The following is a 55580-nucleotide window of genomic DNA, read 5'->3' as shown; positions in this document are numbered from 1 at the left end:
CCAGCAGCCCGTCGGGCTTCGCCACCCCGCTGGCCACCTTCGCCAGGAACTTCGTCCGGGCCACACCCACGGTGATGGGCAGGTGGATGCGGTCGCGGACCTCCCGGCGCAGCCGCTCGGCGATGTCGGCGGGCGGCCCGGCCAGCCGCCGCAGGCCGCCCACGTCCAGGAACGCCTCGTCGATGGAGAGCCCCTCGACCAGCGGGGTGGTCTGCCGGAAGATCTCGAACACCGCCCGGCTGGCCGCCGTGTACGCCGACATGCGGGGCGGCACCACGATCGCGTCGGGGCAGAGCCGGCGCGCCTGCTGGCCGCCCATCGCGCTGCGCACGCCCCGCGCCTTCGCCTCGTAGCTGGCGGCGAGCACCACGCCCCCGCCGACGATCACCGGCCGCCCCCGCAGGCGCGGGTCGTCGCGCTGCTCGACCGACGCGTAGAACGCGTCCAGGTCGGCGTGCAGGATGCTGGGCCCGGGTGACACGTACATATGTTCGCATGGCGCGGACGATCAGCACAGTGAGCTGGGCGAACGTGGCTGGTGCCCGGCTGGCGACGCGTAGTGGCGCAGCGACACGGGGCTGCCGTCGGGGGCCGTCCACGGTGCCGTGCTGGTGCCCGTGCGCCGCCACCCGGTGCGCTCGTAGAGGGCGACGGCCGCGGCGTCGCCGTCGGCCACGTCGAGCACCAGGTCCGTTCCCCGCGTGCTCGCCCACCGCCGGGCGCGGGCCAGCAGCGCGCCGCCCAGCGCGAGCCCACGGGCGCCCGGCGCGACGAAGAGACGAGCCACCTCGGCCGTCGGCCGGGCCAGTGGCCCGTCCGCCCGGTCGGGCAGCCGGTGCACCGCCACGTGCCCCACGACCGCCCCGTCGGCGTCGACGGCGACCCACGCGCGCGCCGGGCGCGGCTCGCGCAGCCAGCCGTGCGGGTCGGCGGGCCAGTTCAACGGGTACCGGTCGGCCTCGTGCACGAGGGCGAGCGCCGCGACGCATCCGTCGAGGTCGGCTGCGCGCCGCCGCCGGATGCCCGGTTGGTTCACAGCTCGTCGAACGGGGCGGCGTAGCGGAACTCGCCGCGGATCGACTCGCGCCAGGCGCTCAGCGGGCGGGCCTGGAAGTACTGCGGACCCCACGGCTGCGGCGGGGTGACGCCCAGCTCGACGGCGGGCCGGAACCCGAACCGAGGGTAGTAGTCGGGGTGCCCGAGCAGCACCACCAGCGGCTCGTCCCTCGCGTCGGCCGCGCCGAGCACCGCGTGCATCAGCGCCGTGCCGACCCCGCGCCGCTGCCAGCCGGGGAGGACACCGAGCGGCCCCAGGCCGAGCGCCACCGGCAGGCCGGCCACCCGACCGCGGGTCGCCACCACGTGCCCCACCACCTGCCCGTCGGGGTCGGTCGCCACCAGGGAGTACGCGGGCAGCCAGCCCTCGTCGGCGCGGAGCGCGTCGACCAGCGTGGCCTCGACCGGTACGACACCGTCGGCGTCCGGCGCGGCGAAGGCGGCGGCGTGCACCGCGTGGATGGCCGGGACATCGGCGGGCGTCTCACGTCTGATCAGCACCGCGCCACGATACGGTGCCTCCGGCTCCGGCTCCACGCGTTATCGGTGGGCGCCGGTCAGCCGACCGCGGTGGGGGAGGGTGGGGCGCTGCCGCCCTGCGGCGCCTCCGGGGTCATCAGGCGGACGATCTCCGCCCGGTCCGCCGGTGCGGGCAGCCCCCACTCGGGCCGGTAGCCGTAGACCTCGTGCAGCGGGGTGGAGCCGGTGCGGCCATCCAGGATCTCCACCGCGTCGGTGTCGATCAGGCTGGGGTGCTCCACGCCGCACGCCTCGGCCACCTTGGTGAGGTCCCGGCGCAGCGTCCGCAGGTAGTTGGACACCCGCACCGACTTCAGCGCCGGGTCCAGGCCCCGTGTCAGCCACGCGTTCTGCGTCGCCACGCCGGTGGGGCAGGTGTCGGTGTGGCACTTCTGCGCCTGGATGCAGCCGATCGACAGCATCGCCTCGCGGCCCACGTTGACCATGTCGCAGCCGAGCGCGAACGCGACGATCGCGTTGTCCGGAAGGCCGAGCTTGCCGCCGCCGACGAAGACCACCTGCTCGTGCAGGTTGTGCTCGGCGAAGACCTTGTAGACCCGGGAGAAGCCCTGCTGGAACGGCAGCGACACCGAGTCGGTGAAGATCAGCGGCGCGGCGCCGGTGCCGCCCTCGCCGCCGTCGATCGTCACGAAGTCGACGCCCCGGCCGGTGTCCCGCATGAGCGTCGCCAGGTCCTGCCAGAAGCCCAGGTCGCCGACCGCCGACTTGATGCCGACCGGTAGGCCGGTCTCGGCGGCCAGCAGTTCCACCCAGTCGAGAAGGCTGTCGCAGTCGGAGAACTCGGCGTGCCGGGACGGGCTGACGCAGTCCTGGCCGGCCGGGACGCCCCGGGTGGCGGCGATCTCGGCGGAGACCTTCGCCCCGGGCAGCAGCCCGCCGAGGCTCGGCTTGGCGCCCTGGCTCAGCTTGATCTCCAGCGCCTTCACCGGCGCGCCGGCCACCAGGTCCTTCAACCGCTCCAGGCTGAACCGGCCGTGCTCGTCCCGGCAGCCGAAGTACGCCGTGCCGAGCTGGAAGACCAGCTCACCGCCGTTGCGGTGGTACGGCGACAGGCCACCCTCGCCGGTGTTCTGCAGGCAGCCGGCGAGCGCCGCACCGCGGTTCAGGGCCGCGATGGCGTTGCCGGAGAGCGAGCCGAAGCTCATCCCGGAGATGTTGACCACCGACTCGGGTCGGAACGCGCGGGCCCGGCCCCGGGCCGCGCCGAGCACCTTGGCGCAGGGCAGCCGCACGTCGTGCCCGGCGGCCGGTGTCGACGGCGGCACGGCCCGGCCGAAGGTGCGATGTTTGATGATCGGGTAGCCGGGGGTGTACTCGATGTCGTTGTCCGTGCCGAAGCCGAAGTAGTTGTTCTGCTGCTTCGACGACGCGTACACCCAGCGGCGCTGGTCGCGGGTGAACGGCCGCTCCTCGTTGTTGCCGGCGACGATGTACTGCCGAAGCTCCGGCCCGATCGCCTCCAGCAGGTACCGGGCGCGACCGAGCACCGGGAAGTTGCGCAGCAGCGCGTGGTCGCGCTGGATCAGGTCCCGCACGGCGAGCGCGGCGACGGCGGCGGTGACGGCGGGTACAGCTCGGCGGGCCCATCTCATGCCCGGCAGTCTTTCCGCCCGCGTCGCCGGCCAAACCGGTCCACCGCCGGCGCTCCGCTGGTCAGCCCTGGGGCTGGGTGATGTTGACCATCCAGTCGATGCCGTACGGGTCGACGCACTGGCCGTACTCGTCGCCCCACATCTGCTTCTCCAGCGGCATGGTCACCGACCCGTCCGCGGAGAGCCGCTCCCAGTAGCCGCGCAACTCGTCGGCGTTGTCGCCGCTGAGGCTGATCGCGATGTTCGTGCCGGGGATGTGGTTCATCCCGGGGGCCGTGTCCGAGGCCATCAGGGTGAAGCCGGCGGGGGACTCCAACCGGGCGTGCATGATCTGGTCGGACAGGCCCGGCTCGGTGTTGCCGAACTCGCCGAAGGTGTTCATCGTCAGCTCGCCGCCGAAGACGCGGTGGTAGAACTCCATCGCGCCGCGGGCCGTGCCGGGGAAGTTGAGGTACGGGTTGAGTCGAGTTTGCACAGCACCCTCCTTGGTCCTGGTCGGCGTCATCGTCGCAGACCGGTGGAGGGTGGACAACGAGGCGCGCCCACGTTTGCGCAGGTGCCGGGCCTGGCGGCGGAACGGGTGCGCCCGTGCCGCCGCCAGGTACAGAGGATCAGCGGGCCCGGAACGACTGCCGGACGCTCCCGCCGACGACGGCGCACCAGGTGCTCGTGCTGAGCTTGCCGTTGGAGGGCAGCCCGTGCAGCGTCTGCAGGTCCTTCACCGCGGCCCGGGTGGCGTGGTCGTACGCCCCGGTGACGGTGACGGCGTACCCCTTGGTCGCGAGGATCTCCTGCACCGCGGTGACCGGCAGGCCGGTGGCGTGCTGGTTCAGCTCGGGCACCAGGGTCTCCCAGGTGGGCGGGGTGAGCGTGGCGTCCACGTCCACCGCGATGCCGTTGCGGGCCTGCCAGTCCTGCACGGCCGTCACGGTCGCGGCGTCGAACGTGCCGCTGACGGTCACCGGGTAGCCGCGGAACGCGAGCAGGTACTGCACCACGCGGACCGACGGGGAGTTGACGAAGCGCCACAGGTCCGGCCAGCGGCGCGCCGGAACGTCGCCGAGGTCGGTGCCGAGGGCGGCGAACACCCGCCGCCGCAGCGCGGGGAACTGGCGGTAGAAGGCGGCGCCCGGGCACTGCGTGGTGCGGAAGTCCCAGTGGCCGAAGATGTCGTGCGCGTGTAGCCCGTACTGCCGGCAGACGGCGACGCAGAGCTTGACCAGCGAGTCGGTCAGCGCCTCCGGCGGGGTCTCCGTGACGTAGGTGCCCTCGTTCTCGATCCCGATGGCCCGCCCGTTCTCGCCCGGGCAGTGCGCGGAGATCATCTGCCGGTCGCCGGCCTCCAGCCGTTCCAGGCTGCCCCGGCGGCCCTCCAGCACGTAGCCGCCCCGGCTCACCGTGAAGTGCTGCCCGGTGTCCGACCAGCCGTTGCCGTCCATGTGCAGGTCCTGGCAGTCGTGGGCCAGCTTGACCGCCTGCTCGCGGGAGTAGTCGGTGACGTTCGGGAACGCCATGTGATGCACGATGATCTTGTTGGTGGGGATGGCGCTGACCGCCAGCGGGTCCTTCGGCGGGCGGGCGGCCCACTCGTCGCAGCTGATGATCCAGTCCAGATCGGTGCCGGGGGCCGCCTGAGCCGCGCCCGGGAAGGCGAGCTCGCTTCCGACCACGGCGACCGTCGCGGCGCCGAGACCGGCCCGCAACAGCGTCCGGCGATCCATTTCGGAATGGTCGACGTGCATGACATCTCCTCCTGCGGCCGACGGCGGGGGATGAAAAGTAACTACAGTGGCCACACGCGTCTCGGAGGATATTGCCAACACTCGCCCGGGCGCTAGAGGTTCACGACCGCTGCTTCCGGCGCCGGTCGTCACTCCTCGATCGCGCCGCCGACCCGTCGCAGGTGCTGGCGGAAGGTGTACGCGGGATCCGCCGCGCGCCGCACCAGGTAGTCGGCGAACCCCGTCTGCCGTCGCAGCGTCTCGCCGGCGGAGATCCGCGCCGCCTGCACCCGTTCCACCCGGCGGATGTCCGTCGCCGTGGCCAGCACCTCCCCGCCCCGGTCGGCGGGCACGAACAACACCCCGTCGTCGTCACCGAACACCAGGTCTTCCCGGGTCACCTCGTACCCGCCGCACCGGGCGCTGGTCAACGCCGCCGGCTCCTGGGCGTCCAGCCGGGACGGTCCGAGCGGGCAACTGCCGTAGCTGAACACCGGCAGGCCGATCTCGATTAGCTCCGCCGTGTCCCGGTGCAGCCCCCAGATCACCACACCGGACACCCCGGCCGCGCCGGCCTCCAGGACCGCGAGGTCACCCACGCAGGCCTCGTCCGACCGCCCACCGTTGTCGATCACCAGCACGTCGCCCGACTCGGCCCGCTCGAACGCCTCCAGGAACACGTCGACGCTGCCGTAGTGCCGCACCGGCAGCACCCGGCCGGCCACCCGCTGACCGGAGACCACCGCCCGGATCCCGGGAGGGGCCACCCGCGCCGGCACCCCGAGTCGTACGCACGCGTCGGCCACCAGCGCCGTCGAGACCTCAGCAAACCCGTCCATCCGTGCCCCTTCACACTCCGGCGAGCCGCCATCGTAGGGATCCCACCCCCCGCCCGACCGACAGCCAATCCCCACGTGCTGGCCCACGGTCGGCCTGATCACGCGGCGGCCCGTCATGCGGCGGCATGGCCGGGAGCGGAACGGGTACCCGGCGCTCCGGGAGGCGGGCGCCTCCGGGGGAGCGGGATGTCATGGGAGCCGCCGTCGTCGTTGGCCTGGTCATCGCGGTCGTGATCGTGGTGCTGGTGTTGTCACTGAGCGTCCGGCTGGTGCAGCAGTACCAACGCGGCATCGTGTTCCGGTTCGGCCGCGTCCTGGAGCAGGTCCGCCAGCCGGGACTGCATTTCATCGTCCCGATCGCCGACCGGATGGTGCGGGTCAGCATGCAGACCACCGTGATCGGCGTACCGGCGCAGGGCGCGATCACCCGGGACAACGTCACGCTCACCGTCGACGCGGTGGTCTACTACCGGGTGGTGGACCCGGTGAAGGCGCTGGTGAACGTGCACGACTATCCGTCGGCGGTGCTCCAGGTCGCGCAGACCGCGCTGCGGTCGGTGATCGGCCGTGCGGACCTGGACACCGTGCTGGGCGACCGGGAGCGGGTCAACGCCGAGCTGAAGTCCGTCATCGACGCGCCCACCGAGAAGCCGTGGGGGCTGTTGATCGAGCGGGTGGAGGTCAAGGACGTCTCGCTGCCGGAAGGGATGAAACGCTCGATGTCCCGGCAGGCCGAGGCGGAACGGGAGCGCCGGGCCCGGGTGATCGCCGCGGACGGTGAGTTCCAGGCGTCGCGCCGCCTGGCCGACGCGTCCCGGGCGATGGAGGCCACGCCGGGCGCGTACCAGCTCCGCCTGCTGCAGACGGTGGTGGACGTGGCGGCGGAGAAGAACAGCACGCTGGTCATGCCGTTCCCCGTCGAGTTGCTGCGTTTCTTCGACCAGATGGCTCCGCACGTGGCCGGGCCGGCCCAGCCGGCGACACCCTCCGCAGCGGATCTGGGGCCGGTGACCGACGAGGTGGCCGCCGCCGCCGAGCAGGGCGACGACCGTCCGGAGTCGCCGCCGCGCTGAGCGGCCGGCGTTTCCGCGCGCGACAGCGAGGGTAGGTCGGGGGCCGACCGTCCCGGCTGCCCCGCATGGAGGAAAACCTGATGAGTGACAACGTCAGCGACGCGGTGGGCGACGCCCTCCGCTCGGTGATGCTCTTCCTGCCCAAGGCCGTCGCCTTCCTGGCGATCCTGGTGGCGGGATGGCTGATCGCCAAGGCCGTGCTGAAGATCGTGCAGAAGGTTCTGGAACGGGTGGGCTTCGACCGCGCCGTCGAGCGCGGCGGCGTGCGGCGGGCACTGAGCCGCTCCCGGTACGACGCCAGCGACATCGTCGCGAAGCTCGTCTACTACGCGGTGCTGCTGTTCACCCTGCAGCTCGCGTTCGGCATCTGGGGGCCGAACCCGATCTCGGACCTGATCGCCTCGGTGGTCGGGTGGTTGCCCCGCGCCTTCGTCGCCATCGTCATCGTCGTGGTCGCCGCCGCCATCGCCAACGCCGTCAAGGACATCGTCAGCGGCGCGCTCGGCGGCCTGTCCTACGGCCGGGTGCTGGCCACCATCGCCTCGGTGTTCATCCTTGGCCTCGGCGTCATCGCCGCGCTGAACCAGATCGGCGTGGCCACCGCCGTCACCACCCCCGTGCTGATCGCCGTGCTGGCCACCATCGGTGGCATCCTCGTCGTCGGTGTCGGCGGCGGACTGATCCGTCCGATGCAGAGCCGTTGGGAGTCGTGGCTGACCCGCGCCGAGCAGGAGTCCCAGGTGATCGCCACGCACGCCCGCGCCTACCGTGCCGGCCGACGGGACGCCGAGGCGGAGCTGGCTCGCTCGTCGACCGCCGGAACCGACCCGGAGGCCACCCAGGTGGTGACCCGGCCGGTCGACCCGGACGCCACGCAGGTGGTCGGTGCGTCCGGTGACCCCGAAGCCACCCAGGTGGTGACCCGGCCGGATGTCGACGTCGAGTCGTCGCCGGTGCTCACCCCACCCCGCGCCGACGACACGACGCAGGTGGTCACCGGGCGTCGCAGCGACGACACGACGCAGGTGGTGGGTGGCGACGCCGACGCGACCCAGGTCGTGAGCGGCGGCACCGGCCGCGCTGTGCCCGACCAGCGCACCGGTGACGACATCGAGGCCACCACGGTCATCCCGCCGGTCGACCCGCCCCGTCGCTGACACGCTGGCGGAACAGCGGGGCGGGATCCGTTCGGATCCCGCCCCGCCTCGCGTCGACCGGCACGTCGAAAGCGCTGGCCGGGGCCGCGTGGCCGGTCTAGCATCGCCGACATGACCTGGCGACATTGATCCAACGCCGTAGGCCGATCCCGTGGGCCACCGCGGGCACCGCACGTCCGGTGTCCGTCTCCACTCCCACGGGAAGGCCAAATGACCCTCATCGCCTCGCGCGTGCCCGACCCGGCGGTCCGCCGCCTGACGGTCACCCTCTACGGGTACGCGTTCCTCAGCGACCTCGTCCTGCTCTACCCGGTGTACGCGCTGCTGTTCGCCGACACCGGGTTGTCGGTGGGGCAGATCTCCTCGCTCTTCGTCATCTGGTCGGCTGCCGGCATCCTCTTCGAGGTACCGTCCGGCGCCTGGGCCGACGCGGTGTCCCGCAGGCTGCTGCTGTGCCTCGCTCCGCTGGTGACGGCCGCCGGATACGCGGTCTGGGTGCTGTTCCCGTCGTACCCGGCGTTCGCGGTCGGGTTCCTGCTCTGGGGCGCCGGCGGGTCGCTGGTCTCCGGTGCCCTGGAGGCGCTGGTGTGGACCGAGCTGGACCGTCTCGGCGCGGCCGGCCGGTACGCGCGGGTGCTCGGTCGGGCGCGGACGGCGGGTGTGCTCGGCGTCCTGGCCGCCGGGGTCCTCGCCGGCCCGGTCCTCGCTGTGGGCGGGTACCCGGCCCTGGGCGCGGCGAGTGTGCTCGCCTGTCTGCTCGCCGCCGCCGTCGCGGCCCGGTTTCCGGAGCACCGCCGGTCGCCCGCCCTCGCCGGGCAGCGCGACCCAGCCGCTGTCGCGGTGGCGGCCGCCGGGGCCGGGGAGCCTGGGCCGACCGGGGTCGCGCTGCCCGGTGGGGACGAGGAGGACGTCGACCTCGGTTGGTGGGACTCGCTTCGGGCGGGGGTGGCGCAGGTCCGTACGCGTCCGCCGGTGCGTTCCGCCGTGCTGCTGGTCGCGGTGGTGGCCGCCGACTGGGGCGCCCTGGACGAGTACACGCCGCTGCTGGCCCGGGACACCGGCGTCGCGGCGCAGGCCGTGCCGCTGCTGCTCCTGCTGCTCTGGGCCGGGGTCACCGTCGGAGGGCTGCTCGCGCCGGCGGGGGAGCGGCTGCGGGGCCGTGGCTACGCCGCCCTGCTGGGCCTGGTGGCCGTCGCGTTGGCCGGGGGTGCCCTCACCGGGCATCCAGCCGGGTTCGTGCTCCTCGCGGTGGGGTTCGGAGCCGCGCAACTGGCCACCGTGCTGGCCGACGCGCGACTCCAGGCCCGGATCACCGGGAGCAGTCGCGCCACGGTCACCTCGCTGGCCGGGATGGCCACCGACGTGCTGATCATCGCGACCTACGCCGGCTACGGCCTGGTCGCCACGGCGGCGGGCAACGCGGTGGGGTTCGCCGTGGCGGCAGGCCCGTACCTCGTCGTGGCGCTCGTGCTGCTGGCCCGCCGCCCGTCGCGGGCCCGACCCACCACCGGCGCAGCCCGAGTGGTGGCCGACCTGCCGGATCAGCTCGCCTAGTCTGCCCGGCCACGTCCGAGGGTGCCGGCCCGGCCACCACCGGGCCGGCGCTCAACCGGCCAGGTGCAGGAACGACCACTGGTGGCCGTCGATGTCCCGGAAGCCGCGCATGTACATCGGCCCGTTCGTCGTCCCCGGCCCGAGTGGCTCTCCGCCGGCCACCACCGCCCGGTCGACCAGTTCGTCGACCCGCTCCCGGCTCGGCGCCGACAGCCCGACAATGACCTCCCGGCTGGCCTCCGTGTCGGTGGTGCCGACCCCGGTGTACTCCTCGAAGGCCGAGCGGATGTGCAGCATCAGTCGGGTGCTGTCGGAGATGGCGATCTGCACGCTGGCCCCGTCCGGGGTGGTCTCGTCGCTGGTGAAGCCGAGCGCCCGGTAGAACTCGGCGGCGGTGGTGAGGTCCCGCACCGGCAGGTTGATGAACGTCATGGTCATCGGTGGTCTCCGTCCGACTCCAGCAGTACCTTCAACGCGGCGAGCCGCTCCCGCCAGTACGCCTTCAGCTCCGCGGCCTGCTCCGCCCCCGTCAGCTTCTCGTGCGAGACGCTGACGCGGGCCTTCGACTCGCCGACCGCCTCGAAGCCGACCACGAGCCGGGTGGGGCCACCGGCCCAGTCGGCCCGGAAGCTGCGGGGCGCGGTGGCGGTGCGGAGGCGTACCTCGACGTCGGGCAGCCAACGGGCGCGTTCCGTCTCGTCAGCGAACGCCCCGAAGAGCCGCAGGACCGGCGCCGCAACCGTCCGGCTGGCGCTGGCCGAGAAGCCGCCCCCGCGCCTCTGGCCGGGCGCGCGCAGACCGCGTGCCTGCTCGTACCCGACGGTGATGCTCTGCGCCCACCAACCGGCCACCTCGTGCTCGACGACCAGGTGGCGGGCGATCTGGGTGTGCGTCCGCTCGGTGGCGCCCGCCGCGTCGAGCAGGTCGAACCACTCCGCCCAGCCGCGGCCGGTCCGCGCGCGGATCAGGTCGTCGGCGATCCGCTCGGTCTGTGCCGCGGCGGGCGCCGGAGGCGGCGACACGTCCTGTGCCGGCGCCGCGGTGGGTGTGGCGGTTCGATTGATCACGTGCCGGCGGGCGGTGGTGTAGCTCTCGCCGGTCTTCTCCATCCGGGCTCGGACCCGGGTCTTGAACGATCTCTGATTGGTCATCACATGCTCCCGGTCAACGGCACGGTCACCGGGACTCACGCTCCCGTCGACCCCGCCGGAGTGGGGCATGTGACACAACGTCCCGAGGGCTCGAGGCCCCCTTTGCCTCCGCGTGGCCGGCGGCGTGAGCGCCGGGAGGGAGGTGCGGCGCAGGACTACGCCGACGTCATCCTACGCCCGGACCGGCCGTCGGCGCAGCCGTCACGGCTGGTCGCCGTCGAGGTAGACCCATCGGCCGTCCTCACGGACGAACCGGCTGCGTTCGGTCAGCGTGCCCGGGCGACCCGCGTCCCGGTAGTGCGCGTGGAACGTCACGGTGCCGGCGGTGTCGAGCAGGCCGCCGCGCTCGGTGTCGACGATCTCCAGCCGGGTCCACCGCTGTCCGGGGTCCAACTCCAGCGCCTGCGGCCGGGTCGAGGTGTGCCAACTGCGCAGCAGGTAGCCGGTGTCGCCGAGGGCGAAGGCGCTGAACCGGGAGCGCATCAGCGCCTCGGCGGTCGGCGCCTGCGCCACACCGCCGTGTGCCGGAGCGCAGCAGTCGGCGTACGCCTGACCGGAGCCGCACGGGCAGGCCCGTCCCGTCGTCGCGTCCGCCCGCCGGCGCCCACCCTTGCCCACGCCGCCATCCTGCCGCACCGCCGGCCGGCCCCGGACGCCGACCGCCGCTACTCCAGCGACACGGGCAGCGGCACCGGCCGCTTCGCGACCCGGTCGTCACCCGACGACTGACCGCGCAGGTGCCGGGCCAGCCAGGGCAGCAGGTGCCGTCGGGTCCAGGCCAGTTCGGCGCCGAACACCTCGGCCCGGCGACGCCGTGGCGCCAGCGGCAACGGCCGGGTCCAGGAGTCGTCGAACCCGGGCAGACCCGCTGTGTACGCCAGCCCGGCGGCGATCCGCTCGTGCCCGGCGCTGTTGGCGTGCAGCCGGTCGTCGCTCCACAGGCGGGGATCGGAGGAGACCGGGTGGGCGCCCAGGTCGAGCAGGGTGGCCCCGGTCCGCGCGGTGGCGGCGCGCAGCGCCTCGTTGAGGGCCAGCATCCGACCCCGCAGCGGCCGGGCCAGCGGCATCACCGGCGCCGGGTCCGGCATGGTGAAGGTCAGCACGGTGGCACCCTGCCCGACCAGTGCCCGCTGCATGGCCGCCACATCCTCGGCGACCTGGTCGGCGTCGAAGGAGGGGCGCAGCACGTCGTTCATGCCGGCGACCACGGTGGCCAGGTCGGGAGCCAGGTCGAGGGCGGGTTGGAGCTGCTCGGCGCGGATCCGGGCGGTGGTCCGGCCACGGATGGCCAGATTCGCGTACTCCAGGCCGCCCTGGGCGCGCGCCACCGCCAGGGCGAACCGGTCGGCCCAGCCCCGGTAGCCGCCGGCGCCGTCCGGGTCGTCGAGCCCCTCGGTGGTGCTGTCGCCGATCGCCACGTAACGCTGCCACATCACCGCGCGAGGTTAGCCGCCCGCCACCACGGGCCGCCCGGCGGCGGTCCGGACAGTGACAATTGACGATCGTTCCTAGACTCGCGGCATGACGCGAGCCCCGGCGGTGCCTCTGGCCCCGAACGTCTGGCGTATTCCGACGGTGGGCCGCGCGGCCGTCAACTCGTACGCGTTCGTGGATGACGACGGCAGCGTCACGCTGGTCGACTGCGGGCTGGCCAAGGCTCCCGCCCGGATCGTGCGCGGGCTGGCGGCCATCGGCAGGGTGCCGGCGGACGTCACCCGGATCGTGCTCACCCACGCGCACCCCGACCACGCCGGTGGCGCCGCGGAGTTGGCCGGCCGCTGCGGCGCGCCGGTCGCCGCGCACGCGGCCGACGTGCCGTACGCCGAGGCCGGCCGCGTACCACCCAACGACCCGGAGGTGACCGGCGGCCGGTTCTTCGCCCGGGTCGCCGGCGGCCGGTTCCCCGCCGTCGAGGTGGCGCAGCCGCTGGCCGACGGCGACCTGATCGACGTCGGCGGTGGCCTGCGGGTGGTGCACACCCCCGGGCACTCGCCCGGCCACGTGTCGCTGCTGCACGAGCCGACCCGGCTCCTGATCACCGGGGACGCGCTGTTCAACGTGCTCGGCGTCCGCTGGCCGATGAAGTGGCTGTGCAGTGACTTCCGGATGACCCAGCAGACCGCGCACGTCCTCGGTGAGCTGGAGTACGACATCGCCGCCTTCACCCACGGCCCCGAGTTGACCGACCGCCCCCGCGACCGGATCCGCAGCTTCCTCTCCCGGCCCCGCTGACGGGGCTCAGAGCCAACCGGAGCGGCGGAACAGGCGGTACAGGGTGAGGGCGGCCACCGCCATCAGGGTCAGCGCGCCCGCGTATCCGTAGCGCCAGGACAGCTCCGGCATGTGCGAGAAGTTCATGCCGTAGACGCCGGCGATGGCGGTCTGGGCGGCGGCGATGGCCGCCCACGACGCGATCTTGCGCATGTCGTCGTTCTGCTCCACGGCGAGCTGCGCCAGCCGGGACTGGACGATCGAGGTGAGCAGGTCGTCGTAGGCGGCCACCCGATCCACCGCCCTGCTCAGCCGGCCGTCCACGTCGACGAACCAGCGGTGCAGGGTGCGCGGCGGCCGGTCGGCGCCCGGGTCGAGCAGCGTCCGCATGGGCGCCTGCAACGGCAGCACCGCCCGCTTGAACTCCACCACCTCCCGCTTGAGCTGGTAGATGTGCTGGATGTCGGCGGAGCGGTCCCGGGCGAACACCGACTCCTCGACCCGTTCCAGGTCCCGCTCCACGTGCCCGGCCACCTCCAGGTAGGAGTCGACCATCCGGGCGCACACCGCGTAGGCCACCGCCCACGGCCCGGCGGCCAGCAGCGTGGGGCGCCGTTCGATGTCGGCGCGGACGCTGCGCAGCGCCCCGGCGGCGCCGTGCCGCACGGTGATCGCGAACCGGTCACCGAGCAGCACCATCACGTCCCCGGTGTCGATCACCTCGGAGGTGTCGGTCAGCTCGGCGTGCTCCACGTACCCGGCGGTGCGGAGCACCAGCAGGGTGACCGTCCCGTGCCGCTGCACGGTGGGCCGGTGCCCGTCGGCGAGGGCCTGCTCCACGGTCAGCTCGTCGAGGCCGAAGGTGCGACCCACCGCGGCGAGCACCGCCGGACCCGGATCGTGCAGCCCCAACCAGACGAAGGCGTCCCGGCCGTGCCGGGCCCGGGCGTACGCGTCGGCGTAGTGCGGGCGGCCGGGCTCGCGCCGGCCGTTGACGTAGACCGCGCAGTCGACCACGGCGTCCGGGTTGGACCGGCGGGGCGTGGGGGAGCCGTCGTCCTCGACCCGGCCGAGCAGTCGACGGGCCAGAGCGCGTACGCCACGACCGGCCCGGTCCTTCACCGCTCGCTGATTCACCGTGTGTGCCTCCCCGCCGCTGGCGCACCGCCCCGATCACGGTGTTCGGTGGGGATGGTGCCACCGCATTCTGCCGAGCGGGGTCCGGCTCCCGACACCCGGGCCGGGGGTCTCAGGTTGTGCGGGTGGCGAAGACGATGATGTTGTCCACGTAGTTGCCGGTCCCGGCGTCGAACCGGCCGCCGCAGGTGATGAGGCGCAGCCCGGCGGCGTCCGCCGGGCCGTAGACGAGGCCGCTGGGGAAGCGGTCCTTGGGGTACGCGCGGACGTCGTCCACAGTGAACGTGGTGACCGCGGCGTCGGCGCGGGTGATCTGGATCTCCTGGCCGGCGCGCAGCCGACCGAGGTCGAAGAAGACGGCCGGTCCGGCGGGGGAGTCGACGTGTCCGACGAGGACGGCGTTGCCGGTCTCGCCGGGGCTGACCCCGTGCCGGTACCAGCCGGCGAGGGTGGGCCGGTCCAGAGGCGGGACCTCCAGCACCCCGGCGGCGTCGGCGCCGACCGGGACGACCTCGGCGCGTACGCCGATGGCCGGGATCTGCACCCGGACAGGTGCGGCGCGGGGCAGTGGCGCCAGGTCCGGTGCGGGGTGGGTGCGCGCCGGCGCGTCGGCCGGCGGTCGTGGAGGCCGTGCCGGGTCGGCGGTGAGGCCGACGGTGATGAGCCCCAGCCCGGTCACCCCGAGCAGGGCGACCACGGCCGGGAGGGTTCGCCGTGAGCTCACGTGCGCGCCTCCGTACGGGATGGTCAGGGTGCCCGCGCCGGTGTCACCGGCACGGGCACCCGTCCTCAGGGATGGAGCGGGTCGCCGGTCAGGCGACGGCGGACACCGGACGGCGTCGGCGGAACAGGATGACCGCGCCGGCGACGGCGGTGCCGAGCAGCGTGCCACCGGCGGCGAGAGTGCCGTTGTCGCGGCTGTCTCCGCCGGAGCCGGCCGGGGCGGCGCCGATCGGGGTGACGGTGAACGTGGCGCTGCCGGCTGAGCTGCCGTCGCCGCAGGTCGCCGTCACCGTGTACGTGCCGAGGGTGAACCCGGCCGTGAAGAGTTCGGCGCTCAGGCCGCCGCCGGCGGCGGCCGTGGTGGACCGGACGTTCTGGTCGCGGTTGGGGCCGGTGACGCGGAAGATGGCGTCACCCGCCTTCGGGTTGCAGGTCGTCGCGGTGAGCACGACGGTCCCACCCACCGGGGTGGTGGCCGGTGACACCGTGGTGTCGGCCAGTGCGGCGCCCGGCAGCAGGAGCGTGCCGAGGCCCACGCCGAGCGCCGCCGAACAGAGTGCTGTTGAGACCTTCATACGCGTCTTCCCTCACTTTTCGTCCGCTGACTGCGTGGGACGTCGTTCGGGTGGCCAACTCCGTGACTAGCACCGGTGTGACCAACACTAGGTGCGTTGGGTCCTCGATCAGGTGAAAATGAGAAACCTTCGTTGCCGTCACGTGTCCACCCGAAGGCGGGGAGAGCTGCGGAAAGGCCCGGACGAGCCGACCGGCACCGGTGGCCCGGTCGATGTCTCCTGCGGTCGGGCTGTCGCGGCTGGGCCGATGGCGAGGTATCGACGACGCCGACGGGAATGCCCCACCGCGCCGGCGGTTGTCAGGCGCTCAGCCGGCCGCCTGGGCCGGGGACGGCTCGGCCGTCGGCCATTTCGCCGCCTCGGGTGGGCGACGTGTGGCGGGCGGAATGGTGTGGCAGCGTGGGGCGATGACCGAAGCCGCGCCGCTCGACGTCGACCTCGCGCTGCTCGGCGGCGGCGGCGCCGCGTCGCTGCTGCTCGCCGCGCTGGACCGGCACGGCGTCCGCGGCCTGCGGATCGCGGTCGTCGACCCGGTGCGCCGGCGTGGCCAGGACCGCACCTGGGCGTTCTGGGGTCACCCCGACAGCGACCTGGACCCGCTGCTGAGCGCGAGCTGGCGGCAGGTCGAGGTGGCGACGCCGGCGCGGCGTCGGCTGCTGGACCTGGCCCCCCTGCGGTACGCCATGCTCCGCTCCGGCCCGGTCTACGACCGGGCTGCCGAGGCCGAACGCCGGCTCGACGCCCTCCGGATCGTCGCGCCCGCCGTGTCGGTGGCCGACGACGGCACGTGGGTGGTGGTACGTACCGGCGACGGGGGCAACGTGCGGGCCGGCTGGGTGCTCGACTCCCGGCCCCGCCCGCCGGCCCGTCCCGGGCGGACCACCTGGTTGCAGCACTTCCGGGGCTGGTGGTTGGAGTCGGACCGACCGGTCTTCGACCCGGCGCGGGCGGTGCTGATGGACTTCCGTACCCCGCAGCCCGCGCGGGGCGTCTCCTTCGGCTACGTGCTGCCGGTGAGCGACCGGTACGCCCTGGTCGAGTACACCGAGTTCTCGCCGGCCCTGCTCACCGACGCCGGATACGACGCGGCGCTGCTTGGCTACCGGAACGTGCTCGGTCTGGACCCGGCCGGGCTCCGGGTGCGCGAGGTGGAGAACGGGGTGATCCCGATGACCGACGCGCCGTTCCCCGCCCGGCCCTCGCCCCGGGTGGTCCGCCTCGGTACGGCCGGCGGAGCGACCCGGCCCTCCACCGGCTTCACGTTCTCCGCGATGTACCGGCAGGCCGACCAGGTGGCCCGCGCCCTCGCCGCCGGCCGGCCGCCGGTGCCCGACCCGGCGTACCCGCGCCGGCACCGGTGGATGGACGCGGTGGCGCTGCGCGCGCTGGACCGGGGCGGCGTCGGTGGTCCCGAGTTCTTCGACCGGCTCTTCGACCGCAACCCCGCCGAGCGGGTGCTGCGCTTCCTCGACGGAGTCACCACTCCCGCCGAGGAGATCGCGATCATGAACTCGACCCGCCTGCTGCCGATGATCGCCGCCACCGCAGGCGACGCCGCGCACAGGTTCCGCGACCGGCTGCGCCCGCCCCGACCTGCCGCGGCCATTCCGACGGCGGTGGTGGGTGGCCCGCCCGCCGTCGGGCGGGGTGCCGGGTCGGAGCCCGGCTGACCCGGGATCAGCACCAGTCGGTGTCGTGGTCCCGGGCCGGCGTGGCGACCCCCGAGCGGGGGGCGCGGCGTCGCCGCCCGGTAGGTTGCCGGGCATGGTGGACGCGGCGGCCGGCAGGGGTGTGCAGATCTGGACCGACGGGGCGTGTAGCGGCAACCCCGGGCCGGGCGGCTGGGGTGCCCTGCTGCGCTACGGCGACCACGAGCGGGAGCTGTGCGGCGGCGAGGCCACTCCGACCACCAACAACCGGATGGAGCTGATGGCGGCCATCCAGGCGCTGGAGAGCCTGAACCGACCGGTCGTCGTGGAGCTGCACACCGACAGCACGTACGTGCGCAACGGCATCACGAGCTGGCTGGCGTCCTGGAAGCGCAACGGTTGGCTGACCGCCGGGAAGCAGCCGGTGAAGAACGCCGACCTGTGGCAGCGCCTGGAGGCGGCGTGCGAGCGCCACGAGGTCACCTGGCTGTGGGTCAAGGGCCACAACGGGCATCCGGAGAACGAGCGGGCCGACGGGCTGGCCAACAAGGGCATGACCGAGGCGCGGGCGGCCGCGCTGGCCAGCCGCTGACCCCGCACTGACCCCGCGTCAGCGGGTCGCGTCCGGATGTCCGGGCATGTTCGACCCGCCGCTGCTGCTGCCGGAGGATCCGCCGGCGACACCCGAGCTGTCGTCCTCGGTCACGATGTCCGGTGGCACATCGGTGTCGTCCGGCGGCGGGACCTCGGTGTCCGCCTCGACCTGCACCAGCCGGGCCTGACCGGCCTCGTCCTCGCTGTGCTGCGGGTCGCCCGGCAGCTCACCGTCGCGCTTTCGGAAGCCCACGCCGTGCCCCCCGTCGGTGCCGTTTCGCGTCGGCGGTGGCTACCCGGCGTCGTCGTGGACGAAACCTCGCCCGCCCGCGGCGACCGCCGGTCCGGCGGCCTCGGCCCGCGGCGGGCCCGACAGCAACCGCAGCGACCGGCGACGGCTGAGCGCGACGGTCAGCGCCAGCGCCAACGCGCCGCAGACCACCAGGAACGCCGGAGTGTTGCCGAGGTGATCGTTGACCGCGCCACTGGTGGCTGAGCCGGCGGCGATGCCGAGCTGTCCTGCCGTCTGCAACCAGCCGTACGTCTCGGGGAGTTGGGCCGCCGGGGTGGACCGGGCGAGGATCTCGTCGGTGACGGCGAGGAACGGTGCCAGCGCGAGACCGAAGACCGCCAGCGCGACGGCCATCTGCGGCACGCTCCGGGGAAGCAGCAGCGCCAGCGAGGTGGCGGCCAACGTGCCGAGCATCGTCAGGTACGCCCCGGCCGGGCTGCCGGGCCGACCCAGGCGGGCCAGCAGCACCCCACCGGCCAGGCTGCCCACCGACCAGATGGTCACCAGCAGCCCGGCCTGGTCCGGGTGCCCGACGGTGGTGGCGAACGCGGGCACCAGCACCCACATGGCGCCAATGCCGATCATGTAGCCGATGTGGGTGCCGACGACGGTGCGGCGGGTGGCCCGGCCGGGCAGCGCGGACCGTCGTCCGGCGGGCTGCCGGTCGGCCTCTCGGGGCGGCAGCACGGCGGCCATGCCGAGCAGCCCGACGGTGCCGATCGCCGCGAAGGCGAGCAGCGCCGCCGTGGGACCGCTGAGCAGCAGGCTCAGCGTCACCGCCAGGGGGCCACCGACGTAGAGCACCTCCTGCCCGACGGCGTTGACCGCGTACGCGCGGGCCAGCGCCGCAGCGGGGACCATCCGGGCCAGTTGGGCGCGTCCACTGCCGACGGCCGGTGGGGTGCTGAGCCCGGCCACGGTGGCCAGCGCCACGAACGCGGCCGGCTCGGTGACGACGGCCAACCCGAGCAGGGCGAGCAGGTGGGCGAGGCCGGTGGCGAGCAGCACGGGCCGGCCACCGAGCCGGCCCAGGAGCCGGCCGACCAGCGGCGCGGTGAGCGCCAACCCGATCCCGCAGCCGGCGCTGGCCACCCCGGCGGTGGCGAAGCTGCCGGTGTTCTGGTGACCGAGCAGCACGACGAGCAGTTGCCGCAGCGCGACCGGTAGCTGTGCCACGGTCATCAGGACGATGAGGAGCATCGCTCGCCGGGGTACATTCATGACTTATGAATCTACCCGAGGACGGCTCGCCCAACCTGTTCGGCGCTCTCGCCCTGCTCGTCGGCTCGCGGATGCGCGCGTCGGTCAGCGCGTCCGTCGGGGCCGGCGGTGCGCTCGCCGAGGCGCTCGTCGTCCTCAAGGACCAGCCGGGCGTGACCGCCGAGTGGTTGGGCCAGGTGCTGGGGCTGACCCAACCGGGTGTCGCACACCTTGTCCGCCGGCTCCGGGAGCAGGGCTGGGTGGAGAGGCGCCCCGGCACCGACGCGCGGAGCCGCGCCCTGCACCTCACCACCGAGGGGGCGAGGGTCGCCGCCCGGACCCTGCACGCCCGGCAGGAGGCACTGACCGCGCTGCTCGCCCCGCTGACCTCCGAGCAGCGCGGCCAGCTCGCCGCCATCGCCCGCACCCTGCTGCACGACGAGGTGGCCGACGACCGCAGCCTCGCGCACCTCTGCCGCCTCTGCGACCGCGCCCGCTGCCCGCGGTGCCCCGTCCACGCCGGCTACCGGGAGTTGACCGGAGACTGAGCGCGAGGCGTGCCCGATCGGGTTACCGGCGCCTGCCGCGACGGGCGGGTGCCGTGGCGCGGGAGGGCCGGCGGACCGGGGTGAGCGCCAGCGCCGTCCAGTGTGCCGGGCGGGTGAGCGTCGCCGGCAGCCCGGTGCGGGCGTCACCGCGCGCGGCGTCCAGCTGGGCCTGGTGCAGGAAGAGCGTGGCCGTCAGGTCCGCGCCGCGCAGGTCGGCGCCGCGCAGGTCCGCGCCCGTGACGTCGGCCAGACCCAGGTCGACCCCGCGCAGGTCCGCGCCGATCAGCAACGCCCCACGCAGGTTGGCCCGGCGCAGATCCACCCCGCGCAGGTCGGCCCCGAGCAGGTGGGCACCGCGACGGTCCGGGCCGGCGGGGCCACCCCGGGCGCGCGCCGCGTCCCCGGCTCGCGCCAGCAGGGGGTTGATCCGGTCGCGGTGCGCGGCCACGTCCACCGTGCCCAGCTCGGCCGGATCGCCCGCGGTCAGCGCCACCGTGTCGGCGCGGGCGCGCTCCAGCTCGACGCGCACGTCGGCCGGCGGGCGCAGCGCCAACGCCTCGGTGACATACCAGAGCAGCTCGTGCAGCGGACGCAGCACCGTGAACGCCGCGGCCATCGCCGGCAGTGTCTCCGGCGCGTCCCGCCAGTCCCGCCCGCCGAAGGTCACCTGGGCGACCTGCTGGCCGGCGCCGAAACAGTCGAAGACCGTGCAGCCGGGGAACCCGCGCTGCCGCAGCTCGGTGTGGATACCGCAGCGGTGGTCGGGGCGCAGGTTCGGGCAGGCGTGCCCGGCCGGCTTGTCGATGGCGAAGTCCGCCGACGCGGCGAAGGCGGGCACCACGCAGCACAACCCGAAGCAGCGCTCGCAGTCGGCGCGCAGCTGCGCCGGCCCGGGCGGGGGAGCGGGGCTGGGCGACACGCGGACGGTCCTCCTGGCGATCGGCACGGCGACCACCATTGTCCCGCGCCGCACCGACGGGTCGGGCCGGGGGTCACCGTCCGTGCGTGTCGCCGGCCGCCGTGGAACGGGGTGCGGGAGTACGGGAACCACCCGACGGCTGCGGCGCCAACCGGCGTACCGCCCGGTCCCCGCCGCCGGGACCGTACTTCTGGTCGAAGTGCCGGACCACGGTCGCGGCCGGCGTACGGTCGTCGTCGGCCAGCTCGGCCAGCGCGAACACTCCCGGCGCGGCTCCCGGCGCGCGGGGCGGCAACACGGCCCGCACGGTCAGCGGCCGGGCCAGGCGGAACGCGTGGCAGTCCACGTAGTGCTGCCCGTCCACCGTCACGTAGGGCACCTGCACCTCGACCACGTCGGAGTCGTCGTGGCGCAACGTGACCGTCACCGACCAGTACCGTTCCAGGTCCAGGGTTGCCTGCTCGTGCTCCCACAGCTCCTCGAACCGGGCGTGCACGAACCCACCCCACGGGCTGTCCATGTCCACCTCGAGCTGGGGCACGTTGAACGACAGCTTCCCGATCGGGAAGAACGAGATCAGCGCGCGTCCGTCCCACTGGTAGAGCTGGATCGACGGGGAGGCGTCGTACAGGCGGACCTGCAGGCGATGCCGCAGTCGGGGGTCGAGGGTCTCGGCGAAGGCGGCCAGGTGGCGCAGGTTGGTGCGGATCTGCCGTGGCACGTCCACCCGCTGGCGTTCCAGCTCCTCGGAGCGCTGCTGGGCGGCGGTGCAGTCCGGGTCGAGCAGGAGCAACTGCACCTGGGAGCCGTTGGTGAGCGCCGCGCGGACCGCACCCAGTGTCTCCTCGCGGTGGCGCTGCTCCAGCAGGATCGTCCAGGTGTCGAGGATGCGCACCCGGCGGCCGGCGCGGTGCAGCCGCGCCACGAACGCCTGCTGGTCGAAGCTCAGGTGCTCCTGCACCCGCGCCTTGCGGGCCTCCTCGAACAGCGGGTCGAAGATGACGTACGAGATGGCCGCGAGCACCACGCTGGCGCCGAGGTTGAGCAGCAGGTCGCTGAGGAAGCCGGTGCTGCGCCAGGCGGCCAGCAGCATCAGGGCGGCGACCCCGAGCAGCGTCCCGCCGACACCGAAGGCGCGTCGTTGCCGGCCGCCCCGACCGACCCACTCGGGCATCCGGTCCCCCTCCGTCGTCGACCGGCCCCGCCGCCGCCCGTTGATCACCGGAATGCGGAGGATACGTGCCCGCTTTGCCGGGCGCTGTCCCGTTCACGACCGCCGGTTTCACCCGCCGGAGTCATCGCACCGCTCATAGGTGACGGTAACGGGGTCGGGCGACAGCGGCCCGGCAGGGCTGACCGGCCCTCAGACCGATCGCCAGTCGTTCGAGGTCAGGGAGTTGGCCTGCGGGCCCATCAGCAGCATGCCGCCGTCGACGGGCCAGGACGCGCCGGTGACGTAGCTGGCGGCGGGGGAGGCGAGCAGTGCCACCACGGCGGCCACCTCCCGGGCGTCGCCCGGCCGCCCCACCGGTACACCGGGCCGGTCCTGGGTGAACGGGTCGACGTCCTCCTGGTCGGTCATCGGCGTGGCGATCTCGCCCGGTGCGACCGCGTTCACGGTGATCCCGTCGGGCGCCAACTCCTGCGCCATCACCTTGGTCAGCAGACCGAGCCCGCCCTTCGCCGCGCAGTACGCCGCCGAACCGACCCGGGGGGCGTGCTCGTGCACGCTGGTGATGTTGATGATCCGCCCGCCGACCCCGGCCGTCCTCATCCGCCGCACCGCCCGCTGGGCGCACAGGAACGGCCCGTCCAGGTCGACGGCGAGCACCTCGCGCCACTGCTCCCACCCGGTGTCGACGAACGGGGTCGAGGCGCCGGTGCCGGCGTTGTTGACCAGCACCCCGACGCCGCCCAGTCGGTCGGCCAGCTCGTCCACCACGGCCGCCGCGTCCGGCAGCCGGGTGAGGTCCATCTCGACGGCCTCGCAGCGCCGACCGGTGGTGCGCACCTCGGTGGCGGTCCGCTCGGCGCCGTCGGGGTCGCCGTACCAGGTGATGCCGATGTCGAAGCCGGCCTCGGCCAGGGCGACGGCGCACGCCTTGCCGATGCCGGAGTCCGCGCCGGTGACGACGGCGATTCTCGGGTAGTTCTCGTATCGCTGCGGCATGCTTGCGCACTACCCCGGCCGGACCGGCTCAACCGGGTCGCCCTGGTGTACCGGTGGACACGGTGGGTAGCCGCCTGGCATGGAGCTGGTTCAGGAATCGCCGTACCGGTTCCGGATCGACCGCCGGGCGCCGATGCGGGTGCCCGGGGTGGTGTTCGCCGTGCCGGAGCTGCTGCCCGACGTCGGTGCCGACCGGTCGCTGGACCAGGTGGCGAACGTGGCCACCCTGCCCGGCATCGTCGGGGCGTCGTACGCCATGCCCGACGTGCACTGGGGTTACGGCTTCCCGATCGGTGGGGTCGCCGCCACCGACGTCGCCGAGGACGGGGTGGTCTCGCCGGGCGGGGTCGGCTTCGACATCTCCTGCGGGGTGCGGTTACTCACCGCCGACCTGGACCGGTCGGAGCTTCCCCGGGTCCTCGACGCGCTGATGGACGGCCTGGACCCGGCGGTGCCGCGCGGCATGGGTCGGGGCGCGGTCTGGAACCTCGCCGACCGGGCGGAGCTGGACGCGGTGCTGCGCGGCGGTTCCCGGTACGCGGTCGAACAGGGGCACGGGGTGCCCCGGGACCTGGCCCGTTGTGAGGACGGCGGCGCGGTGGCCGACGCCGATCCGGCGCAGGTCAGCGAGCGGGCCGTGCAGCGCGGGCAGGGTCAGGTCGGCAGCCTCGGCTCCGGTAACCACTTCCTGGAGGTGCAGGCCGTCGAGGAGGTGTACGACGAGCCGGTCGCGGCGGCCTTCGGGCTGCGCCTCGGCCAGGTCTGCGTGATGATCCATTGTGGCTCCCGAGGGCTGGGCCACCAGATCTGCACCGACCACGTGCGGATCATGGAGCGGGTCATGCCCCGGTACGGCATCGAGGTGCCGGACCGGCAGCTCGCCTGCGCGCCGGTCGGTTCCCCGGAGGGGCGGGCCTACCTGGGTGCGATGGCCGCCGCGGCGAACTACGCCCGGGCCAACCGGCAGTTGCTCACGGAGTCGGCCCGCCGGGTCTTCAGCCGGGTTGCCGGGAGCGGCCTGGATCTGGTGTACGACGTGTCGCACAACCTCGCCAAGATCGAGGAGCACGGGCGTGACGGCGGCACCCGGCGGCTCTGCGTGCACCGCAAGGGCGCCACCCGCGCGCTGCCGCCCGGGCACCCCGACCTCCCCGACGACCTGGGTGACGTCGGGCAGCCGGTGCTGATCCCGGGCTCGATGGGCACCTCGTCGTACGTGCTGACCGGCGTCGCCGGCAATCCGGCCTTCGCGTCGACCTGTCACGGCGCCGGCCGTACCCGCAGCCGGGGCGAGGCCACCCGGGCCGTCCGCGGTCAGGACGTGCGGCGCGACCTGGCGGCGCGGGGTGTGGTCGTTCGGGGCGCGTCCTGGAAGGGGTTGGCCGAGGAGATGCCGGAGGCGTACAAGGACGTCTCGGCGGTGGTCGAGGCGGCCCGGGGCGCCGGGCTGTGCCGACTCGTCGCCCGCCTCACCCCCCTCGGCGTGGTCAAGGGCTGACCGGCCTCAGACGTCCAGGGTCACCGCGCACGACCAGCCGGCGGAGCCCGGGGCGATGTGCAGCGCGTGCAACGACACCGCCTTCGGCACCGCGCCGACCAGCTCCACCGCGTCGGTGCTGGTAGACCGCCAGTGCACCCGCAGGCCGCCGTCGTCGGTCGACCGCACGTCGCAGTCCAGCGGGAGGGTGCCCTCGGTGTCCAGCCGGAAGATCACCTCGTCCAGTACGCCGACCAGCAGGTCCTCGTCGTCGCCAGGCGGCAGGTCGAACTCGGTGTCCGCCTGCGGCCGGGCGCCGCCGGTGTCGGCGAACGTCTCGACCAGCGCGGCGACGGCCTCGGCGAGGCACCCGTCCCGGTCGGGTGCCCACGCCTCGATCCGGACGTCGGCGGTGTGCGGCATGCTCCGGTGCCCCCGTTGCGTCGAGCGCTGCATGCCCTCGATCATGCCGGTCGGTGGCCCCACACACCGCCCGGATCCTCCGGGACCACCGACGGCAGACCGACGGCGTACCGTCGCCGGATGCGGATCACCCGGTTCACCCACTCCTGCGTCCGCGTCGAGCACGACGGTGGGGTGCTCGTCGTCGACCCGGGCACCTGGAGCGAACCCGGTGCCCTGGTCGGCGCGGACGCCGTCCTGGTCACCCACGAGCACACCGACCACGTCGACGTGCTGCGGCTGGCCGGCCTCGGCGTCCCGGTGTACGCGCCCGAGGGCGCCCGGCTGCCCGACCTCGCCCCGTTGCCGGTGACCCGGGTCCGCGCCGGGCAGCGCTTCACCGCCGCCGGCATCCCCGTGACCGCGCACGGCGGCCGGCACGCCGCCATCTTCGAGGGCCAGCCCGACTGTCCCAACCTCGGCTATCTGATCGGCGACGGTGTCTACCACCCGGGCGACGCGTTGCACGTGCCGGACGAGCCGGTGCACACCCTGCTGGTTCCGGCGCAGGGGTCCTGGCTGCGCCTCGACGAGGCGATCCGGTTCGCCCGTGAGGTGGGCGCCGCTCACACGTACCCGATCCACGACGCGCAGATCAACGAGCGCGGCCTGGCCAGCGTGGCCGGCTGGTTCGGCGAGACGATCCACGGCTACCGTCACCTCGTCCCCGGCGACACCGCCTGACCGGCGGCCGTCATCTCGAAGCGTGGTGCGGCGTCGGTGAGCACGGCGACCCGTGTCGGTGCCGACCACGCCTCGGTCAGCTCCGCCGCCAGCGTGGCGACCAGTCGGGTCACGTCCGCCTCGGCGTCCGGGTGCAGCGCCTCGGCGACGATCAGCACGGACGAGGTGGCCGGCCGCACGGCCGACCAGCCGCTCTGCCGGTTCGTCCAGCGCCGGGCGTGCGCCCGGCCGGCGCTGTCGACGAAGGTCACCTCTCCGGGGTCGGGGTGCTCGGTGTCGCCGGCGAAGCTCAGGTACTCCTCGTCGCCCTGCGCCGGTCCGACCACCAGGTCACCGTCGACGCGGTCCAGGTCGAGTACCGCGACCGGGATCGCGTACGCGGCCGAGACGGCGTTGCAGAGGTCGACCAGGGGGTGCAGCCGGGGCAGGTCGCCGTCCAGGCGTAGCCGGCGCAGCAGCGCCTCCGCGGCGCACCGGTAGCGGGTGGGCCGCAGCCCCATGGTCGTGTACGCCCGCCGCCACGCCTGGATCTCCGGGAAGCCGCTCTCGGCGCCTGCGGCCAACCGCTCGCGGGCGACGGCGAGATAGCCGGCGGTCGGCTCGGTGACGTCGGCCGTTGCGGTGATCCCGGTGGCCTGGACCACGCCGGCGACGAGGTCGGGGTACGCGGCGCGAAGCTGCGCGGAATGCTCGAACTGCACGGGACTCCCTATCGTTCGGTGAGGGCGAGTGTCACGCCGAGCGCGACGAAGGTGCCGGCGACGGACCGGCGCAGCCAGTCGGTGACCCGTGGCCGGGTCAGCACCCGGTCGCGCACCCGGGCCGCGAAGACGCCGTAGCCGCTGAACACCACGAAGGTGAGCAGCATGAACACCGCGCCGCACGCGAGCATCGACCGGGTCGAGCCCGGCGCGGTGGTGTCCACGAACTGCGGCAGGAACGCGACGAAGAACAGCGTCGGCTTCGGGTTGAGCAGGTTGACCAGCACTCCGGACACGATCACCCGGGCCGCGGAGCGGGGTGTCGCGGTGCCGGTCGCCGCGAAGGCGCTGCGGTCCCGGGCGGTCGACCAGGCCAGGTAGAGCAGGTACCCGACGCCGAGGTACCTGACCACCTCGAAGGCCGCCGCGCTCGTCTGCAACAGCGCGGCGAGGCCGGTCAACGCCGCCAGCAGGTGCGGCACCACCCCCAGCGTGCAGGCGAAGGCGGCCAGCACACCGGCCCGGGCGCCCCGGGACAGTCCGGCGGAGAGGGTGAAGAACACCCCGGTGCCCGGGGTGACCACCACGATCAGCGTGGTGATCAGGAACGGAACTGTCACGGATGTCCTCCGGTGTCGCTCGACGGGGCTGTCTGATTCCCACTCTGCTGCCAAGATGGTCCGGTGAGCAGGGCCAAAACGAGGGCACCCGACAGGTCCATAACGACCGGGTCGGACTTTCTGCACCTGACCATCGCCGACGCCCCGCCCGGCGGGCGCGCCGACTGGCTGGCCGCGCGGCTGCGACAGGCCATCGCCGACGGCCGGGTGCCGGTCGGGGGCCGCCTGCCCGCCACCCGGTTGCTCGCCGCCGACCTCGGCGTCTCCCGGGGCGTGGTCACCGAGGCGTACCAGCGGCTGACCGAGGAGGGGCACATCACCGGGAGGGGCCGGGCCGGGACGGTGGTCGTCGCCGCGCCGCCCGCACCGGCGACCCCGACACCCGCCCCGGCCGCCGCGCCGGCGCCGGGAGCGCTCTTCCCGCCGGCTCCGGGCAGCGACATCTTCGACGCGGTACGCGCGGCGAGCGCGACCATCGACCTGACGCCCGGCGTACCGGATCTGACCGCCTTTCCCCGTGCGGACTGGCTGCGCGCCGAACGGACCGTGCTGGCCCACCTCGCCGCGGCCGACTTCGGCTACGGCGATCCGTGTGGCACGCCCGCGCTGCGCCGGGCCGTCGCCGCCTGGCTGGCCCGCAGTCGAGGCATCGCCGTCGACCCCGTCGAGGTCATCATCGTGGCCGGCGTGTCCCAGGCGCTCGGGCTGCTCGCCCAGGTGCTCGGCGCGGCCGGCATCGACCGGATCGCGGTCGAGGACCCGGGCTCGCTCGGCGTGCGGCAGCACCTGAACAACTGGCGGGTGGACACCCCACCGGTCGCGGTGGACGACGCCGGGCTGCGCGTCGACGAGCTGGCGGCCAGCGGCGTGCCGGCGGTGATGCTCACCCCCGCACACCAGTTCCCGACCGGTGTGGTGCTCGACGGCGACCGCCGCCGCCAGCTCGTCGACTGGGCGCGTGCCGGCGGGCTGATCATCGAGGACGACTACGACGCCGAGCACCGCTACGACCGGCCCCCGGTGCCGGCGCTGCGTGGGCTGCTGCCCGAGCAGGTCTGTTACGCCGGCAGCGTGTCCAAACTGCTCGCCCCGGCGCTGCGGGTCGGTTGGCTGCTCGTGCCGGCCCGGCACCGGGAGGCGGTGGTCGCCGCCAAACGCAACGCCGACCTGGGCAACGCCGTGCTGCCGCAGCTGGTGCTGGCCGAGCTGATGACCTCCGGTGCGCTGGAGCGTCACCTTCGGCTGCTGCGCCGCCGGCACATCCAGCGTCGGGACGCGATGATCACGGCGCTGGCCCGGCAACTGCCCGGCGCGACGGTGCACGGCGCGGCGGCCGGGCTCCACCTGATGATCACGTTGGACGGCGAGCTGGCCGACGGCGAGCTGGCCGCCGCGACACTGGCCCGGGGAGTGAAGGTGCAGCCACTGTCCTGGCACTGCCAGCGGCCGTACCGGCCGGGCCTGGTGCTCGGCTACGCCGCGCGTACGGCCACCGAGATCGAGGAGGGCGTCGCGACGATCGCTGCCGCCCTCCGCTCCGGCTAGGCAGGACCGGCGGTGTCGACGGTGGACATCCACGGTGCCGAATGGACTGCGAACACACACCGGTGCCGCCCGACGTGTCGGTCGCGCTCATACCTCGTGTGCTCTACGTCACGGTAGCGTCTGCCCACGCCGACGCCTCCCGCCGGCGCTCCCAAGGAGAGCGTCACATGACGACACCGCTGAAAGCCGCCACCGCCCTCGCCGCCGTCCTCCTGCTGATCCTCACCGGCGCGGCCCCCGCCCAGGCCGCCACCCCGGCGACGAAGCCCCCGGTCTCCGGGTCGCTGAACACCTACAACGTCTCCGGCGTGTACGTCGCCGGCGTCTCCTCCGGCGGATACCTGGCCACCCAACTGCACGTCGCCTACTCGTCCAGGATCCGCGGCGCGGCCGTCTTCGCCGCCGGGCCGTACTACTGCGCCCAGAACAACGTCGCCCAGGCGCTCTACGGCTGCGGCGACAACCAGTACCCGACCAACGTGTCCGCCCTGCAGAGCTACACCCGGACCTGGGCGTCCTACGGCTGGGTCGACCCGGTCGGCAACCTGTCCGGCGACCCGGTGTACGTCTTCCACGGCGCCAACGACAACACCGTCAAGAAGTCCGTCACCGACGACCTAGTCCGCTACTACCAGCACTTCGGGGCCAGCGTGCAGTACGACAGCGGCTCGGCGGCCGGCCACTCGTGGGTCACCCCGTACGGGACGCGGGGATGCACCGCGACCGCGTCGCCGTTCCTCAACGACTGCGGCAGCGACCCGCAGAACGCCCTGTTGCGCAAGCTGCTCGGTGGCGTGAACGCGCCGAACACCGGCCCGCTCGGCGGCACGCTCATCCGGTTCAACCAGAACACCTTCGCGGTCAACGGTTGGGCCAACGGGCTGAGCATGGACGCCAACGGCTTCGCCTACGTCCCGTCGGCCTGCGCGGCCGGCCAGTCGTGCCGCCTGGTGGTCGCCCTGCACGGCTGCCTACAGGGGTACGGCTCGGTGGGCACCGCCTTCGTCGACCGGGCCAACCTCAACCCGTACGCCGACACCAACAACCTGATCGTCCTCTACCCGCAGGCCACCTCCGCCGTCAGCAACCCGAACGGCTGCTGGGACTGGTGGGGGTACCTCGGCGCGACCAACTACCCGATCAAGGGCGGCGCCCAGCTAGAAACGATCATGAACATGGTCCGCCGGCTGGACGGCTGAGCCACCTGGGCTGACCGGGCGAACCCGCCCGGTCAGCCCAGGAACAGGCGGACCAGGACCAGCACGGCGAGCAGCGCCGGCCCGCGCCCGCCCTGGCGCAGCAGGTCGATGGGGATCATCCCGAACGGCGTGTTCACCGTCGCCCCGCCGTAGTTGATCGGTGGTCGGGTGCCGCTGCGCCACGCGGCGGCCACCACCCCGAGCGCCATCGCCGGCCCCAGCCAGGGCGGCCCACCGTCGACCGTCGGCAGGGTCAGCAGCCACCACAGCCCCGCGCCGATCGCCGGCACCACCACGTGGATTCCGCGCAGCGCCGCGTCACTGCCGCCGAGCGCGCGACGCAACCCCGGCGACCGGCTGATCGTCCGCAGGCCACCGGTCAACCGGTCGGTGGCGAGGTAGCCGAACACCACCTGCGCGGCACCGGCCAGCCCGGGCAGGGCGAGCGCGGCGGCGTACTGGACGAGGATCAGCGCCGTCCAGATCAGCAGGGCGCTGGGGTGGCGGCGCAACCGGCGCACGTCGGCCTGGAGCATCGCCCACCAGCCGGGGCCGGACAGGAACCGGCGGCTGCGCACCCGGCCGATCTGCCGCCAGCGCCGGCTCTCCACCAGGCCGGCGAGCAGGCTCGGGTCGAGCAGGATCGTGGCCGTGGCGGCGGCGTTGGCGAACTGCGCGCCGGTGGTCAGCGTGGCCCGGTCCACCCGGGGCAGCGCGCGTACCGCCAGGACGGTGGCGGCGACCGCGAGGGGCACCCCGACGGCGACCAGCGCGGCGGCCGGCGACGTCGACGGCCGGGGCAGCGCGTCACCGAGGCGGCCGACGACCACCACCAGAGCCGTGACGAGGGCGGCCGCCACCACCGGCACCACCCCGGCCAGCGTCGGCCACCGCCGGCCGGCCCCGCTGCCCTGGGCGACGACGCTGGACGCCAGCGCGGTCGCACCCCACCCCGCGCCGGCCGCCGCCGCCCAACCCAGGGCCGCCAGGTCGGTGACGCCGCCGAGCGCCGCCACACCCACCCCGACCAGCGCGGTGCCGGCCGTCGCGCCCGTCAGCAGGATGGCGAGGCGCGGCGCCAGCCAGGCCCGCCGGTCGACCGGCGCGCTGGTCACCCAGCTCTGCGTCGCCGGGGTGACCAGCAGCGGGCCGAGCGCGCGCAGGCCCCGCCAGGCGAGCCCGGCGGCGGCCAGCAGCGCGGCGACCGCCAGCCACCAGCGCACCCCCGGATCGGCCCGCCCGACGGTGGGCGACTCCAGCATGTCGCGGCTGGCGCTGACCGCGAACCAGCCGTACATGCCCACGAACAGGACCACGACGTACGCGTCGCCCAGCACGTCGCCCAGGGAGTGGTCGTGGTGCCGGCGGCGGGCCCGGCGCAGGTGTGCGCGCACCTGCCGGGCGGTGGGCACCCCGACCGGGGCGTCGGCGACCGTGGCGGGCGGTGCCGTCACCGGCCGATCTCGATCCGCTCGTCGACGACGGCGTCGATCAGCTCCGGGTCGTGCGAGGCCAGCAGCACGGCGGTGCCCGCCTCCCGTTCCCGGCGCAGCCGGTCGGCAAGCCACTGCCGTCCTCGTACGTCCAGCCGCTGTTCCGGTTCGTCGAGGATCAGCACCCGGCGCGGCCGTACGAAACAGGACGCCAGGGCCAACCGGCGGCGCTGCCCACTGGACAACGTCACCGGCAGTTGGTCGCGGGCCGGTTCCAGGCCCAGCTCGGCGACGACCTCGTCGACCGGGTCGGCGTCACCCCCGTGGGCGTACGCGACCAGTTCCAGGTGCTCGACCACGGACAGGTCGGGAAAGAAGTCGATGTCGTCCAGGGCGGCCGCCACCAGGGCCCGCACCTGGGGGTCGGTCTCGTCGGCCCGGCGACCCTGCACCAGCACCTCGCCCGCGTCCGGCCGGTCGGCGCCGACGACGCAGCGCAGCAGGGTGGTCTTGCCGCTGCCGTTGGGGCCCAGCACCACCGCGATCCGGCCCGCCTGGAGCGTGAAGCTCACGTCGTCGAGCACGACCAGGTTGCCGAAGTTACGGCCAAGTCCCCGCACCGAGAGCGCATCCACGGTCACACACTCTCCCAGACCCGTTCCACCGGCCAACGTGAGCGATCGACATCACGCCGGCGCCCGATGCCGGACCGGAGCGTCCCGCCGACGCTCGTCCGCTGATCACGGGCCGGCTGGTGTCCGGTCCGCGCCGTCCTCCAGGCGGCGGTCGGCGGCGGCCAGCCCGTCGGCGTCGTCGACCTCCTCGGCCACCGCCGCCGCGTCCGCCCAGTGCCGCCGCGCCTCGGACCGGTCGCCCAGCTCGGCGGCGGCGTCACCCAGGTACAGCAGGGTCCGCGCGAGCCCGGGGGTGGGGCGGCTCTCCTCGCGCAGCCGCCGGCTCTCGGCCAGCAGCTCGTATGCCGCGCGTGCCTGGGCCGGCGTGGCGGTCAGCAGCGTCGCACCGGCGTTGAGCAGCGCCGCCGCCCGGCTGGTCGGGTCGCTGACCGACTCGTACTCGCGCAGCGCGGCCCGCCACGCCTGCGCGGCGTCCAGGTGCTCGCCGAGGGCGGAGTGCACCAGCACCAGGTTCGTCAGCGCCGCGGCGTAGCCGCGCGCGTCACCGACGGACCGGAACGTGTTGGCCGCCCGCACGAGGTGGTGGTGGGCGGTGTCCAGTTCGCCCCGGGCCAGTTGCGCCGCGCCGAGGCCCAGGTCGGTGAGCGCGAGCCCGGCCCGGTCCGCGCCCGAGCGGTGCCGGCGGGACAGCTCCAGGTGCTCCACCGCGTCGTCGAGCTGCCCCAGGTCGAGCAGGGCCAGGCCGAGGTTCATCCGGGCCTGGGCGGTGCCCCGCCTCCCACGCTCGGCCACCGCCAGGGTGAGCGCGGCGGCGGCGCCCTGCGGGTCGTGCCGGCGCCGGCGCAGCACCCCCAGCTCGTTGTGCGCCCACCCGGCGATCTCGGGCCGGTCGTCGGCGGTCGGGGTGTTGAGCACCGTCCGGCACACCTGCTCCCACTCGTCCAGCCGCTCAGCGTGTGCCAGCCACCCGCACAGCGCCACGGCCAGCCGGAACCACCACCGCCGCACCCGCCGGGGCAGCGTCTCGGCCGCGCCGGCCGGCACCCGCACCACCGCCAGGAGCAGTTCCTGGTGTAGGTCGAACCAGCCGTACGGGTCGTCGTCCAGCGGCAGTGACCACTCCCGGTCCGGTGGGGAGCCGAGCACGGCCAGGTTGGCCGCGTGCCGTTCGGCCCGGCGGGCCAGGTGCCGGGTCAGTCGGGCCTGCGCGGCGACCCGGGCCCGCGCGGGATCGGCACTTCGCAGGTGCAGCCGGGCGTTGCCGGCGAGCAGCGGGCGGATCTCGTACCGGTCGCCGGGAGCGCCGACCACGAACGCCGCGGCGGCCAGCTCGTCGAGCAGAGCCGTCACCCGCTCCGGGTGTCGACCGGCCAGCGCGGCGATGGCCGGCCGGTCCACCGGCGCGGGGGCCAGCGACATCAGCCGGTACAGGCGGCGGGCCTCGCGGGTCAACGCCCGGTACGCGGTGTCCCGCTCGGTGACCAGCCGCGCCGCCGGCGAGATGGTGACCCGCTGGTGCGGGGGTGTCTGCACCGCGCGGCGCAGCGCGTCCAGCACGTCGGCGTGCCGCCAGCCGTGCTGTGCGGTGCGGTAGCCCAGCGCCCGGACGGTGCGTGGCTGCTGCCCGCACAGCTCGACGATCTCGCGGACCGCCGGGTCGGTCCGCGGGTCCGCGCGGCGGATCCGGGCGGCCGGCGCGGCCACGCCGGCCGCGGCGAACAGCTCCACCGCCTCGGCCGGGCCCGGCTCGGCGATCCAGTGCGCGACCACGCCCTCCAGCCCGCTCAGCGCCGGGCCGCCGGCGAGCAGCAGCCGGCAGGTGCGTGCGGTGGGCGGCAGCAGTGGCCGGACCTGCTCGGGGCGGTCGACGTTGTCGAGCACCAGCAGGATCTTGCGGCCGTCGAGCTGGCGGCGCAGCGCGTCGGCGGCGACCGCGAGGGCGTCCGGCCGGCCCGAGGTGGGCGGCGCGGTGCCCAGGACCCCGGCCAGCGCGGTGAGCACCTGCCGGGCGGACCGGGGTCGGCCGCCGCGGCGCAGGTCGAGGTAGTACTGCCCGTCGGGGAAGTCCTCCCGGCACAGGTTCGCCGCCTGCACGGCGCAGGCGGACGTGCCCACCGCCCGCCGGCCCAGCACGGCCACCGCGTGCTCGCGCGCGAGCAGCCCGAGCACCGCCCGCACGTGCTCGTCGCGTCCGGTGAAGCCGGCCGGATAGGGCAGCGTCGGCGCGCCGGTGGCCGGTACGGCGACGACGTCGGTGGGCTCCGGGCTCACCTCCCGGGCAGCGCGGCGGCGGCGCATCTCGAACACCACGAAGCCGACTCCACCGCTGATCACCAGCACGATGCTGGCCGGCCCGAGCACGCTGGCGGCCAGTTCGGAGAGCAGGTTGCTGGCCAGGTTGCCGAGCACCCCGCTGACCAGCGTGCCGACCGCGATGAGCACCGGCCAGCGCGGCCCGCGGCCGGCGCCGGTGGGGCTGGTCACCGGACGCCCCCGGAGACCAGCCCGGCGACGAGCTGCCGCCGGGCGAGCACCACCAGCACCACCGGCAGCACCGAGGCGAGCACCGAGCTGGCGGCCAGCAGACCGCTGTTGCTCACGAAGCCGCGGGTCTGCCCGGCCAGGAACAGCCCCAGCGGTGCCGCCTCCGGCCCACTGAACAGCAGACCCACCACCAGGTCGTTCCAGACCTGGACGAACTCCAGCACGGAGACCGCCACCACGGCGGGCAGGTTGTGCCGGGCCAGCCGGCGCAGGGTGCCCCACCAGCGCCGCCCGCCCAGCCGGGCGCCGCGCACCTGCTCGGCGGGCAGGTCGGCGAACGCGTTGCGCAGCACCAGCACCGCGAACGGCACGCCCAGCGCCACGTGCACCAGGGCCAGGCCGCGGGCGGTGCCGGAGGAGAGCACGAGGCCCAGCACCTCGTTGACCGGTCCGGCGATGACCTGGACCGGCACCACGCTGGCCGCGAGCAGCAGCAGCCCGGTGGCCTGCGCGGCCGGCCCGGTCAGCCACGCCAGCGGGTACGCGGCCAGCAGCGCGACCACCAGCACGGTGGCGGTCACCACGGTGGCCAGCAGCAGCGTGAACGCCAGCGTCCGCCACAGCTCCGTGCCGGTGAGCAGGGCTCGGTAGGAGCCGATGCCCGGCGGTGCCGACCACCAGCCGCGCGCGGCGGCGTCCACCCGCCCGTGCATCGAGGTGGCGACCAGCACCGCCAGCGGCACCAGCCAGGCCACCGCGGCACCCGCCGCGAGCAACCGGAACACCCGCCGGGGCGGGGCGACCCGGCCCGGGTCCGGTGGTGTCTCGGCACGCGGTGGCGGCCACGCCTGCCGGACGAACAGCGCCGCCACCAGGATCCCGCCGACGACCGCCACCATCCACACCACGCCGAGGGCCGCGCCCTCGCCGGTGGTGGTGCCGCCCGAGGTCTGCCACACCCGCAGGGCGAGCACGGCGGCCTCGTCACGGACCGAGCCGGGAGTCATCACCAGGATCAGGTCGAAGGTGCGGCTGGTCCCCACCGCCACCAGCGCGAAAACGACGGCGACGGTCCGCAGCAGCAGCGGCCGCCACTGCGCGTCCCACAGCACGTGGCGTCGACCGCCGCCGTAGGCGCGTACCGCGTCGGCCAGGCTCGGCGGGACCGCGTCCAGCGCGGCGCGGAAGACCAGCACGGCCAGCCCCACCCACGCCCAGACGAACGCCGACATCAGCGCCACCGTGACCAGGCCCGGCCCGAGCAGTTGCGGGGCGTCCTCGGCGGACCGGCCGGTCAGCCGCGCCGCGACCAGCGTGGCGAGGCCCCGGGTCGGGTCGGGGTCGTACATCAGGCGGAAGGTCACCCCGGTGACGACCAGCGGCAATGCCACCGGCACCAGCAGGATCAGGCGGACCAGCCCGCCCTCCTGGGAGCGGCGGGACGCGGCGGCGAGCAGGTAGCCCAGCGCCGTCACCACCGCCGGCACCAGCACCGCCCAGAGCACCGTGCGGCCGACCACCGCGCCGGTGCCCGGCGCGGCGAGCGCGGTCTCGAAGTGATCCACGCCGACCCAGCGACCGTCGGTGGTCACGCTGGCGTGCAGGGTGCGCAGCACCGGCCACACCACCAGGCCACCGAGCAGCACGATGGCGGGCAGCAGCAGCGCGGAGGTGGCCCCGGCCGCGGGGTACGCCCGGCCCCGCCGGGGCGGCCCCACGTCGTCGAGCACCGCCAGCTCGCCGAGCACCCGGACCTGGCTCATCGGCCGCTGCCCGCGCTGCGCGCCGCCGCGGCGAGCTGGCCGGTGGCCCGACGGACCGCCTCGGCGGCGGACACGCCGTCGGTGACGTCGGCGAAGAAGTCCTGCATGATGCGCCAGATGCCCAGGCCGTCGGAGCCGGTGAACGGCCCGGGGAGCTGGTCGGAGAGGTCGAAGCGCAGGGTGCCGGGGGCGCGCATCTCGCCGGCGAGCTGGCGGCGGACCGGGTCGACGTAGCCGTCCAGCGGGATGGTGGTGTTGGGCGACAGGTAACCGCCGGCGCGCAGCCAGGGTTGGAACGAGTCGGCCCTGGTGAGCCACTCGACCAGCTCGACCCCGCCCCGGGCGTCGACGAACGCCACCGCGGCGTCGCCGCCGACGATCAGTGGGCCGCGCCCGCCGGGCCGGGTGCTCGGGAACCGGAAGGTGGCCGCCTCCTCCGGGCCGCGCCGGAACGTGCCGACCACCTCGGCGGTGAAGTCGGCCTCGAAGACCATCACCGCCCGGCGGGAGCGCACCACCTGGATCACCGACTCCTCGTACTGGGTGAGCAGGGCGCGGCGCCCGCCGCCGGGGAAGGCGCCGTCGATGCTCCACAGCTCGGCGAGCCGGTCCAGGGCGTCGCGCACGGGCCGGCCCTGCCAGTCGGCGTCCGGCCCGGCGAGGGCGTCGTAGGCGTCCGGTGCCAGGTCGGCCAGCACGTTCTCGAACCAGTCGGTGAGCACCCAGCCGTCGGCCGCGCCGATCGCCAGCGGTGCCGGGCCGGCGTCGCGCAGGGCGAGTGCGCCGAGGCGGCGGGTCAGCGTGACCAGCTCGTCCCAGCTGCCGGGCGGGTCGGGCAGCACCGACGGCAGGCGCCAGATCAGGGACTTGTGCGCCGCCTTCACCCAGACGCCGTAGCGCCGGTCGCGGGTCATCAGCAGGTCGCTCAGCCCGGTGGGCACCGCGTACTCCGTCGAGGGGCGCACGGGGCGCAGCCACCCCCGCCGGGCGTACTCGGTGACCAGGCCGGGGCGCGGCAGGATCGCCACGTCCGGGCTGGTGCCGGCGAGGTGCCGGGCGCGCAGGAACGCGTCGATGTCGTTGCCGGCGCTGACCACGTGCACCGGGGCGGGGTAGCCGGCGACGACCCTGCGGAACCGCTCCAGCTCGCTTCCGCTCCAGACGACGGCCACCTGCACCGACCGGGTGCCTCCGGTGCAGCCGGCGGCGGTCACGGCGGCGCCGGCCGCGGCGGCGCGCAGCAGGCTACGCCGGCTCACCCGGCCCGTCGGCGTCACCGGCCGATCCCGTCGGGCTCGGTGACCAGCTCGTGCCGGCGGGGGATCTCGGTCAGGGCGGCCTCGTCCGCGGTGCACACGAGCACGGCCACCCCGGGTGCGTCCGGTGGGGAGAGTCGGGGCAGCAGATCGGCGAGGCGGCTGCCGCCGGCCGGGTCGGTGGGCAGGTCGATGACGAGCACCTCGGGCAGGCAGACCGCGGCCCGGGCCAGGGCGACCCGGAAGCGCTGGGCGTCGGAGAGCAGGTGCGGCAGCAGGGCCAGCGTCGGCGCCAGCTCCAGCCGGTCCACCACGGTGGCCGTCCAGTCGTCGGCCACCTCGTGCACCCGTTCGCGTTTGCGCTGGCCGTACTCGATGTTGCGGCGCACGGTGAGCTGCGGTAGCAGCGCGCCGCCGGCGGGCACGTAGCCGATCTGCCGGCGTGGCGGCGGCAGGGCGGTGACGTCGCGGTCGCCGACCAGGACGCGCCCGGTGACCGGGGTGGCGAGCCCGGCCAGCACCCGAGCGACGGCTGTGCCGACCCGGGGTGGTGCGACCAGGGCGGCCGTCGTGCCGGCCGGGACGTCGAGGGTCACCGGCCCGGTGCCGGGGACGGCGACCAGTGCGCGTAGCCGTAACGTGACCCTCACCTCCGGTGACCGCTGGTGACCGTCCCAGGGTGGCACACCGTGCCGACAGTCGATGCCCCTCGGATCTTCCACTGTGGAGAAGTCGGCGGGGGCGGGCTGTCACCGGGCCGACTGGTCGGCAGGCGCGTAGAGGGCGGCCAGCCCGGCCGCCGTGGCGGCCAGCTGCTCGCGCAGCGCGACCGGGGTCAGCACCTCCACGTCGGCGCCGAGGCGCAGCAGATCGCCATGGGCGTGGGTGAGCGACTCGATCGGCAGCACGGCGGTCACCCAGCCCTGCCCGTCGGGCGGCCCGGCGCTGGCGTCCATCGCGGCGACCACCGGATCGCTGCCGATCTCCCGCAGCCGTGCCCGGCCGGCAGGGGAGAGCCGGACGGTGGCCTCGTCGCGGTGCAGGCGGGCCCGGAACTGCACCACGTGTGCCCGCCACCAGGCCGGCAGGTCGAAGTCGGCCGGCCGCTCGAACTCCTGCTCGAGCGGGGTCAGCGCGAGGATCTGGTTGACCCGGTAGGTCGCCGGTGCGCCCCGACCGGGCTGGTCGGCCACCACGTACCAGCGGCCGCCCTTGAGCACCAGGCCGTACGGCTCCAGCACCCGAGTCACCTCACCCCGCCAGCTGCGGTAGCGCACCTCGATGCGGTGCTGCCGCCAGACCGCCTCGGCCGTGCGGGCCAGCTCGGGGGAGGCGTCGCCGTCGGCGTACCAGCCGGGTGTGTCGAGGTGGAAGCGTTGTTGGAGCTGGGTGGCGCGGTCGCGCAGCGGCGCCGGCAGCGCGGCGTGCAGCTTGAGTTGCAGCGCGGCCACCACGTCGCCGTAGCCCAGCTCGCCGGCGGGCCCGGGCAGCCCGGCGAGGAAGAGCCGGTCGGCTTCCTCGACGGTCAGCCCGGTCAACCGGGTCCGCCAGCCGTCGACCAGTTGGTAGCCGCCGGCGTGCCCGGCCTCGCCGTAGAGCGGGATGCCGGCGGCGTGCAGCGACTCCACGTCCCGGTAGATGGTGCGCGGCGAGACGGCCAGCCGCTCGGCGAGCTGGGCGGCGGTCAGCCGGCCGTGCGACTGGAGCAGCAGCAGGACGGAGAGAAGTCGACTCGCTCGCACTTCACTGACACTAGCTGTCAGGGGAGTGGTCCTACCGTCCCGGCATGGCATTTCGCGACAAGGATCTACGAACACCGGGACCGGTCATGGTGGACGGCCGGCAGCTCAAGCGCTACCACATCGACCAGCCGGAGCAGCGGATCGAACCGGAGGTGGAGAAGGCCGCGTACGACCTGCTGCCGGCGCTGCTGGCCGACGTGGAGGACGACGGCACGCCGGCCGCCGGGTGGGTGGTGCTGCACCGGGGGGCGGACAGCGGCGCCTACCTGCTGGCGTACACCTGGGTGTGGGACAACGTGGTGGAGGTCCGCATCGCGGCGGCCGGGCAACCGGCACTGGACTGCCCGGACGATGATCCGACACACTTCGTCGACCTGCGCCGTCCCGGAGCGGGTTGCGTCTGGGAGTTGGCGGTGCTGGAGCACGAGCGCGCCGCCTGGGTCCGGCACATGCTGGTGCCGGAGAGCCCCGACCTGACTGGTTACCTGCACGACACACGAGCGGAAGGGCCGGTGGGCCGCTGATGGGCGACTTCGACTTCTTTGTGGGCACCTGGAACGTGATCAACCGTCGGCTGCGCAAGCGGCTGGTCGGCTCGGACGAGTGGGAGGAGTTTCCGGGGCTGTCGACCGCCCACGGCTTCTTCGGCGGCGGCGGCCACTTCGACGAGATCACCTTCCCGACGAAGGGCTCGGCCGGCGCCACGATCAGGATCTTCGACCCGGCGCGCCAGGAGTGGTCGATCTACTGGATGAACAGCGATCGCGGCGAGTTGGAGCAGCCGCCGATGGTGGGCCGCTTCGTCGACGGCGTCGGCCGTTTCTACGCCGACGACCAGCACGAGGGCCGCCCGGTGCGGTGCCGGTTCATCTGGTCGGGGATCACCGCGACCACCGCCCGCTGGGAGCAGGCGTTCTCCACCGACGGCGAGCGCACCTGGGAGACCAACTGGATCATGGAGTTCACCAAGGCGGCGGAGTAGGTCAGCTCGACGGTGGGGGAGTGGTGTCGCGGTAGATGCCGGCCATCCAGAGGTCGAGCAGCACGTCCACCACGTCCCGCTCGGCGACGGCGGGACCGTCGCCGGCGAACGTGGCGTACCAGACGCGCTCGTTCATCGAGTTGAGCGCGATGGCGAGGTCCCGGGCGGGTAGGCCGTCCGGGGCCGCGCCGCGTCGTCGTTCCGCCTCGATGGCCGCCTCGATGGCCTGCACCCAGCGCTCCAGCACCGCCGCCCAGAGCCGGCGTACCTCGGCGTTGGTGCCACGGACCTGCGCGCAGGCGAGCACCAGCGCGCGGTGCGCGCCGAACGTCTCGTGGAACCGGTGGATCAGCTCACGCCAGCGTGCCCGGGGATCCTCGGCGAGGCGAACGAGCACGTCTCCGGCGGCCGCGTCGGCCTCCTCGGTGACCCGGTCCAGCAGGGTCAGCAGCACCGCGTCCTTGGACGGGAAGTAGAAGTAGAACGTCGGTCGGGAGATGCCCGCGCCCCGGGCCAGGTCGTCGATCGAGATGTCGGCGAACGCGCGCTGCTCCAGCAGCCGTTCGGCGGTCGCGAGGATCGCCGTCTCCCGGTCGTCGCCGGTGGAGCGGGCGGCGCGGCGACCCCGTGCGCCGGCCTTCCCGGTGCCGGTGGGGGAGGTCGTCATGGCCGCTGATGCTACCCGAACTCAACACCCTGTCGACGAAACTCGACAGGGTGTTGACGGGTGTCGACGTCGATGGATAGTGTCCGGTCCACTGCCCCGGATGGAGGAACGCCATGACCTCCGACCACGTCGACGTGCTCATCATCGGCGCCGGCCTGTCCGGCATCGGCGCCGCCTGCCACCTGCGCCGTGACTGCCCCGACAAGACGTACGCGGTCCTGGAGGCGCGCGACGCCATCGGCGGCACCTGGGACCTGTTCCGCTACCCGGGTGTCCGGTCCGACTCGGACATGTTCACCCTCGGCTACTCCTTCAAGCCGTGGACCGACCCGAAGGCCATCGCCGACGGCGCTGCCATCCGACAGTACGTCCGGGAGACGGCCCGCGAGTACGACGTGCAGCGGCACATCCGTTTCTCCCACCGGGTGCTGCGCGCCGAGTGGGACAGCGCCACCGCCCGCTGGACGGTGCACGCCCAGCGCACCGACACCGCCGAGACCACGGTGCTGACCTGCTCGTTCCTCTTCGCCTGCGCCGGCTACTACCGCTACGACGAGGGCTACACGCCGCCGCTGCCCGGCATCGACGCGTACACGGGGCGGTTGGTGCACCCGCAGCACTGGCCCGACGACCTCGACCACAGCGGCAAACGGGTCGTGGTGATCGGCAGCGGCGCCACCGCGGTCACCCTGGTGCCGGCCATGGCGCAGCGGGCCGCCCACGTGACCATGCTCCAGCGCTCACCGACGTACGTCATGGCGCTGCCCTCACGTGACGTGCTGGCCGACACGCTGCGGCGCTGGCTGCCGGCGACGACCGCGTATCCGGTGGTGCGCTGGAAGAACGTGCTGTTGTCCACCCTCAACTTCCAGTTGAGCCGGCGCGCGCCCGGGCTGGTACGGCGGCTGCTGCGCCGGGCCGCCAAGGGCCGGCTGCCGGTCGGCTACGACGTCGACCGGCACTTCTCCCCCCGCTACGACCCGTGGGACCAGCGGCTCTGCGTGGTGCCCGACGGTGACCTCTTCACGGCGTTGCAGGAGGGCCGGGCGTCGGTGGTCACCGACACCATCGACACGTTCACCGCGCACGGCGTCCGGCTCACCTCCGGTGACGAGCTGCCCGCCGACATCGTGGTCACCGCCACCGGGCTCAACCTGCTCGCCCTCGGTGGCCTGACGCTCACCGTGGACGGCGCCGAGGTCGACCTGGCGAGCACCGTGGCCTACAAGGGCATGATGCTCTCCGGCGTACCGAACTTCGCGCTGACCATCGGCTACACCAACGCCTCGTGGACGCTCAAGGCCGACCTGGTCGCTGGCTACGTCTGCCGGCTGCTGCGCCACCTGGACCGCACCGGCCAGCAGGTCGTCACCCCGCTCCCGCCGCCCGACGACGAGCGGGTCCCGCTCATCGACCTGCATTCCGGGTACGTGCTGCGCAGCATCGACGCGCTGCCCAAGCAGGGCGCGGCGGCGCCGTGGCGGCTGTACCAGAACTACGCGCGCGACGTGCTGCTGATGCGGCACGGCCGGCTGACCGACGAGGGAGTGCGGTTCTCCCGCGCTCGTGGCGCCGTCGACCCGGCCGAGTCGGCCGGCACCCGGGTTGCCTGAGCGGCGCATCCCCGAGCACATCCCGGCCTCCGCCGGAGACCCGCCAGGAGAGGAGCACCCATCGTGCAGAGGTTCGACTTCGCCGGCGCCACGGCCGTGGTCACCGGCGCGGCCAGCGGCATCGGTGCCGCGCTGGCGCACGCCCTGGCCCGAAGGGGCAGCGACCTGGTCCTGCTCGACCGTGACGCCGAGCGGCTGGACGCGGTCACCGCCGCGATCCGCGCCGAACACCCGGACCGCCACCTGCACACCCACGTGGTGGACCTCGCCGACGAGGCGGCCACCGGCCGGGTGGCCGCGGAGATCGGGCAGCGGCACCCGCGGGTCCGGCTGTTGATCAACAACGCCGGTGTCGGCCTCGGCGGCCGCTTCGACCAGGTGACGTACGACGAGTTCCGTTGGGTGATCGACGTCAACTTCCGGGCCGTGGTGCAGCTGACCCACGCGTTGCTGCCCACTCTCAAGGCGGAGCCGGGCGCGCACCTGGTCAACATCTCCAGCCTGTTCGGGCTGATCGCGCCGGCCGGGCAGACCGCCTACTCGGCGAGCAAGTTCGCGGTACGCGGCTTCACCGAGGCCCTGCGACACGAGCTGGTCGACGACGGCATCGGGGTCACCTCGGTGCATCCCGGCGGGATCCGCACCCGGATCACCGAGAACGCCCGGGTCGGCAGCGGCGTCTCCCACGAGGAGTACGCGGCCGGCCGGGCACAGTTCGAGAAGCTGCTCACCATCGCGCCGGAACGGGCGGCCGAGGTGATCCTGCGGGGCGTCGAGCGTCGCCGGGGCCGGGTGCTGATCGGCTGGTCGGCGAAGGTGCCCGACCTGCTGGCCCGACTCCTGCCGGCCTCCTACAACCGGCTGCTCGTCACCGGCCTGAACCGGGGCGTCGTGCGCCCGGCGACCGCCGCCGTGCCCACCGCCGCCGCCCCGGCCGCCGACGTGGCCGGCGGCTGACGGTCACGGCGGGCTGCTGCCCCGCTTCTCCTCCTGGGCGAGCACCGCCTCGCGGTGTTCCGGCTCGTCGCGGCGGGCCAGCTCGGCCGCGAGCCGGGGGTCGGCCACCAGCCGCTCCCGGTTGCGGTGCAGGAAACTCTCGAAACCCCCGGTGTACGGGCACGCCAGATCGCCGAGCGCCCGCTCCGGCGCGTAGCGGCAGCCGGAGCAGTAGTCACTCATCTCGTCGATGTCGGTGCCGTCCACCGCGTACGGTCGCGTGTCCACCCGGGCCAGGTCGGCGTACTGGCTCATGCCGATCACGGTCGCGTTCATCACCCAGTCGGTGCCGTCCACGAAGCACTGCCGGAACCAGTCCACGACCTCGGCCGGGCGCCAGCCGCGCTGCAACGCGTAGTTGCCCAGCACCAGCAGTCGGGGGGCGTGGTGCGTCCACGCCCGGTCCCGGACGCTGGCGAGCACGTCGGACAGGCAGCGGGCCTCGACCGCGTCGGCGTCCAGCTCGGCGAACCAGTCCGGCAGCGGCTCGGTGGCGGCCAGCCAGTTGGCACCCCGGAACCCCGGCTCGAAGTACCAGTAGAGCTGCCAGAGGAACTCGCGCCAGCCAAGCAGCCCCCGGATGAACGGCTCCACCGCCGTACGCGCAGCGGTGCCGGCCCGCCATGCCTGCTCGGCGGCGCGGACGGCCGGCTCCGGGTCGAGCAGCCCGAGGTTGAACGAGGACGAGAGCACCGAATGCGCGAACAGCGGGTCGTCGACGCTCATCACGTCGGCGTAGCGGCCGTACCCGGGCAGCCGGTGGGTCAGGAAGTGCTCCAGCCGGGCCTGCGCCTCGCCGTGCGTGGCCGGATACCGGCGAGGGCCGTCGCGGCCGACGAACCGCACCCCGTTGGCCGCCCACCGGTCCAGCTCGCGACGGACCTGCGCGTCGATGTCGTCCTCGACGATCGGCGGTGGTGGCGGTGGCGGTGCCGCCGGCGCGGCGTCGCCCTCGGTGCGGGGTCGCCCGGTCGTGCCGCCCGGGGCGGCGGTCAGCACACCGTGCCGGCGGCGGGCGTGCCGGTAGAAGTCGGTCATCCGCAGCGGGCCGCGCCGGGTCCGGTCCGCCCAGGAGGCGAAGTCGGCCTGGCTGGTGACGAAGCCGCGCGGCGGCAGCACGGTCAGCCCGGGAACCGACCGGGCGAAGCGCAGCGCCGCCCGGGAGTGCGGATGGCACACCTCCACCGGCTCGGCGACCTGCGCCAGCGCCTCCCGGAACGTGTCGGTCCGCAGCAGCAGCGCCCGGTCGCCCAGCTCGGCGGCGCGGTGCCGCAGCGCGGAGAGGATCAGGTGCGCCTTCTGCCGGTGCATGGGCCGACGGCGGAACATCTCCCGGATCTCCACCAGCAGCACCGGCTGGTCGGGGTCGTCGAGGAAGTGTGGCCCGAGCTGGTCGGCCAACAGCCATCGGCGGCGAAGCATGCCGCAATTCTGCCGACTTCCGGGCCGTCGCGCCCGGTGGCGGGCCGGAACCCCGGGGGTGCCGGATCAGGCCGGGTCGGCGTCGACCGGCATCGTGCCCCGTCGGACGTCGCGCCTGCGCATCAACACCGTCAGCGCCACCAGGGCGAAGAGGAGCAGCGCGAGCACGTGGACCGGGACCGGGCCCAGCGGCGCGAGCAGCGCCAGCAGCGCGACGATCGGAAAGGCGACGACCACCGCGCCGTGCTGCTGCCGGCGGACGTGCAGCACCCAGACGGTGAGCAGGTAGACGGCGACCGGGACGGCGACCGCGTACCCGGCGGTGACCCCGGAGACGTGCCCGATGTGCCGCTCGTGGTCCACCGCCACGACCAGGCCCGCGCCGACCGCGGCGACCGCGGCGAAGATCAGATAGTGGCCGTAGCCCCAGACCAGCGAGTAGGGCAGCCGGTCGGGCGCCTCGATCGGCCGGTCGAAGTAGAGCCACCAGAGCGCGAACACGATGACCACACCCGCCGCGGTGAGCGTCCACAGGTTCTGGTCGCCGGCGTCCAGCTCGGTCTGGATCGCCACCGAGACGGACAGCACCACCTCACCGAGCACGATGAGGGTGAACAGTCCGTACCGCTCGGCGATGTGCCGGGGATGCCACGGCGTCATTCCAGGCCGTTCGGCCACCGCCGGCACGAGCAGGTCGGCCAGCGCCAGCAGCACGAACGACGCCATGCCCCACTCGGCGGGCAGAGCCAACCGCAGCAACCAGCCGACCTGCACCACGGTCACGCCGATCGCGTAGCGGCGTGCCGCCGCGCGGTGCGCCGGGTCGCCGACCGCCGCTCGGCTCCACTGCACGACGGCAGCCAGCCGCATCACCACGTACCCGTAGGTGATGACGGTGAAGTCGCCCTCGGCGAAGGCGCGCGGCACCCCGGCAGCCAGGATCAGTGCTCCGGTGATCTGCACCAGCGCGGTGATCCGGTAGACGTCGTCGTCGGTGTCGTAGGCCGAGGCGAACCAGGTGAAGTTCATCCACGACCACCAGATCGCGAAGAACACCATCACGTAACTGGTCACCGCGTGACCGAGGTGACCCTCGGAGACGTCGTGGTGCAGGCTGCTGGCGGCCTGCGCCACGGCCACCACGAAGCAGAGGTCGAAGAACAGCTCCAGCGGAGTGGCCGAGCGGTGCGGCTCATCCCGGGATCGGGGCCTCATCGGCCGGTAGAACGGCCGCACGGATGGGGAACGGGTCAACGCAGCTCCTCGGGTCGCCCACACGATAGCGAGCCCGGCACCCGTCCCGAGAATGATCGCCGCAGGCAGATCAGCCGGCCCGGGCCACCCGGGCCGGCGGCGGCGCGACCGCCTCGCCTGCCTCACGCCGGGCCAGGGTGCGCAGGGCCGCCTCCACCTCGGCGGGCAACCGGCGCCGGCCCCGCAGCGCCCACCCCAGCTCACGGCCGGCGTCGAACAGCCCGCCCCGGCCGGCGGCGTCCCGGGCCACGGTGGCCGCCGTGCGCAGCACCACCCCGGCCGGGCGGCGCAGCAGCGCGGTGAGCAGCCGGTTGCGCGCCTCCATCCGCTGCCGGGCCAGCCCGTCCCGCCCCGCCGGCAGAGGCAGATGGTGGGCCACCACCTCGTCGGCGTACGCCAACTGCCAGCCGGCCGCGGCCAGGTCCATCGCCAGCAGCGCCTCCTCGCCGTACGTGCCCAGCCGCTCGGTAAAGCCGCCGACCTGCTGGAACGCCGAGCGGCGCAGCACCACCGCGCAGGCCAGGAAGCCCAGCACCGCCGGCCCCGGCGCGCCCGGCCGGGTGCCCAGCGGCGCGCGGGCCATCGCGGCGGACACCGGGTCGAGCCGCTGCTCCCGCCCGACCCGCACCTGCCCGGTGAGCAGGCCGGTGCCCGGGTGCCCCCGCAGGATCGCGGCGGCTCGTTCCAGCGCACCCGGCGCCCAGTAGGAGTCGTCGTCGGCGAACGCCACGAAGGGCGTGTCGGCCAGCTCGACGCCGATGTTGCGGGCCGCGCCGGCGCCCGCGTTCCCGTCGAGCCGCACCACCCGCACCGCGGGAAAGGCTCGGGCCACCGCGGCCGGGGTGCCGTCGTCGGAGCCGTTGTCCACCACGATCACCGGTGCGGCGTGCCGGCCCAGCGTGTCGAGCAGTTGCGCACGTCGGTTGCGGGTGGCCACCACCACGGTCACGTCGGTCATGGCGGCCCTGCTACCCCGGTGCGGCCCGCTCACGCCTGCCGCGGCCGGCCAACCCTCCCGTCGGTCGGGATCAGTGGTGCCGGCGGCCGTGCGTCAACCCCTCCAGCACCAGGGTCAACCCGGCGCCGACCAGCCACACGTCCTTCGCCAGGCCGGTGCCCTGCTGCGTCGGGCGCACGCTGCCCGCCTCGCGCATCCCCGGCGTCTTCAGGTAGAGCTGCACCAGGCCGACGCCGAACGCGGTCAGGCCCAGCCCGGCCAGGGTGGCCGGGACGAACGGGGCGATCAGCGCGGCCCCCAGGGCCATCTCCGAGTACGACAGCAGCTTGGCGAACCGCGCCGGCTCCAGTTGGCCGAGCTGCGGAAGGGCCGCCACGGCCATCCCGTGCATGCCCTGCGCGGCCTCGCCCTCCAGGTTCCGCTTGGTCAGACCCGAGTTGAGGATGTACGCGCCGATGCTGACCCGTAGCGGCAGGTGCGCCAGCTTCATGTTCACTCCCCGTGGCCGTGGTTCGAATGCGGCCCGCGTACCCGTCCCGACCGGCGATAACCCGCCAACCGGCCGACTGGGCCGGCCGTGGTGATCGCGGTAGGTTCGCCAGGGGCCCACCGCCGGGCCCGGCGCACCCGCCCGCCCGGCACCGGCTCCGCCGCAGATCACCAGCAGGAGGCGAAGTGAGCCAGGAAGTCCGGGGAGTCATCTCCCGCAGCAAGGGCGCGCCGGTCGAGGTCACCACCATCGTGGTGCCCGATCCCGGCCCAGGTGAGGCGATCGTCCGGATCCAGTCCTGCGGGGTCTGCCACACCGACCTGCACTACCGAGAGGGTGGCATCAACGACGAGTACCCGTTCCTGCTCGGACACGAGGCGGCGGGCATCGTCGAGCAGGTGGGGGAGGGCGTCACCGAGGTCGCCCCGGGCGACTTCGTGGTGCTCAACTGGCGGGCGGTCTGCGGGGTCTGCCGCGCCTGTCGCCGGGGTCGCCCCTGGTACTGCTTCAACACCCACAACGCCACCCAGCGGATGACCCTCACCGACGGCACCGAACTCGCCCCCGCGCTCGGCATCGGGGCGTTCGCCGAGAAGACTCTCGTGCACGCCGGGCAGTGCACCAAGGTGGACCCGGCCGCCCGACCCGCCGCGGTGGGCCTGCTCGGCTGCGGCGTGATGGCCGGGCTGGGCGCGGCCATGAACACCGGCAACGTCACCCGTGGCGATTCGGTCGCGGTGATCGGCTGCGGCGGCGTCGGCGACGCGGCGGTCGCCGGGGCGGCCCTCGCGGGCGCCACGACGATCGTCGCGGTGGACACCGACAGCCGAAAGCTGGACTGGGCCCGGAAGTTCGGCGCCACGCACACCGTCAACGCCTCCGAGACCGACCCGGTCGAGGCGATCCGTGCCGCCACCGGTGGCTTCGGCGCCGACGTGGTGATCGACGCGGTGGGCCGGCCGGAGACGTGGAAGCAGGCGTTCTACGCCCGGGACCTGGCCGGCACGGTGGTGCTGGTGGGCGTGCCCACCCCGCAGATGCAGATCGAGCTGCCGCTGCTGGACGTCTTCGGGCGCGGCGGCGCCCTCAAGTCCAGTTGGTACGGCGACTGCCTGCCCAGTCGGGACTTCCCCATGCTCACCGAGCTGTACCTGCAGGGCCGGCTCGACCTGGACGCGTTCGTCACCGAGGAGATCGCGCTCGACCAGGTCGAGAACGCGTTCGACCGGATGCACCACGGCGACGTGCTCCGCTCGGTGGTGGTGTTCCCGTGACCGCCCGGGTCGACCACGCGGTCACCTCCGGCACGTTCTCCCTCGACGGGCAGACGTTCGACGTGGACAACAACGTCTGGGTGCTCGGCGACGACAGCGAGTGTGTCGTTCTGGACGCGCCGCACGACGTGGACGCGATCCTCACCCTGGTGGGCGACCGCCACGTCCGGGCGATCCTGGCCACCCACGCGCACGACGACCACGTCCGGGTGGCGCCCGAGCTGGCCCGGGCCACCGGCGCGCCCGTGCTGCTGCATGCCGCCGACCGGGTGCTCTGGGACATGGTGCACCCCCAGTTGCCACCGCACGGCGAGCTGCACGACGGGCAGAGCATCGAGGTGGCCGGCACCACGCTGCGGGTGCTGCACACCCCCGGGCACAGCCCGGGCGCGTGCAGCTTCCACGCACCGGAGTTGGGCGCGGTGTTCACCGGCGACACGCTCTTCGCCGGCGGGCCGGGCGCCACCGGCCGCTCGTACAGCGACTTCGACACCATCGTCCGGTCGATCCGTACCCGCCTGTTCAGCCTGCCAGCGGAGACGGTCGTGCACACCGGGCACGGCGACGACACCACGATCGGCGCGGAGGCTCCACACCTGCAGGAGTGGCTGAGCCGCGGCCACTGAGCGTGGTTTCCGGTCGCGGGCCGGTGGGCGGGGCCCCGATGAGCGTCAGCGCTCGTCCACCGCGCCCAGCACCGGCTTCACGTCGAGCACCGGGGTGCCGTCCAGCGCCTCGAGGTCGGCCACCCGGACGCGCAGCCCTTCCGCCGCCAGCACCCGCACTCGGTGCAGCCCGATTGGGTTGGGCCGGTGTGGGGAGCGGGTGCTGAAAACGCCGGTCTCCGGCCGTGTCTCGTCGCCGCGCGGGTGCACCGCCAGGATGTCCCGCCGGGCCCGGTCCAGCCAGGTCAGCACCAGCAGCTCCGCACCGGCCCGTACGTCGCGCAGGGCCCGCTCGACCTGCGGGTCGAAGACCAACCAGGCGTCCGGGGCGCCCTCGTCGCCTTGCCTCGGCGCACACGCCGCGTCGGTCAGCGGTGAGGCGACCCGGCCGACCGGGCGCAGCAGGTACGTGTCGCCGCTATCGGCTTCGTCCATGGCCGCTCCCTTCCGGACGGTCCCAATCTAGCGCCGCTGGCCGGCGCTATGATCCCGCTCATGGCAGCCGAGCACCCCGCACCCGTCGTCCGTCAGCTGCGCCTCGTCGTGGAGGCAGCGGACCACGAGGCGGCCGTCGCCTTCTTCCGGGACGCGCTCGGCCTGCGTGAGGAGGCGGCGTTCAGCGGCGACGGGGACGCCCGGGTGGTGATCCTGGACGCCGGCCGCGCGACCTTGGAGATCGCCAACCCGGCGCAGAAGCGCATGATCGACGAGGTCGAGGTAGGCCGGCAGGTCGCGCCCCGCATCCGGGTGGCCTTCGAGGTGGACGACGCCCGAGAGACGACCTCCCGACTCGTCGCCGCCGGGGCGAGCGAGATCGCGCCACCCACCCGCACCCCCTGGCAGTCGCTCAACGCCCGCCTCGCCGCGCCGGCCGACCTTCAGATCACCGTCTTTCAGGAGCTGCACACGCCGGAGGAGGGGGCCGAGACGGACGGCGCCAGCACCGGACGTGATCGTTCTGACCGGTCCTGACCGGTCTGACACCGCCTGACACGCGCCGCGCCGATCGTCCGAAAGCTCGTACTGCTGCACCTCACCCATCGTGACATGGTGGCCGATCACGGACGGTCCGCGGAGACCCCAATCCACACCGCGCCCGCAAGTCGCGCCCGCCACCTGTGTCGGGCCCTTTGCTCTGCTTCAACAGACGCAACATGTCCCTTGACCTGCGTGAGGCGAATTTCGGGTGGCTCCGGATGTTGTCGACAGGTCCGCACGGTCCGTAACTGTCGCGTCTGTTGAGGCAGAGCAAAGGCTGATGGGTGGGAGTGGCCTACCGCCCCGAAGGGCCACGCTGCGTCACTATTGCCGGGCGCGGGCGGTGAGAGGTTGACCTGTCCGGTTTCCGGGGGGTGACCGGGACCGCACCTCGCCGAGCGTGAGCATTTCCGGAATGCCCGACAGGTGAACCTGGTTGTGTCCCCCGTACCGCCGGAGCCCAAACCCTTTTCCGCGGTCATCTCCCGAGGAGTGTTCACCCCGGAGCGCTCCGCACGATCGAAAGGGCAACCATCGTGAAGGTCGACTTCACTCGATGGCTCCCCGCCATCGCTAAGGACCAGTACCGCAAGACCGCGCTGAGCGTTGTGGGTGTTGCCGCCCTCGGTGGCCTGGCGCTCGCACCGACGGCAGCCGCAGCCCCGGTCACCTCCGGGCCGCACCAGGGCGCTGTCGCCGCCATCGACCTCGCCACCGGCAAGGCCGCCACCTCCGCACGTCAGGAGGACCAGCCCGTCGAGTCCGGGCTGACGACCGGCTCCGCCACCGGCAAGCCGCCGGCCGGCAAGCCCAGCCGCGAGGAACTGATCCCCCACGGCATCGAGGGCGCCCAGTCGCGCATCCCGCTCGACGACGCGCAGCTCGCCAACGCCCGGGCGATCGTCGACGCGGCCAAGAAGACCGGCGTCGGCGACCGCGGCGCGGTGATCGGCATCGCCACCTCGCTGCAGGAGTCGAAGCTGTACAACCTCGGCCACCTCGGCGCGTACAACGACCACGACTCGCAGGGCCTGTTCCAGCAGCGCCCGTCGTCCGGTTGGGGCACGCCCGAGCAGATCACCGACCCGGAGTACGCCGCCACGGCGTTCTTCAGCGCACTGAAGAACGTGGGCGGTTGGCAGGACCTGCCGCTGACCACCGCCGCGCAGACCGTCCAGGTCTCCGCGTTCCCCTACGCGTACGCGCAGTGGGAGGAGCAGGCGGCGGACCTCGTCCAGCAGCTCTGGTGACACGACAGCCGTAAACCACGCCGGCCGGTTCCCGAACAGGGAGCCGGCCGGCGTCGTCGTGTCCGGTGTCAGGCCAGCGGGGCGGCCTCCCTGCGCAGCTTCGCGGAGCCGGCGCCCACCGACCAGCCGGCTACCCAGCGGCTGGTGCTGGCGGCCCGGGTCCGGTCCGCCAGGTGGTACCAGTCCATCCGGCACCGCTGACGGGTCACCTCCAGCACGCCGTATCCGTGCCCGTCCAACTCCGTCCAGCGCACGTGCGGGTTCGTCGAGCGGAGCAGGCCGGCGCCGAGCGTGCTGAGAGCGTTGCCGGCCGGTAGGCCGAGGAAGTCGTTGACGTTGTCGCTGGTCACCGACGGCACCACGAACTCGGCGGCGGCCGGATCGTCCAGCCCCGTCGAGCGGGTGGTCACCTCGTTCGCCCATGAGGTGTGGATGTCACCGGTGAGGAAGACGACGTCCCGCGTCCCGGTGGCGCGCACGTGGTCGACCAACTCGTTGCGGTCGGCGTTGTAGCCGTCCCACTGGTCGGTGTTGAGCACCGCGCCGTTCTGCGGAATGCCGAGCAGGGCGCCCAGGGGGCCGAGCAGCCAGGCGGGCAGCGCGCCCACGTCCACCCGGGCGATCATCACCGGGTTGCCGACCAGTTTCCACCGGGCGGTGGACGCGGCCAGCCCGGCCTTGAGCCACGACATCTGGGTGTCCCCGGTGATGGTGCGCCCCGGGTCGTCCACCGCCGTACCGGACGCCTGCTGCGAGCGGTACGTGCGGAGGTCCAGCATGGACAGCTCGGCGAGCCGACCGAACCGCAGCCGCCGGTAGATCGAGCCGTCCACGCCGGTGCGCACCGGCATCCACTCCAGGTACGCCTGTCGGGCCGCCGCGAGCCGGTCGGTGTACGTCCCTTCGGTCCCCGGGGTGTGGTTCTCCGCGCCGCCGGACCACTGGTCGTTGGCCACCTCGTGGTCGTCCCAGGTGATCACCCAGGGCAGCGCGGCGTGCAGCGCCTGCAGGTCCGGGTCGGTCTTGTAGAGCGCGTGCCGGACCCGGTAGTCGGCGAGGGTGAGCACCTCGTGCGCGGGCCGCACCGCCCGGACAACCGTGCCGCCCGCGTCGAACTCCCCGGTGCCGTACTCGTAGAGATAGTCGCCCAGGTGCACCACCAGGTTGAGGTCGCCGCGCTCGGCCAGGTGCCGGTACGCCGCGAAGAACCCGGCCTCCCAGTTCGCGCAGGACACCACGCCCAGGCGCAGCCGGTCGATCTCGGCGTCGATCGGCGGCGCGGTCATCGTGCGTCCGGCCGGCGACCAGCCGTCGGCGTGGCCGAACCGGTACCAGTACGTGGTCGCTGGCGCCAACCCGCTCACCGCCACCTTCACCGTGTGGTCCCGGCCCGGGCCGGTGTGCTGCGTCCCGGCGGCCACCACCGTGGTGAAGTCCGGGTCGGCGGCGACCTGCCAGGTCACGTCCACCTCGGGGCCGACGCCGGAGCCGGGCTGCGCCTCGGCGGTCGGGGTCAGTCGGGTCCAGAGCAGGACGCCGTCCGGCAGTGGATCGCCGGAGGCGACCCCGTGCTGGAAGGCCGCGTCGGCCGCGTGGGCCGGGCCACCGCCGGCGAGGGTGGCGCCGGCCAGGACGGCGGTGCCGGCGGATGCGCCGGCCATGCGCAGGAGGGTACGACGGTCGAGGGTGTTCGTCATGGTCTATGTGTCTACCGTCCATCCTGGCCCGTGCGCTGCCCCCGACGACGAGATTTCGCCTCCCCGTCGTCGGGGGTTCCGCTCGGTCAGCAGGCGGGGTAGAGGCGGCGGGTGCCGACGCCGGCGGCGTACGCGGCCCGGTCGCTGAATCGGCAGCCGTAGTCCGCCCTGGCCACCACGGCCGGATCGGTCACCGTGTCGCCGGCAGGGCGTTTGCCGGTGCGTACCCAGGACACCAGGTCGTCCCAGGCGGCGCCGGCCTCGGCGGGGCTGAACTCGCAGTGCTGCGTGGCCCGGATGGCCCGCTGCACCACCAGCCTGCCGCGGCCGTGCCGGGCCACGTCCGTGGCGTACGCCTGCTCCATGCTGAACGGCACGAACAGGTCACCGAGGCCGTGCAGGCTGAGCACGGGCGCGGTGGGCCGGCCGGCGATCCGTGGCACCTCGGTCAGCGTCGGCAGGAGTCGCTGCCGGACGTTCTCCGGGGCGATCCGCGGAACCGTGGCGTTGACGTTGACCGGGCTGTTCGGGCTGTAGCGGGTGAGCAGGTTGGTGGAGAGTTGACCGGGCCGCTGCGCGGGGGAGTCACCGCCGCTGGTCACGCTGATCGAGAAGAGGAAGTCCTTCCACACGGCGAACGCGGCGTCCGCGCCGGGCCTCGGCCCACCGGTACGGTTCACCGTGATCGCCCGTAGCTGTTTACCCCGGTCGGTGGTGGTGTCCGGCCCGGTGGGGGTGAGCCCGGCCAGACCGAGGGCCACCTGGATGCGTGGTACGGCATTCGTCAGGTAGTCGGCCGGCGTGGGGTAGGCGGGCACCCCGGCGAGGGTCTGCGCGACGAGGTTGTAGTCGAGGTAGAAGTCCAGCAGCGTCTGGTCGCCGAGCACCCCGCACATGGGCAGCGCCCCGTCGTAGTAGCCGGGGTACTGCTCCAGCGAGCGGCCGATGACGTACCCGCCCATCGACACCCCCGCCAGGTAGGTGTGGTGCGGCCGGCGGATCGTCCGTCCGAAGTGCTCGGACAGGTCCTTGGTGCCCAGCACCCCGGAGCGGATGTCGAAACCGTTGCGGTCGTACGACGACGACGCCCAGGCGTACCCCTGCTCCAGCAGCCGTTGGCGCAGCCCGAAGCCGGGTTGCTCCGGCGAGAGCACCGTGCCCTGGCCGCGGTAGCCGTGCGCCCACAGCACCAGGTCACCGTTCCAGCGGGCGGGGACCTCGATGATGTACCCGGCGTGGCGGTGCACGCCCTGGCGTACCGTCGTCGGTTTGCCGGCCACGACCAGCGGCGCGAGCGGCGGATTCTCGATGGTGTACCCGGGCAGCGGCTGGCCGCCTGTCGGGTCGCGGTCGGCGGCGCTGGCCGGCGCCGCGCCGGCCAGCCCGACCGCCAGGGTCAGGGTCGCGGTGGCGCCGAGCAGACGGCGGAGGGTACGGACGGGTGTGGACAGCATCGGTGCTCCCCATCGGACGGATGTCGCCCGGGGGGCGACCAGGCGGGACGGTTGCCTACCGGCCGGTAGCGTCCTGAACCTAGAACCGCCGTCGACCGGAGTCAATGGCTGCGCTGATCGCCCGGTCAGGCTCAACTGTCCGGCCGGTCAGAGCAGGCCGTGATGGTGGGGCCCGGCTGTGTGGCCTCGCAGGTCGGTCGGGTTGACTGGTCGCCGTGGACGAGTCGATCTGGGAGGCGGCCCGCGCGTCGCGTGGCTGGTTGGACGCGGCGAACGGCACCGGGCAGACGGAACTGACCTGCCGCATCCTCAAGCTCACCGAGGAGGCGGGGGAGGCCTCGGCAGCCTGGATCGGTCTGCTCGGACAGAATCCGCGCAAGGGCGTCACCCACACCCGCGAGGACGTTGCGGCGGAACTGGCCGACGTCGCCTTCACGGCGCTGGTGGCAATCGAGAGCCTGGGCCTGGATGCGCGGACGGTGCTCGACTCCTGCGCCGCCAAGGTCCGCTCCCGGCTCGCCGGCTGACCGGCTCAGCCCGCCGCCGGTGGTGCCGGCGACTTCCTTGGGCCACCCAGCAAGCCAAGCCCGCCGGGTGGCGGTCGCGGTCGTGTCCGCGATACCTGTGAGGCATATGTATGCCTGTGAGGTATCGGCAGTCGTGTCGACGCCGGCCGGGTGTCGCCTCCTGAGGTGATCGACTCGGTGTCGGTGATGTCGGGGTGTCCCCGGGGTCAGGATGCCCCGATGTCACGGATGCCGAGTGGATCACCACCGCTGGGGCCGGTGTGACGCCGGGACGGTCGGTCGACCCGATCCCGACGGTGCCTGTTGTCCGGTTCATGCCGGGTTGACCTGTGACCCGATGCATCCGCGCGGCGGAATCGTGGCCGGCCCGGGGTCGTTACATACCCTGACGATCGCAGCACCACGGCCCGCCACCCCGACCCCCAAGGTTGGAATGCCAGGCCACCCCCGGTCGTTACAGATCCCCTGAACGACCGCACCAGCACCCGCTCAACGGGGTGCCGATGGACGGGCCACCCCCGGAATGACCCCGGCCCGGCGGTCGTTACACACAGACCCGGCGCCACGAGCCCCGCGCCCGTGAGCCGCCGAAATGACTTTTTCCCCGTGTTTGAGAAGCGCCGGACGAGGTGCTTGCACCCGCGTGTCGTT

General features: G+C 73.9%; 57 protein-coding genes (1 of these 57 running past the window's edge). 20 read left to right on the top strand and 37 right to left on the bottom strand.

The window, feature by feature from the left end; genetic code table 11:
• The 7 genes from dinB to ACTWLT_RS27860 all read right to left on the bottom strand — a co-directional run.
• Positions 1-487: the 5' portion of a DNA polymerase IV gene (dinB, locus tag ACTWLT_RS27890; protein WP_445320909.1), read on the bottom strand. Its footprint begins 707 nt before the window's first position; the window shows 487 of its 1194 coding nt (coding positions 1-487); the start codon lies at positions 485-487; its stop codon lies beyond the left edge, outside the window.
• A gap of 21 nt (positions 488-508) precedes the next feature.
• Positions 509-1036, bottom strand: a complete 528-nt coding sequence (locus tag ACTWLT_RS27885; protein WP_445320908.1) for a GNAT family N-acetyltransferase — start codon at positions 1034-1036, stop codon at positions 509-511.
• Positions 1033-1557, bottom strand: coding sequence for a GNAT family N-acetyltransferase (locus tag ACTWLT_RS27880; RefSeq protein WP_252414978.1), 525 nt, complete (start codon positions 1555-1557; stop codon positions 1033-1035). Before ACTWLT_RS27880 ends, ACTWLT_RS27885 begins: the two co-directional genes overlap by 4 nt.
• 56 nt (positions 1558-1613) lie before the next feature.
• Positions 1614-3188 (bottom strand): glutamate synthase-related protein, encoded by a 1575-nt coding sequence (locus ACTWLT_RS27875; protein ID WP_445320907.1) that lies wholly within the window; start codon positions 3186-3188, stop codon positions 1614-1616.
• 61 nt (positions 3189-3249) lie between these two features.
• The gene (locus tag ACTWLT_RS27870; RefSeq protein WP_445320906.1) at positions 3250-3663 is read right to left on the bottom strand and encodes a VOC family protein; all 414 of its coding nucleotides are present in this window, start codon (positions 3661-3663) and stop codon (positions 3250-3252) included.
• A 136-nt stretch (positions 3664-3799) separates the two neighbouring features.
• On the bottom strand, positions 3800-4909 hold the full coding sequence (locus ACTWLT_RS27865; RefSeq protein WP_252414975.1) for a peptidoglycan recognition protein family protein: 1110 nt from the start codon (positions 4907-4909) through the stop codon (positions 3800-3802).
• Positions 4910-5058: 149 nt separating this feature from the next.
• On the bottom strand, positions 5059-5748 hold the full coding sequence (locus ACTWLT_RS27860) for an RraA family protein (protein WP_445320905.1): 690 nt from the start codon (positions 5746-5748) through the stop codon (positions 5059-5061).
• Positions 5749-5939: 191 nt separating this feature from the next.
• Between ACTWLT_RS27860 and ACTWLT_RS27855 the strand changes: the two genes are divergently transcribed.
• The 3 genes from ACTWLT_RS27855 (at position 5940) to ACTWLT_RS27845 (ending at position 9532) form a co-directional block, all read left to right on the top strand.
• Positions 5940-6821 (top strand): SPFH domain-containing protein, encoded by an 882-nt coding sequence (locus ACTWLT_RS27855; RefSeq protein ID WP_445320904.1) that lies wholly within the window; start codon positions 5940-5942, stop codon positions 6819-6821.
• Between the two features lie 80 nt (positions 6822-6901).
• Positions 6902-7978 (top strand): mechanosensitive ion channel family protein, encoded by a 1077-nt coding sequence (locus tag ACTWLT_RS27850; RefSeq protein WP_445320903.1) that lies wholly within the window; start codon positions 6902-6904, stop codon positions 7976-7978.
• Between the two features lie 210 nt (positions 7979-8188).
• Complete coding sequence (locus ACTWLT_RS27845; RefSeq protein WP_445320902.1) at positions 8189-9532, top strand: MFS transporter; 1344 nt, start codon at positions 8189-8191, stop codon at positions 9530-9532.
• 51 nt (positions 9533-9583) lie between these two features.
• Here ACTWLT_RS27845 and ACTWLT_RS27840 read toward each other — a convergent pair whose 3' ends face one another.
• The 4 genes from ACTWLT_RS27840 to ACTWLT_RS27825 form a co-directional block, all read right to left on the bottom strand.
• Entirely contained in the window at positions 9584-9970 is a 387-nt protein-coding gene (locus ACTWLT_RS27840; protein ID WP_252414970.1) for a VOC family protein, read from the bottom strand.
• Positions 9967-10683 carry a hypothetical protein gene (locus tag ACTWLT_RS27835; protein WP_445320901.1) on the bottom strand — a complete coding sequence of 239 codons (717 nt, stop codon included), beginning with the start codon at positions 10681-10683 and terminating at the stop codon, positions 9967-9969. Before ACTWLT_RS27835 ends, ACTWLT_RS27840 begins: the two co-directional genes overlap by 4 nt.
• Positions 10684-10884: 201 nt before the next feature.
• Positions 10885-11301, bottom strand: a complete 417-nt coding sequence (locus ACTWLT_RS27830) for a YchJ family protein (protein WP_445320900.1) — start codon at positions 11299-11301, stop codon at positions 10885-10887.
• Positions 11302-11348: 47 nt separating this feature from the next.
• Positions 11349-12116, bottom strand: coding sequence for an SGNH/GDSL hydrolase family protein (locus ACTWLT_RS27825; protein ID WP_445320932.1), 768 nt, complete (start codon positions 12114-12116; stop codon positions 11349-11351).
• An 88-nt stretch (positions 12117-12204) separates the two neighbouring features.
• Between ACTWLT_RS27825 and ACTWLT_RS27820 the strand changes: the two genes are divergently transcribed.
• Entirely contained in the window at positions 12205-12915 is a 711-nt protein-coding gene (locus tag ACTWLT_RS27820; protein WP_445320899.1) for an MBL fold metallo-hydrolase, read from the top strand.
• 6 nt (positions 12916-12921) lie between these two features.
• Here ACTWLT_RS27820 and ACTWLT_RS27815 read toward each other — a convergent pair whose 3' ends face one another.
• The 3 genes from ACTWLT_RS27815 to ACTWLT_RS27805 form a co-directional block, all read right to left on the bottom strand.
• A complete protein-coding gene (locus tag ACTWLT_RS27815; RefSeq protein ID WP_445320898.1) occupies positions 12922-14031 on the bottom strand; it encodes a magnesium and cobalt transport protein CorA in 1110 nt (369 codons plus the stop codon).
• Positions 14032-14143: 112 nt separating this feature from the next.
• Entirely contained in the window at positions 14144-14755 is a 612-nt protein-coding gene (locus ACTWLT_RS27810; protein WP_445320897.1) for a class F sortase, read from the bottom strand.
• Positions 14756-14843: 88 nt separating this feature from the next.
• The gene (locus ACTWLT_RS27805) at positions 14844-15329 is read right to left on the bottom strand and encodes a hypothetical protein (protein ID WP_445320896.1); all 486 of its coding nucleotides are present in this window, start codon (positions 15327-15329) and stop codon (positions 14844-14846) included.
• Between the two features lie 407 nt (positions 15330-15736).
• On the opposite strand from ACTWLT_RS27805, the gene ACTWLT_RS27800 reads away from it, so the two are divergent.
• Positions 15737-16999, top strand: coding sequence for a lycopene cyclase family protein (locus ACTWLT_RS27800; RefSeq protein ID WP_445320895.1), 1263 nt, complete (start codon positions 15737-15739; stop codon positions 16997-16999).
• 94 nt (positions 17000-17093) lie between these two features.
• Positions 17094-17570 carry a ribonuclease HI gene (gene rnhA / locus ACTWLT_RS27795; RefSeq protein WP_445320894.1) on the top strand — a complete coding sequence of 159 codons (477 nt, stop codon included), beginning with the start codon at positions 17094-17096 and terminating at the stop codon, positions 17568-17570.
• An 18-nt stretch (positions 17571-17588) separates the two neighbouring features.
• Here rnhA and ACTWLT_RS27790 read toward each other — a convergent pair whose 3' ends face one another.
• Both ACTWLT_RS27790 and ACTWLT_RS27785 read right to left on the bottom strand, forming a co-directional pair.
• Complete coding sequence (locus ACTWLT_RS27790; RefSeq protein ID WP_445320893.1) at positions 17589-17825, bottom strand: preprotein translocase YidC; 237 nt, start codon at positions 17823-17825, stop codon at positions 17589-17591.
• Between the two features lie 39 nt (positions 17826-17864).
• Positions 17865-19085, bottom strand: a complete 1221-nt coding sequence (locus tag ACTWLT_RS27785; protein WP_445320892.1) for an MFS transporter — start codon at positions 19083-19085, stop codon at positions 17865-17867.
• Between the two features lie 5 nt (positions 19086-19090).
• Here ACTWLT_RS27785 and ACTWLT_RS27780 point away from each other — a divergent pair, with 5 nt between their 5' ends.
• The gene (locus ACTWLT_RS27780; protein ID WP_445320891.1) at positions 19091-19612 is read left to right on the top strand and encodes a MarR family winged helix-turn-helix transcriptional regulator; all 522 of its coding nucleotides are present in this window, start codon (positions 19091-19093) and stop codon (positions 19610-19612) included.
• A gap of 22 nt (positions 19613-19634) precedes the next feature.
• Here ACTWLT_RS27780 and ACTWLT_RS27775 read toward each other — a convergent pair whose 3' ends face one another.
• From ACTWLT_RS27775 to ACTWLT_RS27765, 3 genes are all read right to left on the bottom strand, one after another.
• Entirely contained in the window at positions 19635-20552 is a 918-nt protein-coding gene (locus tag ACTWLT_RS27775) for a pentapeptide repeat-containing protein (protein ID WP_445320931.1), read from the bottom strand.
• Positions 20553-20604: 52 nt separating this feature from the next.
• Complete coding sequence (locus tag ACTWLT_RS27770) at positions 20605-21705, bottom strand: DUF5919 domain-containing protein (protein ID WP_445320890.1); 1101 nt, start codon at positions 21703-21705, stop codon at positions 20605-20607.
• A gap of 189 nt (positions 21706-21894) precedes the next feature.
• Positions 21895-22701 (bottom strand): SDR family oxidoreductase, encoded by an 807-nt coding sequence (locus tag ACTWLT_RS27765; protein ID WP_445320889.1) that lies wholly within the window; start codon positions 22699-22701, stop codon positions 21895-21897.
• 79 nt (positions 22702-22780) lie between these two features.
• Between ACTWLT_RS27765 and ACTWLT_RS27760 the strand changes: the two genes are divergently transcribed.
• A complete protein-coding gene (locus ACTWLT_RS27760; protein WP_445320888.1) occupies positions 22781-24199 on the top strand; it encodes an RtcB family protein in 1419 nt (472 codons plus the stop codon).
• Positions 24200-24205: 6 nt separating this feature from the next.
• Here ACTWLT_RS27760 and ACTWLT_RS27755 read toward each other — a convergent pair whose 3' ends face one another.
• The gene (locus ACTWLT_RS27755) at positions 24206-24634 is read right to left on the bottom strand and encodes an archease (protein WP_445320887.1); all 429 of its coding nucleotides are present in this window, start codon (positions 24632-24634) and stop codon (positions 24206-24208) included.
• 87 nt (positions 24635-24721) lie between these two features.
• Between ACTWLT_RS27755 and ACTWLT_RS27750 the strand changes: the two genes are divergently transcribed.
• Entirely contained in the window at positions 24722-25324 is a 603-nt protein-coding gene (locus ACTWLT_RS27750; protein ID WP_445320886.1) for an MBL fold metallo-hydrolase, read from the top strand.
• On the opposite strand, the gene ACTWLT_RS27745 is transcribed toward ACTWLT_RS27750, so the two are convergent.
• The gene (locus ACTWLT_RS27745; protein ID WP_445320885.1) at positions 25297-26025 is read right to left on the bottom strand and encodes a B3/B4 domain-containing protein; all 729 of its coding nucleotides are present in this window, start codon (positions 26023-26025) and stop codon (positions 25297-25299) included. The genes ACTWLT_RS27750 and ACTWLT_RS27745 overlap by 28 nt on opposite strands.
• Positions 26026-26033: 8 nt before the next feature.
• Positions 26034-26645 carry a LysE family translocator gene (locus ACTWLT_RS27740; protein WP_445320884.1) on the bottom strand — a complete coding sequence of 204 codons (612 nt, stop codon included), beginning with the start codon at positions 26643-26645 and terminating at the stop codon, positions 26034-26036.
• Positions 26646-26708: 63 nt separating this feature from the next.
• On the opposite strand from ACTWLT_RS27740, the gene pdxR reads away from it, so the two are divergent.
• Together pdxR and ACTWLT_RS27730 are read left to right on the top strand one after the other, a co-directional pair.
• Positions 26709-28190 carry a MocR-like pyridoxine biosynthesis transcription factor PdxR gene (gene pdxR / locus ACTWLT_RS27735; protein ID WP_445320883.1) on the top strand — a complete coding sequence of 494 codons (1482 nt, stop codon included), beginning with the start codon at positions 26709-26711 and terminating at the stop codon, positions 28188-28190.
• Positions 28191-28357: 167 nt separating this feature from the next.
• Positions 28358-29389: an extracellular catalytic domain type 2 short-chain-length polyhydroxyalkanoate depolymerase gene (locus ACTWLT_RS27730; RefSeq protein ID WP_445320882.1), complete on the top strand. Its 1032-nt coding sequence runs from the start codon at positions 28358-28360 to the stop codon at positions 29387-29389.
• A 32-nt stretch (positions 29390-29421) separates the two neighbouring features.
• Here the strand turns inward: ACTWLT_RS27730 and ACTWLT_RS27725 are convergent, their stop codons facing one another.
• The 7 genes from ACTWLT_RS27725 to ACTWLT_RS27695 form a co-directional block, all read right to left on the bottom strand.
• Positions 29422-30843 (bottom strand): DUF6297 family protein, encoded by a 1422-nt coding sequence (locus ACTWLT_RS27725; RefSeq protein WP_445320881.1) that lies wholly within the window; start codon positions 30841-30843, stop codon positions 29422-29424.
• Positions 30840-31463, bottom strand: coding sequence for an ABC transporter ATP-binding protein (locus ACTWLT_RS27720; protein WP_445320880.1), 624 nt, complete (start codon positions 31461-31463; stop codon positions 30840-30842). Before ACTWLT_RS27720 ends, ACTWLT_RS27725 begins: the two co-directional genes overlap by 4 nt.
• Positions 31464-31562: 99 nt before the next feature.
• On the bottom strand, positions 31563-33941 hold the full coding sequence (locus tag ACTWLT_RS27715; protein ID WP_445320879.1) for a tetratricopeptide repeat protein: 2379 nt from the start codon (positions 33939-33941) through the stop codon (positions 31563-31565).
• On the bottom strand, positions 33938-35704 hold the full coding sequence (locus ACTWLT_RS27710) for a hypothetical protein (RefSeq protein WP_445320878.1): 1767 nt from the start codon (positions 35702-35704) through the stop codon (positions 33938-33940). The genes ACTWLT_RS27715 and ACTWLT_RS27710 overlap by 4 nt, the downstream gene beginning before the upstream one ends.
• A complete protein-coding gene (locus ACTWLT_RS27705) occupies positions 35701-36981 on the bottom strand; it encodes a hypothetical protein (protein ID WP_445320877.1) in 1281 nt (426 codons plus the stop codon). The genes ACTWLT_RS27710 and ACTWLT_RS27705 overlap by 4 nt, the downstream gene beginning before the upstream one ends.
• On the bottom strand, positions 36978-37610 hold the full coding sequence (locus ACTWLT_RS27700; protein ID WP_445320876.1) for an ATP-binding cassette domain-containing protein: 633 nt from the start codon (positions 37608-37610) through the stop codon (positions 36978-36980). The genes ACTWLT_RS27705 and ACTWLT_RS27700 overlap by 4 nt, the downstream gene beginning before the upstream one ends.
• A 99-nt stretch (positions 37611-37709) precedes the next feature.
• Positions 37710-38702: a helix-turn-helix transcriptional regulator gene (locus ACTWLT_RS27695; protein ID WP_445320875.1), complete on the bottom strand. Its 993-nt coding sequence runs from the start codon at positions 38700-38702 to the stop codon at positions 37710-37712.
• A 44-nt stretch (positions 38703-38746) separates the two neighbouring features.
• Here ACTWLT_RS27695 and ACTWLT_RS27690 point away from each other — a divergent pair, with 44 nt between their 5' ends.
• Both ACTWLT_RS27690 and ACTWLT_RS27685 read left to right on the top strand, forming a co-directional pair.
• Complete coding sequence (locus tag ACTWLT_RS27690) at positions 38747-39226, top strand: hypothetical protein (RefSeq protein WP_445320874.1); 480 nt, start codon at positions 38747-38749, stop codon at positions 39224-39226.
• Positions 39226-39684, top strand: coding sequence for a hypothetical protein (locus ACTWLT_RS27685; protein WP_445320873.1), 459 nt, complete (start codon positions 39226-39228; stop codon positions 39682-39684). Before ACTWLT_RS27690 ends, ACTWLT_RS27685 begins: the two co-directional genes overlap by 1 nt.
• Before the next feature lies 1 nt (position 39685).
• Here the strand turns inward: ACTWLT_RS27685 and ACTWLT_RS27680 are convergent, their stop codons facing one another.
• Positions 39686-40351, bottom strand: coding sequence for a TetR/AcrR family transcriptional regulator (locus ACTWLT_RS27680; RefSeq protein ID WP_445320872.1), 666 nt, complete (start codon positions 40349-40351; stop codon positions 39686-39688).
• A gap of 113 nt (positions 40352-40464) precedes the next feature.
• Between ACTWLT_RS27680 and ACTWLT_RS27675 the strand changes: the two genes are divergently transcribed.
• Both ACTWLT_RS27675 and ACTWLT_RS27670 read left to right on the top strand, forming a co-directional pair.
• Positions 40465-41964 (top strand): flavin-containing monooxygenase, encoded by a 1500-nt coding sequence (locus ACTWLT_RS27675; protein ID WP_445320871.1) that lies wholly within the window; start codon positions 40465-40467, stop codon positions 41962-41964.
• Between the two features lie 63 nt (positions 41965-42027).
• Positions 42028-42921: an SDR family NAD(P)-dependent oxidoreductase gene (locus ACTWLT_RS27670; RefSeq protein ID WP_445320870.1), complete on the top strand. Its 894-nt coding sequence runs from the start codon at positions 42028-42030 to the stop codon at positions 42919-42921.
• A 3-nt stretch (positions 42922-42924) separates the two neighbouring features.
• On the opposite strand, the gene ACTWLT_RS27665 is transcribed toward ACTWLT_RS27670, so the two are convergent.
• The 4 genes from ACTWLT_RS27665 to ACTWLT_RS27650 all read right to left on the bottom strand — a co-directional run bounded on the left by ACTWLT_RS27665 (position 42925) and on the right by ACTWLT_RS27650 (position 47084).
• Positions 42925-44382 carry a cryptochrome/photolyase family protein gene (locus tag ACTWLT_RS27665; RefSeq protein WP_445320869.1) on the bottom strand — a complete coding sequence of 486 codons (1458 nt, stop codon included), beginning with the start codon at positions 44380-44382 and terminating at the stop codon, positions 42925-42927.
• Positions 44383-44448: 66 nt separating this feature from the next.
• Positions 44449-45636: a low temperature requirement protein A gene (locus ACTWLT_RS27660; RefSeq protein ID WP_445320868.1), complete on the bottom strand. Its 1188-nt coding sequence runs from the start codon at positions 45634-45636 to the stop codon at positions 44449-44451.
• 70 nt (positions 45637-45706) lie between these two features.
• On the bottom strand, positions 45707-46594 hold the full coding sequence (locus tag ACTWLT_RS27655; RefSeq protein WP_445320867.1) for a glycosyltransferase family 2 protein: 888 nt from the start codon (positions 46592-46594) through the stop codon (positions 45707-45709).
• A gap of 70 nt (positions 46595-46664) precedes the next feature.
• Positions 46665-47084 carry a hypothetical protein gene (locus tag ACTWLT_RS27650; RefSeq protein WP_445320866.1) on the bottom strand — a complete coding sequence of 140 codons (420 nt, stop codon included), beginning with the start codon at positions 47082-47084 and terminating at the stop codon, positions 46665-46667.
• Positions 47085-47269: 185 nt separating this feature from the next.
• Here ACTWLT_RS27650 and ACTWLT_RS27645 point away from each other — a divergent pair, with 185 nt between their 5' ends.
• Both ACTWLT_RS27645 and ACTWLT_RS27640 read left to right on the top strand, forming a co-directional pair.
• Complete coding sequence (locus tag ACTWLT_RS27645; protein WP_445320865.1) at positions 47270-48358, top strand: S-(hydroxymethyl)mycothiol dehydrogenase; 1089 nt, start codon at positions 47270-47272, stop codon at positions 48356-48358.
• Entirely contained in the window at positions 48355-48984 is a 630-nt protein-coding gene (locus tag ACTWLT_RS27640; RefSeq protein ID WP_445320864.1) for an MBL fold metallo-hydrolase, read from the top strand. Before ACTWLT_RS27645 ends, ACTWLT_RS27640 begins: the two co-directional genes overlap by 4 nt.
• Before the next feature lie 45 nt (positions 48985-49029).
• Here the strand turns inward: ACTWLT_RS27640 and tsaA are convergent, their stop codons facing one another.
• Positions 49030-49458: a tRNA (N6-threonylcarbamoyladenosine(37)-N6)-methyltransferase TrmO gene (gene tsaA, locus ACTWLT_RS27635; protein ID WP_445320863.1), complete on the bottom strand. Its 429-nt coding sequence runs from the start codon at positions 49456-49458 to the stop codon at positions 49030-49032.
• A gap of 60 nt (positions 49459-49518) precedes the next feature.
• Here tsaA and ACTWLT_RS27630 point away from each other — a divergent pair, with 60 nt between their 5' ends.
• Together ACTWLT_RS27630 and ACTWLT_RS27625 are read left to right on the top strand one after the other, a co-directional pair.
• On the top strand, positions 49519-49995 hold the full coding sequence (locus ACTWLT_RS27630) for a VOC family protein (RefSeq protein WP_445320862.1): 477 nt from the start codon (positions 49519-49521) through the stop codon (positions 49993-49995).
• A gap of 542 nt (positions 49996-50537) precedes the next feature.
• Positions 50538-51251, top strand: a complete 714-nt coding sequence (locus ACTWLT_RS27625; protein ID WP_252414930.1) for a hypothetical protein — start codon at positions 50538-50540, stop codon at positions 51249-51251.
• Positions 51252-51319: 68 nt separating this feature from the next.
• On the opposite strand, the gene ACTWLT_RS27620 is transcribed toward ACTWLT_RS27625, so the two are convergent.
• Both ACTWLT_RS27620 and ACTWLT_RS27615 read right to left on the bottom strand, forming a co-directional pair.
• Positions 51320-52948, bottom strand: coding sequence for an alkaline phosphatase D family protein (locus ACTWLT_RS27620; protein WP_445320861.1), 1629 nt, complete (start codon positions 52946-52948; stop codon positions 51320-51322).
• Between the two features lie 86 nt (positions 52949-53034).
• Positions 53035-54402: a hypothetical protein gene (locus ACTWLT_RS27615; protein WP_445320860.1), complete on the bottom strand. Its 1368-nt coding sequence runs from the start codon at positions 54400-54402 to the stop codon at positions 53035-53037.
• 215 nt (positions 54403-54617) lie between these two features.
• Here ACTWLT_RS27615 and ACTWLT_RS27610 point away from each other — a divergent pair, with 215 nt between their 5' ends.
• The gene (locus tag ACTWLT_RS27610; protein ID WP_252414927.1) at positions 54618-54929 is read left to right on the top strand and encodes a MazG-like family protein; all 312 of its coding nucleotides are present in this window, start codon (positions 54618-54620) and stop codon (positions 54927-54929) included.
• The last annotated feature ends 651 nt before the right edge of the window (positions 54930-55580 follow it).

The organism is Micromonospora yongxingensis (assembly GCF_052601155.1).
This window is presented reverse-complemented; position numbering and strand designations above follow the sequence as displayed.

Coding starts and splice junctions, on each gene's coding strand:
- ACTWLT_RS27875 (WP_445320907.1), bottom strand. CDS start 3,188: ATGAGATGGGCCCGCCGAGCTGTACCCGCCGTCACCGCCGCCGTCGCC.
- ACTWLT_RS27865 (WP_252414975.1), bottom strand. CDS start 4,909: ATGGATCGCCGGACGCTGTTGCGGGCCGGTCTCGGCGCCGCGACGGTC.
- ACTWLT_RS27860 (WP_445320905.1), bottom strand. CDS start 5,748: ATGGACGGGTTTGCTGAGGTCTCGACGGCGCTGGTGGCCGACGCGTGC.
- ACTWLT_RS27855 (WP_445320904.1), top strand. CDS start 5,940: ATGGGAGCCGCCGTCGTCGTTGGCCTGGTCATCGCGGTCGTGATCGTG.
- ACTWLT_RS27850 (WP_445320903.1), top strand. CDS start 6,902: ATGAGTGACAACGTCAGCGACGCGGTGGGCGACGCCCTCCGCTCGGTG.
- ACTWLT_RS27845 (WP_445320902.1), top strand. CDS start 8,189: ATGACCCTCATCGCCTCGCGCGTGCCCGACCCGGCGGTCCGCCGCCTG.
- ACTWLT_RS27840 (WP_252414970.1), bottom strand. CDS start 9,970: ATGACCATGACGTTCATCAACCTGCCGGTGCGGGACCTCACCACCGCC.
- ACTWLT_RS27835 (WP_445320901.1), bottom strand. CDS start 10,683: ATGACCAATCAGAGATCGTTCAAGACCCGGGTCCGAGCCCGGATGGAG.
- ACTWLT_RS27825 (WP_445320932.1), bottom strand. CDS start 12,116: ATGTGGCAGCGTTACGTGGCGATCGGCGACAGCACCACCGAGGGGCTC.
- ACTWLT_RS27820 (WP_445320899.1), top strand. CDS start 12,205: ATGACGCGAGCCCCGGCGGTGCCTCTGGCCCCGAACGTCTGGCGTATT.
- ACTWLT_RS27805 (WP_445320896.1), bottom strand. CDS start 15,329: ATGAAGGTCTCAACAGCACTCTGTTCGGCGGCGCTCGGCGTGGGCCTC.
- ACTWLT_RS27800 (WP_445320895.1), top strand. CDS start 15,737: ATGACCGAAGCCGCGCCGCTCGACGTCGACCTCGCGCTGCTCGGCGGC.
- rnhA (WP_445320894.1), top strand. CDS start 17,094: ATGGTGGACGCGGCGGCCGGCAGGGGTGTGCAGATCTGGACCGACGGG.
- ACTWLT_RS27785 (WP_445320892.1), bottom strand. CDS start 19,085: ATGAATGTACCCCGGCGAGCGATGCTCCTCATCGTCCTGATGACCGTG.
- ACTWLT_RS27780 (WP_445320891.1), top strand. CDS start 19,091: ATGAATCTACCCGAGGACGGCTCGCCCAACCTGTTCGGCGCTCTCGCC.
- ACTWLT_RS27770 (WP_445320890.1), bottom strand. CDS start 21,705: ATGCCCGAGTGGGTCGGTCGGGGCGGCCGGCAACGACGCGCCTTCGGT.
- ACTWLT_RS27765 (WP_445320889.1), bottom strand. CDS start 22,701: ATGCCGCAGCGATACGAGAACTACCCGAGAATCGCCGTCGTCACCGGC.
- ACTWLT_RS27760 (WP_445320888.1), top strand. CDS start 22,781: ATGGAGCTGGTTCAGGAATCGCCGTACCGGTTCCGGATCGACCGCCGG.
- ACTWLT_RS27755 (WP_445320887.1), bottom strand. CDS start 24,634: ATGCAGCGCTCGACGCAACGGGGGCACCGGAGCATGCCGCACACCGCC.
- ACTWLT_RS27750 (WP_445320886.1), top strand. CDS start 24,722: ATGCGGATCACCCGGTTCACCCACTCCTGCGTCCGCGTCGAGCACGAC.
- ACTWLT_RS27730 (WP_445320882.1), top strand. CDS start 28,358: ATGACGACACCGCTGAAAGCCGCCACCGCCCTCGCCGCCGTCCTCCTG.
- ACTWLT_RS27710 (WP_445320878.1), bottom strand. CDS start 35,704: ATGAGCCAGGTCCGGGTGCTCGGCGAGCTGGCGGTGCTCGACGACGTG.
- ACTWLT_RS27690 (WP_445320874.1), top strand. CDS start 38,747: ATGGCATTTCGCGACAAGGATCTACGAACACCGGGACCGGTCATGGTG.
- ACTWLT_RS27685 (WP_445320873.1), top strand. CDS start 39,226: ATGGGCGACTTCGACTTCTTTGTGGGCACCTGGAACGTGATCAACCGT.
- ACTWLT_RS27680 (WP_445320872.1), bottom strand. CDS start 40,351: ATGACGACCTCCCCCACCGGCACCGGGAAGGCCGGCGCACGGGGTCGC.
- ACTWLT_RS27675 (WP_445320871.1), top strand. CDS start 40,465: ATGACCTCCGACCACGTCGACGTGCTCATCATCGGCGCCGGCCTGTCC.
- ACTWLT_RS27665 (WP_445320869.1), bottom strand. CDS start 44,382: ATGCTTCGCCGCCGATGGCTGTTGGCCGACCAGCTCGGGCCACACTTC.
- ACTWLT_RS27655 (WP_445320867.1), bottom strand. CDS start 46,594: ATGACCGACGTGACCGTGGTGGTGGCCACCCGCAACCGACGTGCGCAA.
- ACTWLT_RS27650 (WP_445320866.1), bottom strand. CDS start 47,084: ATGAAGCTGGCGCACCTGCCGCTACGGGTCAGCATCGGCGCGTACATC.
- tsaA (WP_445320863.1), bottom strand. CDS start 49,458: ATGGACGAAGCCGATAGCGGCGACACGTACCTGCTGCGCCCGGTCGGC.
- ACTWLT_RS27630 (WP_445320862.1), top strand. CDS start 49,519: ATGGCAGCCGAGCACCCCGCACCCGTCGTCCGTCAGCTGCGCCTCGTC.
- ACTWLT_RS27620 (WP_445320861.1), bottom strand. CDS start 52,948: ATGACGAACACCCTCGACCGTCGTACCCTCCTGCGCATGGCCGGCGCA.
- ACTWLT_RS27615 (WP_445320860.1), bottom strand. CDS start 54,402: ATGCTGTCCACACCCGTCCGTACCCTCCGCCGTCTGCTCGGCGCCACC.